General features: G+C 68.1%; 56 protein-coding genes and 5 pseudogenes (2 of these 61 running past the window's edge). 31 read left to right on the top strand and 30 right to left on the bottom strand.

Annotation, left to right across the window (positions count from 1 at the left end; translation table 11 throughout):
• Positions 1-391 carry the 5' portion of a hypothetical protein gene (locus tag ABZS37_RS19890; RefSeq protein ID WP_355170878.1) on the bottom strand. It extends 320 nt beyond the left edge of the window, so 391 of the gene's 711 nt are visible here — the first part of the coding sequence; it begins with the start codon at positions 389-391; its stop codon lies off the left edge, out of view.
• 202 nt (positions 392-593) lie between these two features.
• On the opposite strand from ABZS37_RS19890, the gene ABZS37_RS19885 reads away from it, so the two are divergent.
• The 4 genes and pseudogenes from ABZS37_RS19885 (at position 594) to ABZS37_RS19870 (ending at position 4,712) form a co-directional block, all read left to right on the top strand.
• Positions 594-1,040: a DUF4231 domain-containing protein gene (locus ABZS37_RS19885; protein WP_355170876.1), complete on the top strand. Its 447-nt coding sequence runs from the start codon at positions 594-596 to the stop codon at positions 1,038-1,040.
• Between the two features lie 242 nt (positions 1,041-1,282).
• On the top strand, positions 1,283-2,119 hold the full coding sequence (locus ABZS37_RS19880; RefSeq protein ID WP_355170874.1) for an IS5 family transposase: 837 nt from the start codon (positions 1,283-1,285) through the stop codon (positions 2,117-2,119).
• A gap of 465 nt (positions 2,120-2,584) precedes the next feature.
• Positions 2,585-3,010, top strand: coding sequence for a toll/interleukin-1 receptor domain-containing protein (locus ABZS37_RS19875; RefSeq protein WP_355170872.1), 426 nt, complete (start codon positions 2,585-2,587; stop codon positions 3,008-3,010).
• A 462-nt stretch (positions 3,011-3,472) separates the two neighbouring features.
• Positions 3,473-4,712, top strand: a pseudogene (locus tag ABZS37_RS19870) (IS110 family transposase).
• 114 nt (positions 4,713-4,826) lie between these two features.
• On the opposite strand, the gene ABZS37_RS19865 reads toward ABZS37_RS19870, so the two are convergent.
• Both ABZS37_RS19865 and ABZS37_RS19860 read right to left on the bottom strand, forming a co-directional pair.
• Positions 4,827-5,369 (bottom strand): hypothetical protein, encoded by a 543-nt coding sequence (locus ABZS37_RS19865; RefSeq protein ID WP_355170870.1) that lies wholly within the window; start codon positions 5,367-5,369, stop codon positions 4,827-4,829.
• A gap of 99 nt (positions 5,370-5,468) precedes the next feature.
• Positions 5,469-5,921 (bottom strand): hypothetical protein, encoded by a 453-nt coding sequence (locus tag ABZS37_RS19860; RefSeq protein WP_355170868.1) that lies wholly within the window; start codon positions 5,919-5,921, stop codon positions 5,469-5,471.
• A 216-nt stretch (positions 5,922-6,137) separates the two neighbouring features.
• On the opposite strand from ABZS37_RS19860, the gene ABZS37_RS19855 reads away from it, so the two are divergent.
• Entirely contained in the window at positions 6,138-6,989 is an 852-nt protein-coding gene (locus tag ABZS37_RS19855) for a tyrosine-type recombinase/integrase (protein ID WP_355170866.1), read from the top strand.
• A gap of 108 nt (positions 6,990-7,097) precedes the next feature.
• On the opposite strand, the gene ABZS37_RS19850 is transcribed toward ABZS37_RS19855, so the two are convergent.
• Positions 7,098-8,135 carry a DUF4238 domain-containing protein gene (locus ABZS37_RS19850; protein WP_355170864.1) on the bottom strand — a complete coding sequence of 346 codons (1,038 nt, stop codon included), beginning with the start codon at positions 8,133-8,135 and terminating at the stop codon, positions 7,098-7,100.
• Positions 8,136-8,371: 236 nt separating this feature from the next.
• Here ABZS37_RS19850 and ABZS37_RS19845 point away from each other — a divergent pair, with 236 nt between their 5' ends.
• A complete protein-coding gene (locus ABZS37_RS19845) occupies positions 8,372-8,947 on the top strand; it encodes a UPF0158 family protein (RefSeq protein WP_355170862.1) in 576 nt (191 codons plus the stop codon).
• 286 nt (positions 8,948-9,233) lie between these two features.
• Here ABZS37_RS19845 and ABZS37_RS19840 read toward each other — a convergent pair whose 3' ends face one another.
• Both ABZS37_RS19840 and ABZS37_RS19835 read right to left on the bottom strand, forming a co-directional pair.
• Positions 9,234-9,518, bottom strand: coding sequence for a hypothetical protein (locus ABZS37_RS19840; protein WP_355170860.1), 285 nt, complete (start codon positions 9,516-9,518; stop codon positions 9,234-9,236).
• Positions 9,519-9,725: 207 nt separating this feature from the next.
• Positions 9,726-11,174 carry an alpha/beta hydrolase gene (locus ABZS37_RS19835; protein WP_355170858.1) on the bottom strand — a complete coding sequence of 483 codons (1,449 nt, stop codon included), beginning with the start codon at positions 11,172-11,174 and terminating at the stop codon, positions 9,726-9,728.
• A 345-nt stretch (positions 11,175-11,519) separates the two neighbouring features.
• Between ABZS37_RS19835 and ABZS37_RS19830 the strand changes: the two genes are divergently transcribed.
• A complete protein-coding gene (locus tag ABZS37_RS19830) occupies positions 11,520-11,984 on the top strand; it encodes a GNAT family N-acetyltransferase (RefSeq protein ID WP_355170856.1) in 465 nt (154 codons plus the stop codon).
• A gap of 381 nt (positions 11,985-12,365) precedes the next feature.
• Here the strand turns inward: ABZS37_RS19830 and ABZS37_RS19825 are convergent, their stop codons facing one another.
• The 3 genes from ABZS37_RS19825 to ABZS37_RS19815 form a co-directional block, all read right to left on the bottom strand.
• Positions 12,366-12,863, bottom strand: a complete 498-nt coding sequence (locus ABZS37_RS19825) for a hypothetical protein (RefSeq protein WP_355170854.1) — start codon at positions 12,861-12,863, stop codon at positions 12,366-12,368.
• Between the two features lie 2 nt (positions 12,864-12,865).
• A complete protein-coding gene (locus ABZS37_RS19820) occupies positions 12,866-13,543 on the bottom strand; it encodes a hypothetical protein (protein WP_355170852.1) in 678 nt (225 codons plus the stop codon).
• Positions 13,544-13,920: 377 nt separating this feature from the next.
• The gene (locus tag ABZS37_RS19815) at positions 13,921-14,355 is read right to left on the bottom strand and encodes an ankyrin repeat domain-containing protein (RefSeq protein WP_355170850.1); all 435 of its coding nucleotides are present in this window, start codon (positions 14,353-14,355) and stop codon (positions 13,921-13,923) included.
• A 740-nt stretch (positions 14,356-15,095) separates the two neighbouring features.
• On the opposite strand from ABZS37_RS19815, the gene ABZS37_RS19810 reads away from it, so the two are divergent.
• Complete coding sequence (locus ABZS37_RS19810) at positions 15,096-15,299, top strand: cold-shock protein (RefSeq protein ID WP_043326981.1); 204 nt, start codon at positions 15,096-15,098, stop codon at positions 15,297-15,299.
• A 532-nt stretch (positions 15,300-15,831) separates the two neighbouring features.
• Here ABZS37_RS19810 and ABZS37_RS19805 read toward each other — a convergent pair.
• From ABZS37_RS19805 to ABZS37_RS19785, 5 genes are all read right to left on the bottom strand, one after another.
• Entirely contained in the window at positions 15,832-16,845 is a 1,014-nt protein-coding gene (locus tag ABZS37_RS19805) for a HAMP domain-containing sensor histidine kinase (protein WP_355170848.1), read from the bottom strand.
• Positions 16,838-17,536 carry a response regulator transcription factor gene (locus ABZS37_RS19800; protein ID WP_355170847.1) on the bottom strand — a complete coding sequence of 233 codons (699 nt, stop codon included), beginning with the start codon at positions 17,534-17,536 and terminating at the stop codon, positions 16,838-16,840. The genes ABZS37_RS19805 and ABZS37_RS19800 overlap by 8 nt, the downstream gene beginning before the upstream one ends.
• A gap of 158 nt (positions 17,537-17,694) precedes the next feature.
• A complete protein-coding gene (locus ABZS37_RS19795) occupies positions 17,695-18,387 on the bottom strand; it encodes a class I SAM-dependent methyltransferase (RefSeq protein WP_355170845.1) in 693 nt (230 codons plus the stop codon).
• Positions 18,384-19,118 carry a DUF2064 domain-containing protein gene (locus tag ABZS37_RS19790; RefSeq protein ID WP_355170898.1) on the bottom strand — a complete coding sequence of 245 codons (735 nt, stop codon included), beginning with the start codon at positions 19,116-19,118 and terminating at the stop codon, positions 18,384-18,386. The genes ABZS37_RS19795 and ABZS37_RS19790 overlap by 4 nt, the downstream gene beginning before the upstream one ends.
• On the bottom strand, positions 19,118-19,822 hold the full coding sequence (locus ABZS37_RS19785) for a glycosyltransferase family 2 protein (protein ID WP_355170843.1): 705 nt from the start codon (positions 19,820-19,822) through the stop codon (positions 19,118-19,120). Before ABZS37_RS19785 ends, ABZS37_RS19790 begins: the two co-directional genes overlap by 1 nt.
• A 145-nt stretch (positions 19,823-19,967) precedes the next feature.
• On the opposite strand from ABZS37_RS19785, the gene ABZS37_RS19780 reads away from it, so the two are divergent.
• Positions 19,968-21,371, top strand: coding sequence for a hypothetical protein (locus tag ABZS37_RS19780; RefSeq protein ID WP_355170841.1), 1,404 nt, complete (start codon positions 19,968-19,970; stop codon positions 21,369-21,371).
• Between the two features lie 15 nt (positions 21,372-21,386).
• Here ABZS37_RS19780 and ABZS37_RS19775 read toward each other — a convergent pair whose 3' ends face one another.
• Positions 21,387-22,448, bottom strand: coding sequence for an NAD-dependent epimerase/dehydratase family protein (locus ABZS37_RS19775; protein ID WP_355170839.1), 1,062 nt, complete (start codon positions 22,446-22,448; stop codon positions 21,387-21,389).
• A 369-nt stretch (positions 22,449-22,817) separates the two neighbouring features.
• Between ABZS37_RS19775 and ABZS37_RS19770 the strand changes: the two genes are divergently transcribed.
• The 6 genes and pseudogenes from ABZS37_RS19770 (at position 22,818) to ABZS37_RS19745 (ending at position 27,985) form a co-directional block, all read left to right on the top strand.
• Positions 22,818-24,107: a molybdopterin-dependent oxidoreductase gene (locus tag ABZS37_RS19770; RefSeq protein ID WP_355170896.1), complete on the top strand. Its 1,290-nt coding sequence runs from the start codon at positions 22,818-22,820 to the stop codon at positions 24,105-24,107.
• Positions 24,100-24,609: a hypothetical protein gene (locus ABZS37_RS19765; RefSeq protein ID WP_355170837.1), complete on the top strand. Its 510-nt coding sequence runs from the start codon at positions 24,100-24,102 to the stop codon at positions 24,607-24,609. The genes ABZS37_RS19770 and ABZS37_RS19765 overlap by 8 nt, the downstream gene beginning before the upstream one ends.
• An 88-nt stretch (positions 24,610-24,697) precedes the next feature.
• Positions 24,698-25,498, top strand: a pseudogene (locus tag ABZS37_RS19760) (S-methyl-5'-thioadenosine phosphorylase); the annotation flags it as partial.
• Positions 25,499-25,835: 337 nt separating this feature from the next.
• The gene (locus ABZS37_RS19755; RefSeq protein WP_355170835.1) at positions 25,836-26,300 is read left to right on the top strand and encodes a transposase family protein; all 465 of its coding nucleotides are present in this window, start codon (positions 25,836-25,838) and stop codon (positions 26,298-26,300) included.
• Positions 26,301-26,577: 277 nt separating this feature from the next.
• Positions 26,578-27,537 carry an NAD(P)H-binding protein gene (locus ABZS37_RS19750; protein ID WP_355170833.1) on the top strand — a complete coding sequence of 320 codons (960 nt, stop codon included), beginning with the start codon at positions 26,578-26,580 and terminating at the stop codon, positions 27,535-27,537.
• Positions 27,538-27,745: 208 nt separating this feature from the next.
• Positions 27,746-27,985 carry a hypothetical protein gene (locus ABZS37_RS19745; protein WP_355170831.1) on the top strand — a complete coding sequence of 80 codons (240 nt, stop codon included), beginning with the start codon at positions 27,746-27,748 and terminating at the stop codon, positions 27,983-27,985.
• A 142-nt stretch (positions 27,986-28,127) separates the two neighbouring features.
• On the opposite strand, the gene ABZS37_RS19740 is transcribed toward ABZS37_RS19745, so the two are convergent.
• The 3 genes from ABZS37_RS19740 to ABZS37_RS19730 form a co-directional block, all read right to left on the bottom strand.
• The gene (locus ABZS37_RS19740; protein ID WP_355170829.1) at positions 28,128-28,499 is read right to left on the bottom strand and encodes a hypothetical protein; all 372 of its coding nucleotides are present in this window, start codon (positions 28,497-28,499) and stop codon (positions 28,128-28,130) included.
• A gap of 1,252 nt (positions 28,500-29,751) precedes the next feature.
• Positions 29,752-31,167 carry a ricin-type beta-trefoil lectin domain protein gene (locus ABZS37_RS19735; RefSeq protein WP_355170827.1) on the bottom strand — a complete coding sequence of 472 codons (1,416 nt, stop codon included), beginning with the start codon at positions 31,165-31,167 and terminating at the stop codon, positions 29,752-29,754.
• An 85-nt stretch (positions 31,168-31,252) separates the two neighbouring features.
• Positions 31,253-33,595, bottom strand: coding sequence for a non-reducing end alpha-L-arabinofuranosidase family hydrolase (locus ABZS37_RS19730; protein WP_355170894.1), 2,343 nt, complete (start codon positions 33,593-33,595; stop codon positions 31,253-31,255).
• Positions 33,596-33,835: 240 nt separating this feature from the next.
• On the opposite strand from ABZS37_RS19730, the pseudogene ABZS37_RS19725 reads away from it, so the two are divergent.
• Positions 33,836-34,042 (top strand): annotated as a pseudogene (locus ABZS37_RS19725) (hypothetical protein); the annotation flags it as partial.
• A gap of 222 nt (positions 34,043-34,264) precedes the next feature.
• Here ABZS37_RS19725 and ABZS37_RS19720 read toward each other — a convergent pair.
• The 5 genes from ABZS37_RS19720 to ABZS37_RS19700 all read right to left on the bottom strand — a co-directional run bounded on the left by ABZS37_RS19720 (position 34,265) and on the right by ABZS37_RS19700 (position 36,585).
• The gene (locus tag ABZS37_RS19720; protein ID WP_355170825.1) at positions 34,265-34,597 is read right to left on the bottom strand and encodes an STAS domain-containing protein; all 333 of its coding nucleotides are present in this window, start codon (positions 34,595-34,597) and stop codon (positions 34,265-34,267) included.
• Between the two features lie 38 nt (positions 34,598-34,635).
• Positions 34,636-34,935, bottom strand: coding sequence for a BON domain-containing protein (locus ABZS37_RS19715; RefSeq protein ID WP_355170823.1), 300 nt, complete (start codon positions 34,933-34,935; stop codon positions 34,636-34,638).
• 60 nt (positions 34,936-34,995) lie between these two features.
• On the bottom strand, positions 34,996-35,349 hold the full coding sequence (locus ABZS37_RS19710) for a GlsB/YeaQ/YmgE family stress response membrane protein (RefSeq protein WP_355170821.1): 354 nt from the start codon (positions 35,347-35,349) through the stop codon (positions 34,996-34,998).
• Positions 35,350-35,416: 67 nt separating this feature from the next.
• Positions 35,417-36,034 (bottom strand): STAS domain-containing protein, encoded by a 618-nt coding sequence (locus ABZS37_RS19705; RefSeq protein WP_355170819.1) that lies wholly within the window; start codon positions 36,032-36,034, stop codon positions 35,417-35,419.
• A gap of 185 nt (positions 36,035-36,219) precedes the next feature.
• A complete protein-coding gene (locus ABZS37_RS19700; protein WP_355170817.1) occupies positions 36,220-36,585 on the bottom strand; it encodes an STAS domain-containing protein in 366 nt (121 codons plus the stop codon).
• 201 nt (positions 36,586-36,786) lie between these two features.
• Here ABZS37_RS19700 and ABZS37_RS19695 point away from each other — a divergent pair.
• The 4 genes and pseudogenes from ABZS37_RS19695 to ABZS37_RS19680 all read left to right on the top strand — a co-directional run.
• A pseudogene (locus ABZS37_RS19695) lies at positions 36,787-36,933 on the top strand (DNA-binding response regulator); the annotation flags it as partial.
• Positions 36,934-37,230: 297 nt separating this feature from the next.
• Positions 37,231-38,166 carry a polyphosphate polymerase domain-containing protein gene (locus tag ABZS37_RS19690; protein ID WP_355170815.1) on the top strand — a complete coding sequence of 312 codons (936 nt, stop codon included), beginning with the start codon at positions 37,231-37,233 and terminating at the stop codon, positions 38,164-38,166.
• Positions 38,167-38,169: 3 nt separating this feature from the next.
• On the top strand, positions 38,170-38,847 hold the full coding sequence (locus ABZS37_RS19685; RefSeq protein WP_355170813.1) for a DUF4956 domain-containing protein: 678 nt from the start codon (positions 38,170-38,172) through the stop codon (positions 38,845-38,847).
• Positions 38,847-40,517 (top strand): CotH kinase family protein, encoded by a 1,671-nt coding sequence (locus ABZS37_RS19680; protein ID WP_355170811.1) that lies wholly within the window; start codon positions 38,847-38,849, stop codon positions 40,515-40,517. Before ABZS37_RS19685 ends, ABZS37_RS19680 begins: the two co-directional genes overlap by 1 nt.
• A gap of 100 nt (positions 40,518-40,617) precedes the next feature.
• Here ABZS37_RS19680 and ABZS37_RS19675 read toward each other — a convergent pair whose 3' ends face one another.
• Complete coding sequence (locus tag ABZS37_RS19675) at positions 40,618-41,148, bottom strand: hypothetical protein (RefSeq protein WP_355170809.1); 531 nt, start codon at positions 41,146-41,148, stop codon at positions 40,618-40,620.
• Positions 41,149-41,331: 183 nt separating this feature from the next.
• On the opposite strand from ABZS37_RS19675, the gene ABZS37_RS19670 reads away from it, so the two are divergent.
• From ABZS37_RS19670 to ABZS37_RS19645, 6 genes are read left to right on the top strand one after another with little or no spacing between them, the layout of a single operon-like run.
• On the top strand, positions 41,332-42,690 hold the full coding sequence (locus ABZS37_RS19670; RefSeq protein ID WP_355170807.1) for an efflux RND transporter periplasmic adaptor subunit: 1,359 nt from the start codon (positions 41,332-41,334) through the stop codon (positions 42,688-42,690).
• Positions 42,691-42,719: 29 nt separating this feature from the next.
• Positions 42,720-43,424, top strand: coding sequence for a response regulator transcription factor (locus tag ABZS37_RS19665; protein ID WP_355170805.1), 705 nt, complete (start codon positions 42,720-42,722; stop codon positions 43,422-43,424).
• Between the two features lie 2 nt (positions 43,425-43,426).
• Positions 43,427-44,917 carry an ATP-binding protein gene (locus ABZS37_RS19660; RefSeq protein ID WP_355170803.1) on the top strand — a complete coding sequence of 497 codons (1,491 nt, stop codon included), beginning with the start codon at positions 43,427-43,429 and terminating at the stop codon, positions 44,915-44,917.
• Between the two features lie 41 nt (positions 44,918-44,958).
• Positions 44,959-46,191, top strand: coding sequence for an efflux RND transporter periplasmic adaptor subunit (locus ABZS37_RS19655; RefSeq protein ID WP_355170801.1), 1,233 nt, complete (start codon positions 44,959-44,961; stop codon positions 46,189-46,191).
• Positions 46,188-46,883, top strand: coding sequence for an ABC transporter ATP-binding protein (locus tag ABZS37_RS19650; protein ID WP_355170799.1), 696 nt, complete (start codon positions 46,188-46,190; stop codon positions 46,881-46,883). Before ABZS37_RS19655 ends, ABZS37_RS19650 begins: the two co-directional genes overlap by 4 nt.
• The gene (locus ABZS37_RS19645; RefSeq protein ID WP_355170797.1) at positions 46,880-48,070 is read left to right on the top strand and encodes an ABC transporter permease; all 1,191 of its coding nucleotides are present in this window, start codon (positions 46,880-46,882) and stop codon (positions 48,068-48,070) included. Before ABZS37_RS19650 ends, ABZS37_RS19645 begins: the two co-directional genes overlap by 4 nt.
• 207 nt (positions 48,071-48,277) lie before the next feature.
• Here ABZS37_RS19645 and ABZS37_RS19640 read toward each other — a convergent pair whose 3' ends face one another.
• Positions 48,278-48,340 (bottom strand): hypothetical protein, encoded by a 63-nt coding sequence (locus tag ABZS37_RS19640; protein WP_355170892.1) that lies wholly within the window; start codon positions 48,338-48,340, stop codon positions 48,278-48,280.
• Between the two features lie 479 nt (positions 48,341-48,819).
• Between ABZS37_RS19640 and ABZS37_RS19635 the strand changes: the two genes are divergently transcribed.
• Positions 48,820-49,053 carry a carotenoid oxygenase family protein gene (locus ABZS37_RS19635; RefSeq protein WP_355170795.1) on the top strand — a complete coding sequence of 78 codons (234 nt, stop codon included), beginning with the start codon at positions 48,820-48,822 and terminating at the stop codon, positions 49,051-49,053.
• A 269-nt stretch (positions 49,054-49,322) separates the two neighbouring features.
• On the opposite strand, the pseudogene ABZS37_RS19630 reads toward ABZS37_RS19635, so the two are convergent.
• From ABZS37_RS19630 to ABZS37_RS19620, 3 genes and pseudogenes are all read right to left on the bottom strand, one after another.
• Positions 49,323-49,577, bottom strand: a pseudogene (locus ABZS37_RS19630) (AraC family transcriptional regulator); the annotation flags it as partial.
• Between the two features lie 207 nt (positions 49,578-49,784).
• Entirely contained in the window at positions 49,785-51,116 is a 1,332-nt protein-coding gene (locus ABZS37_RS19625; RefSeq protein WP_355170793.1) for an FtsX-like permease family protein, read from the bottom strand.
• On the bottom strand, positions 51,116-51,910 hold the full coding sequence (locus tag ABZS37_RS19620; RefSeq protein ID WP_355170791.1) for an ABC transporter ATP-binding protein: 795 nt from the start codon (positions 51,908-51,910) through the stop codon (positions 51,116-51,118). The genes ABZS37_RS19625 and ABZS37_RS19620 overlap by 1 nt, the downstream gene beginning before the upstream one ends.
• A gap of 389 nt (positions 51,911-52,299) precedes the next feature.
• On the opposite strand from ABZS37_RS19620, the gene ABZS37_RS19615 reads away from it, so the two are divergent.
• From ABZS37_RS19615 to ABZS37_RS19600, 4 genes are all read left to right on the top strand, one after another.
• The gene (locus ABZS37_RS19615) at positions 52,300-52,941 is read left to right on the top strand and encodes a TetR/AcrR family transcriptional regulator (protein ID WP_355170789.1); all 642 of its coding nucleotides are present in this window, start codon (positions 52,300-52,302) and stop codon (positions 52,939-52,941) included.
• Positions 52,942-52,947: 6 nt separating this feature from the next.
• On the top strand, positions 52,948-53,082 hold the full coding sequence (locus ABZS37_RS19610) for a hypothetical protein (protein ID WP_355170900.1): 135 nt from the start codon (positions 52,948-52,950) through the stop codon (positions 53,080-53,082).
• A gap of 402 nt (positions 53,083-53,484) precedes the next feature.
• Entirely contained in the window at positions 53,485-53,856 is a 372-nt protein-coding gene (locus ABZS37_RS19605) for a hypothetical protein (RefSeq protein ID WP_355170787.1), read from the top strand.
• A gap of 22 nt (positions 53,857-53,878) precedes the next feature.
• Positions 53,879-54,493 carry a TetR/AcrR family transcriptional regulator gene (locus ABZS37_RS19600; protein WP_355170785.1) on the top strand — a complete coding sequence of 205 codons (615 nt, stop codon included), beginning with the start codon at positions 53,879-53,881 and terminating at the stop codon, positions 54,491-54,493.
• Positions 54,494-54,842: 349 nt separating this feature from the next.
• On the opposite strand, the gene ABZS37_RS19595 is transcribed toward ABZS37_RS19600, so the two are convergent.
• Together ABZS37_RS19595 and ABZS37_RS19590 are read right to left on the bottom strand one after the other, a co-directional pair.
• Complete coding sequence (locus ABZS37_RS19595) at positions 54,843-55,505, bottom strand: hypothetical protein (protein WP_355170783.1); 663 nt, start codon at positions 55,503-55,505, stop codon at positions 54,843-54,845.
• Between the two features lie 591 nt (positions 55,506-56,096).
• Positions 56,097-56,133, bottom strand: the 3' portion of a protein-coding gene (locus ABZS37_RS19590) for a LuxR C-terminal-related transcriptional regulator (protein WP_355170781.1). 947 nt of this gene lie beyond the right edge of the window; the window shows 37 of its 984 coding nt (coding positions 948-984); the start codon falls outside the window, past its right edge — the gene reads right to left on this strand; its stop codon occupies positions 56,097-56,099.

The raw sequence follows: 56,133 nt of genomic DNA, 5'->3' as shown, positions 1-56,133 counted from the left end.
CTGCGTGGCCCGGCGCGTTCGGGTTGACGACGTGGTCGCCCGGTTCGTAACAGATCAGGCCGTGCTCGGCGGCGAGCGTCAGGACGGCGGTGCCGACCTCGTCGGCTCGCGACCAGACGCACGAGATGGCCACGATCGCGTCGGAACGCTCGGGCGTCATGCTCCTCACTCCGAGCCGGTTGATGTCATCATCGCCGAGACTCTCTAGTGGCGGGAAGCGATCGAGCAGTGCGTCATAGAACCGCCCTACGGCGGGGTGCGTGGCGAAGACTTCTGGTACGCCGTCGGTCCAACGCTCCAGCTTTGCTCGCGCCTCGGCCGCAGTGACCGGTTGGTCCTCGGGCCAGACGTACAGGTCAAAACTTACCGCAACCCCAAGTGCCTCAGCCAAACCGGCGACGACAGCCTAGGTCCCGCCACCATCCCCGAGAACCCATGCACGCGTCTGCCGCCGACCGCGCGCGGCGGCCGGCCGGGCCACCATCTTCGAAGTGTTCGGCAAGCTCGCGGACGCCATCAACGTCCCCGGCTCGCAGCCGTCCGACGGGCGCTCGGAGGCTGATCGTCCGTTGTCCTGATGTGACAATGCGTCGGTGGCTGTCCCAGAGCAGGATTCGTATGCCGTCGGCATCGCCGATGCCTCCTACCGGTGGTATGTGATCGCCTCGAAACGGTCGCGGCGGGCGCACCGGATCGCCGACGTCGGCACCGTGGTGATCTCGGCGTCCATCCCGGTCGTCGCCGTGATCGCGCCCGGTCTGCCGGCGATTACCGCGGTCCTTGGCAGCGTGCTCGTGGTCATCGCCGGTGTCCGTGCCATCTACCACTGGTCGGAGAACTACCTTCGCTTCAGCCGCGCACGCGAGGAGGTGGAGGAGCAGCGCCGGCTGTTCCACGTGTTGGCGGCCCCGTACGACGATCCGGCCACCCGCGACGAGGAATTGGTTAAGGCGATCACCCGGATCGAGCAGGCCGAGATGGGCCAGTGGACGCAGGTCGCAGTGGGTCGGACCGTGCCGAGGCAGAACCAGGCGGAGTAGCGACGGGAGACTGGCTGTGACTGGGCGTTTGGATGTTGTTCGTGAGTGGTTGGTGGGGTTCGGTAGGCCGAGTGGCCGGCCGGTACGTCGGTCGTGTTGCGGCTCCTGACACCGTTCGCCCCGCTTGATGCCGTTGCGATATGCCAGTTTGATGCCGCAGATCGTGTCTGGTTCCGAAAGAACCGGAGATCGTCGGACTGCAGGTGCGATTCCCAACTCGGTATCCACAGTAGATCTATCAGATGGTTGAGCGACCCGCCTATCCGTCCGACCTGTCCGACGCCCGCTGGGCGCTGATCGCACCACGACTGACCGCCTGGCGTCAGGCTCGCACCGACGCTGGGATCGGCGGACGCACCGCCACCCACGACCTTCGTGAGATCGTCAACGCGATCCTCTACGTCAACCGCACCGGCATCGCCTGGCGCTATCTGCCGCACGACTTCCCGCCCTGGCAGACCGTCTACGGCTACTTCACCGCCTGGACCACCGACGGGATCTTCACCCAGCTCAACTACCAGCTCACCGGCCTGGCCCGCACCAAGGCTGGACGCACAGCACAGCCCTCAGCCTGCGTCATCGACACCCAAAGCGTGAAGACCTCCACCAACGCGCCCTTGCCCACGCAAGGTATCGACGCCGGAAAGAAGATCGTCGGACGCAAACGCGGCATCATCACCGACACCCTCGGCCTACTCCTCGCCGTCGTCGTCACCGCCGCCAGCACCAGCGACAACACCATCGGCATCGACCTTCTCAACCAGGCCAAGACAACCCACCCGATCCTGGCCAAGACCTGGGTCGACGCGGGCTTCAAGAACAAGGTCATCGAACACGGCGCCACCCTCGGCATCGACGTCGAAGTCGTCACCAAAGACCCACAGATCAAAGGATTCTCCGTGGTCAAACGCCGATGGGTCGTCGAACGGACCCTCGGCTGGATCATGCAACACCGACGCCTCGCCCGCGACTACGAAGCCCTGCCCGACAACTCCGCCAGCATGATCCGCATCGCGATGATCGACAACCTCACCAAACGCATCACCGACGAAACCACCCCAACCTGGCGAGACACCTGAAGGCAGCATCACTCACAAAATACGTGAATCAGACGTCCTCTGAGGTGTCGTGTCCGTTCGGTTGTTTGTTCTAGAGAGACACGGCCGGCCGAGTGCGCTTGACAGCTCGGTTACTGAGCAGTATCGGCCGGCGGCTACGTGTCATTGAGACGGCTCTGAGGTTCGCGTCGATACCATGTGTTAATGAGTTCATGCACGGCCCCGGTGCGGGGCCATCGGACTGCCAGCGCCCGTGCGGAGTGCCCCGCATGCGGCGGACGCTTCAGATCTCGCGGCTATTCATCCGGCGGAGGCGGTAGCTCATACCCTTCCTCCAGCGGCGGCAGGTACGGGTCGAGCGGAGGTACTCGATCCACCGCGGGGCGGCAGGTTCCCAGCATTCAGACTCTCCGCCCGCAGATCCAGCAGATCGTGGAGAACTCGGCGGAAATTCGGCCAACAGCCGGTCATTTAGGTACTACGGCAGTGACGTACGACGTGTTCATCTCCCACGCCTGGGAGGACAAAGACACGGTGGTTCGGGACCTAGCAGTCGCCTTGCAGGAACATGGACTTTCGGTTTGGTACGACGAGTTCGTACTCAGGATCGGAGACAGCCTTCGGCAGGCCATCGACCGCGGCATCGCCAACAGCAAGTTCGGAATCGTTGTTCTCTCCGAGGCGTTCTTCCGTAAGCAATGGACGCAGTACGAACTGGATGGTTTGGTGCATATGTCGATGCACGAGCGGCGGAAGCAGGTATGCCTTCCCATCTGGCACAAGATCTCAGTCAACGAGGTGACCGCCAATAGTCCCAGTTTGGCCAACGTGTTGGCGTTGCGAACCTCCGATTACTCTATTGCTCAAATCGCGGCGGAAATCGCTGCGGTGGTTCGTCCAGCCGGTTCGTGACGTCGAGGGGTGCGGGATGACGGCGTATTCCGCACCGCTCGATCAGCGCCTCTGCGCCTACGTTTCCATTCCGGTCTGGGCCAAGCCTTAAGCCTGCAATCGGCCCGAACGCGGCGCGTAGGGGCCGGACTGTACGGTGGTTCCTATAGGAGGGCTACCCGGTTGGCTGCAGATCAACGGCCAGCCGATGTGAGCTATTTGCAGTATCCGGATCTCATGGGTTCTGTCGGGTCGGTTCTTGGAGCAGACTCGGCGTCGGTAGCGGCTGGTGGGTCAGCACTCTCCGGATCTGACCCGTGCGAGGTCTTGCGGCAGACCGTGCGCCCGCTGGTCGTGAGGAGATGTATCACTGCTGGGATGACGTGCCCCTGTACGTGTGGGTGAGCACTGGACCATGAGATCGTCGGCTGTCTCCTCCGCGCTGCTGCTTGGTGTTGGTGCAACCGTGGGAGCGAGGTAGCGATGCTGTTCGTGGGTGATGACTGGGCCGAGGACCACCACGACATCGAGATCGTGAACGAAGAGGGCCGTCGGTTGGCGCGCCGGCGTCTGTCGGAAGGATTGGATGGCGTCACGCGCCTGCACGCTCTGATCGCCGGCGTGATGCCGAAGGAGTGGGCCGAGCTGCCAGCCTCCGATGCTGCCGCTCGGGTCAAGATCGGGATCGAGACCGAACGCGGTGCATGGGTCGCCTCGCTGGTGGCTGCCGGTTATGAGGTCTTCGCGATCAACCCGATGTCCACGGCACGGTACCGGGAGCGGCATTCCACGTCGAAGGCGAAGAGCGACGCTGGCGATGCGCATGTGTTGGCGGAGATCGTGCGCCTCGACCGCGATCACCACCGCCCGATCGCCGGGGACTCCGACGACGGCGAGGCGATGAAGTTGGTCGCTCGCAGCCACCAGAGCATGATCTGGGACCGGACCCGGCACGTGCTACGTCTACGGAGCGCGCTACGGGAGTACTTCCCGGCCGCGTTGACCGCCTTCGACGACCTCGACGCGCCTGACGCGCTCGCCGTCCTGGCCGCGGCACCCGATCCCGACCGGGCCGCGCGACTGTCCACGGCCAGGATCAGCACGGCACTGCGTAAGGCAAACCGTCGTGACGTCGCGGTCAAGGCGCTGCAAGTCCAGACCGTCCTACGGGCGCCCGCGCTACGGCAGCCTCCGGCCGTGCAGCAGGCGTTCGCGGCCATCGTCGCCGGTGAGGTCAGGCTGATCGCAGCGCTCAACGCGGAGATCGACGCCCTGGGCGAGGTGGTGGCAGAGCATTTTGGTCGGCACCCGGACGCTGAGCTCTACACCAGCCTGCCCGGCCTCGGTGTGGTCCTCGGTGCTCGGGTGCTGGCCGAGTTCGGCGACGACCCCAAGCGTTACGCCGACGCCAAGGCGCGCAAGAACTACGCCGGCACCTCACCGATCACCCGAGCCTCTGGCACGAAGAGAACCGTGCTGGCGCGGCATGTCCACAACGACCGCCTCAGCGACGCCGTGCACCAATGGGCCCCTCTGCGCTCTGCGTGGCTCACCTGGCGCCCGCGCCTACTACGACGCGATGAGAGCTCGAAAGATCGGCCACCACGCAGCGCTGCGCCAGCTCGGCAACCGCCTCGTCGGCATCCTCCACGGATGCCTCAAGACCCGCTCAATCTACGACGAACACAAGGCCTGGGCTCACCACAGCACAGCAGCCGCTTGACATTTTGAATCCTGGGATGTCTGCCGCGAAGCGCGTGGGCCTCGTTGATGTGGTCGTCGCCGAGTCGATGACCGGTGTGCCGGCAACCATCCCGGCTGCCGAGCATTGCGGAGCTCACCTCACTGTGACAACACGGTCAGCGCGGCGGCGCAAGAGGCGGTGGCAACTGTTGCCATGCCTGGCGAGGACACGGCCAGTATCGTCCAGCCGCCATGTGGCAGCGACCACGCGATCCGCGGCCAGCCACTCCTCCCGCACGACAGGTCGTTTCAGTTGGCGCAGCAGCCAGGCGGCGGCCCACTCCGCGTAGTCCTCATGGCTGGCCCGCACCCCGACCACGGTCAGGTCCTCGGGATCGTTGCCGTCGTGGTCATCCAGGAGGTAGTCGTCGCCCCAAGCGCCATGGAGTGCCTGTCCGAACGGCCCGCCTGTCCAGTAGCCAACCTGCAACGTGCGGCGCCGGATGGTGAGCCCTGGAACATCAACATCGATGTACAGCGGCGCCAGCCACAGCTGCGACGATGTGTCGTCCTCGGGCGAGAGCCCCTCGACGTCCCAGCCGGATGCTTCCCGCCGAAGCCGCTCCAGGAAGGCGACCTCCCCCTCGTTGCGACCGACCTCGTCTGGAAACCATCGAACCCCAACTGCCTCAACCACCGCTCGATCATGCCGTCCAGCGGCCTAACCTGCACCTTCCTCCTGCACTTGGGGCGTGCACCAAACATCCGGTCATGCCGCGAAGTGTTCACGGGCAGGTCAGTCGAACCAGTTGAACAGCAGGTCACCAAGCCGGCCCGGACGGTGGTAGGTGACATCGCGGCGTTCTTCGTCGGTAAGCAGCCGGAGGGACCGATCCTCGATCGGTTGCTCCAGCTCTGCGGCGGTGGCGACCCGCAACCCCGCTCGGCGATAGATCTCGCCGTCTGGGACGTCGGCGAACAACAGATTGATCAGATGAGGATCTCGCTGTTGAGCTGCAGCGACCAGGGCGGCCGCGGAGTTGAGAAGAACGCACAACGGCGTGCCGTCACTGAGTCGCACACCGATCCGGTAGTAGTTCCGGCCGACTGTTGGTTCCTCGACCGAGGTGGTGACCGCACCACCTGCTCCTCTGATGCTCTCGTACACCGAGGCCAGCCAAGTGGCACACGCCGCCGGGTCAGGGCGCGGCGTGGTCACTCCGGCTCGAAGCAGATCGACGATGGGCACCCAGGCATCATCCTTTATCGCAGCGGTGTCTCTAGGACAGACAGGGGAGCCGGGGAACGAGCGCTTCCGACTGAAGTCCATTACCTGGCATCGGGATCTGCCGCTCCAGGTGGGGTGGTGTTCATCGCCGGTGGTGACGCACGGTGATGTATGACTACCTCGCCTGCTTCCGCTTCCCCTGTCGTACTGACCGATCAACTCATTGTGCGCGCCGCGGTGTCCGCTTTCCTGGGCCGTTACCGTGGCCAGACTCGCGTCCACACTGATTCCGACCTCCGGGTCTTCCTCCGCTGGTGCGCCGACCACGACCTGGACCCGCTGGCGGCGGCGCGGGTGGAGATCGAGCGGTACGTGCGCTGGCTACAAGACGTCCGCCGGTACCAGCCCTCGACGGTGTCCCGCCGGCTGTCGGTCGTGGTTGGGTTCTATCGGGTCTGCGTCATCGACGCCATCCTGGAGCACTCGCCGGCCGACTACGTCCGCCGGCCCACGGTGCCGGCCGAGTCACCGACCCTCGGACTGGGGCACCTGCAGTTCGAAGCCATGATCACCACCGCCCGGAAGTCCTCGAACCCGAACGACTTCGCCCTGGTCGCGCTCCTGGGCCTGCTCGGGCTACGGATCTTCGAAGCCTGCGGATCGAACATCGCCGACCTCGGTGAGGAACACGGTCACCGGGTCCTACGCGTGCGTGGCAAGGGCGGCAAGGTCGTCCTCGTCCCGCTACCACCCGCGGTCGCTCGGGCTATCGACCAGGCCGTCGACGACCGCACCGCCGGGCCGATCCTGCGCAATACCCATGGTCGGAGGATGGACCGGCACGCCGCCACCCGCCGACTCAAGCACCTCGCCCACACAGCGGGCATCCGGATGCCGAGGATGCACCCCCACATGCTGCGGCACACGTTCGTGACGACCATGCTCGACGCCGGCGTCAGCCTCCGCGACGTGCAGATCGCCGCCCGCCACGCCGACCCACGGACCACCATGCGCTATGACCGGGCCCGCAAGAACCTCGACCGGCATCCCAACTACATCCTCGCCGCGTACATGGCCTCCGGAACATGATCAGCCGCTCACGGCTTTGTCGAGTTGAGTTCGTCCGACCACGCGGTCGAATGGACGACCGAGGCGCGCCTACCCGCTTCTACGTATTTTCCCTTAACGCCCTCACCGCTACTTCCGCTTCGGTTTGCGCCGTCGCGCGGTCGTCCGGTTCTTGAGGGGCTTGTTGGCCCCATCGGGAAGAATCATGTTCGCGGGGGCGGTCACTTGGTAGAGCGGCGTGTCGACAAGCCGCTCAGCATCGACGTCAGGTTGCTTTGGATGAAGAAAGATGTTTTGGTATGCATTGTGAGCCGCGTAAGCGTTAACTGTCTCTGCAGTTGAGGCCGATGCAGGAAACCGCACCGGAATTGGGTGCGGTTCCAAGGCGAGGATGAGCAGCATGGACGGGTTGAGCGGAAACCAGACTTCGTCGGCGTCAAGGAACCCGTAGCCCCGGATAGGGCTAGGGTTCTCCTTATAAAGCATGACCGGCTCGTCGCAGGTGATGAGGATGGGCTCCTCGAAAACGCCGAGGTACCAGTGACGGCGCATAAGGTGTTGGAAGATGCGCTCCGCCAGCTTGCCCATCATGCGAACGTGTTCGTTCGGGTCCGGAACGAATTCGTATTCATGCAGATTCGCCACAAACTCTTCCATCTCGGCGATCTGCTCCGCATTCGCTTCCCCGACCCGTCTTTCGAGTAAGCTCTTAATGGCCTCGCTGTCGAGCCCCGAGTACTGAAACTTCATGTAGAAGTCGGTCTGGGTCTCGATCTCTCTGCGCCGACGCTTTCCCCGCACCTTCTGAAAGGCGATAAGGGTGGCGATCGTGTACCGGTCATCGGGCGGCGGCGGGAACTGGCCGAAGACCGGGTGCGTGATTCTGCTAATTGCGGCTGAGGCGTCGGCTTCGATCACTCCTAGCGCCTGCTCCATGTGGCCGGCCGGGTTGCCATCAGAATCGATGAAGGTGTAAAAGTCGGTCTCGGCGCTGGCTGTCTTGGGGACGGTTCTGTATCGACGACCTCCCGGCTTCTCGACAACATCTATGTGACCGCCAGCGTCTGCCCAGTACTCAAGGTAGAAACGGGGTACGGTGTGGTGCCGTGCGCCCACGAAATGGTTGGGATCGCCTGGGATAGGCCATTTCTCGACGTCGCTCGCCATCTGCTCGTGAGCTCTCCCACTGAGTGGATTTGGTTGGCGGCACCAGGGAGCCGCATCGAGGGCTGCATAACCTCGATCATCTCGATGATGCCGCTCTATGGGGCACCCGGGCAACCCGATTGCTCGGCGGCAACGTTTCCTGGGCCCAGTGGCCTACGCCGTCGGTGTCGCGCTCACGGCAACGTGCAGGCCGCCGCCTTCGTGAAGTACCTCGGAACTTTTCAGGATCCGCTCCCTTGTCGGTCGGCACGAGCGACTCGCTGTCAGACCGACGACGACCTGATTTGCCGCTGGTCGCGCTGTTGCTGGAGCGCGGACAGAAGCGGGTTTATGGTGGCCGGATGCTTGACCTGAGCAGGCTAGACCTGGAGGAGATCGCCACCGCCCTCGAGGACCAGACCGACTACGAGCACCGGTGGCTGATCAACCCGCAGACCGGCGAGATCGTGTTCTGGACGACGGACGGCGGCATCGACGGACACACGCCCGCCGACCTTGACGACCTCGACCTGGTGGGCATCGACACGCTGCCGTCCTACGTCTGGTACCAGGACATGGCCGACTTCGCTGAGAGGATCAGTGACGCGGCGGCCGGCCGCCGACTCGCGCGAGTTATCCAGGGCAGGGGTGCCTTCCGCCGGTTCAAGAACGAGTTGCACGAGGAGTATCCGCACCTGCTGCAGGCATGGCACGCCTTTCGCGACGTGCGCGCAAGGCGCCGGGCTGTCGAATGGCTGGTCGACAACTCGCTGGTCGACGAGGAAGCGGGCGAGCGTTTCGTGACCGAGCATCGAGATCCCGACCTTCCCTGAGCGCACGCCCGCGCCTCGCGACTGCCTGTACGACGTACGCGGCCTTCTGCCGCCGACCGCGGGCCACAGACGGTGACTGCTCCCGAGGCCACCCAGCGTCCGGACGTGCCGAGATGAGTGCATCGAGTTTTCGGCGCTGTCTGGGGCCGGGATGAAAACGGCGTATTGCACTTGGCAAAGGACTACCAAAGCCGAGCGGCATTCTGAACTGCCGAATTAAGCAGGTACCTGTTGGACCACGTGTGGCGACTACGCGGATCGTCGTCAGCGCCGGTGCCGAGTGTGGTCAGCGCCAGACTTGGTAGCCGGAGGTGACCACGGCGTCCGTATCCGGGTGCGGTGCGGCGCTCGGGTGATCAGTCTGCACGGGACAGTGTGACGGCGCTGCGCAGGGGGTGCTCGCCCACAGCGCTTGCAGTGTGGGGTAGTGCTGCAGCTTCCACTCCGCTTCACCGATCGCGTGGTCTCGCTCGGGGCCGGGTGGACTGAAGTCGAACCCGGTGTTCTGGATGTTGAGCCCGTCGAGATCGGCGAGCGCGGGCGCGTCGGGAAATGCCAGGTCCAGGCTCACCTGCCAGTATTCGAGTCGGTTAGGCGCTCGCGACGTTCACGCTGTCCGGCCGCGCGTCCCCCACCCACCGTGCCGCCCGCCCGGACCGTCGCCGATCGTGGTCGGCGGGCTCGCCCTGACCGACCGGCAGGCTAACCGGTGACGGCGGCGCGAGGGCCCAGACTCAGGGCCTCGCGCCACTGTGAATACCGAGGAGCGCGCGGCCGGCTACTCCGGTGGAGCTGCGGCCCGGCAGGTCGCGCCAATCGGCGGGAGCTTCCGGTCGATCAGGTATCGGTCGACGTAGCCGGTGGTACACGCGGTACGCAGGTACGCCGCGTGGCCCCAACCCTGGTAGGTGACGAGCCGGCCCTTGTCACCCAACTGGTCCGCGACGTTCCGCGCCCAGCTGTACGGGGTGGCCGGATCGTGCTGGGCATTGATCAGTAGTAGCGGCACCGAGGTGTTTACCCGCAGCCGGTGCTGCGGATTGTTCACTTTGCCCTGCCAACCGAGGCACACCATGGTGGGCGCGATGGCGCCGGTCGAGACGCGCAGATGCGGCGCCACCGCGCGCGATTTGTCAAGGTACCGGGACATCTGGGGGTAGCTGTCAATGGGCAGCGACCAGTCTCCGCAGACCGTCGGCAGGGGCAGTTCGGCCACCGCATCGGTCACCGGCGCCGGCGCTGCCACTGCTGGTGTCGTGGCGCGGGGCGCGGACTTGTCGAGCGAGTCGAGCCAACTGGCCAAACCCGACCAGTTCGGGTCGTAGAACTCGTTGAACGCGTGGTTGCTCAGATCGAACCAGGCCAGCCTCTTGCCGCCATTCGGGTCCACCAGGGTGCCGGTCTCGGCGCGACGCATCAGGACGTCGTAGAGCGCACCCACGTTCTGGCCATGCAGCGCGCATGCCTCGCTCCGGTCGCACCACGCGGTGAACTCGTCGAAGGAGTCCTCAACCGCCGCCGCTTGGTCGACCAGGAACGGCTTGGTGCTCAGGCTGTGGTCCATGACGCTGTCGATCGCGAGCGCCCGGACCCGATCCGGGAACTGCTCGGCGTACACCTGGCCGATCAGCGTGCCGTAGGAAACACCGTGGTAGCTGATCTGCCGGACTCCGAGTGCGGCCCGGATGGCGTCCATGTCGTAGGCCACGCTGAGGGTGTCTGCGTGGTCGAACAGCGGTCCGGTGCGCGCCCGGCAGTCGTCGTAGAGCCGGTGGTTGTAGGCGATCTGCTGCTCGTACTCCGCCTGGCTGGTGATCACCGGGGAAGGCATCAGGGCCAGCAGGGAGACCGAGCAGACCGCCGGGCTGCTGCGGGCGACGCCGCGCGGATCGAAGCCTATGATGTCGAACCTTCGACGGATCTCCGGACTGAACTTGTTGTCCGCGTCGAACACGTAGTTGACCCCGGACAGGCCGGGGCCGCCCGTGCCGACGAGCAGCGGGCCGACTCGCGTTTTCGGGTCGGTGGCGACCTGCCTGGCTATCGCCAGTGGGAATGTCGCCCCGTGTGGGTGGGCCCAGTCGATCGGGAGGTCGAGCGCGGCGCAACGCAGGCCGGTGTCGTCGGAATGTTGCGGGCATGGGTTCCAGGCGATCGGGCCGGCCCGCCAACCGTTTGGCCCATTGCTGGCCGCCGGGCTTGGTTTCGCGCCTGCGGGGTTGGCCATTGCGGCCGTGGGAGGAAGCAGGACCATAATGGCGGTTCCCACACCTACCAGGGCACGGATGGTATTTCGTATGAAGGGGCGACTCCATTCATCGATGGACGAGCTGCCGCGATTCGATCACGAGTCGAGTTCGACCAGAACGGATTGTCGACGGTTCCAGGGTGATCTCCGGGGAACCCCCGACGGATACGTCGCCAGGTCTGGAGAACCTCCCTGATCTACGGCTGACGCCACGGCGACAGCGGCCAGGTCAACGCTCCTCAACGGTGGGAGGTTGGTCGCTGCCGTCGAGTCGGGCTCCGAGAGCGCGTAGCCGATCTCGCCGGCGCAGTGGATGATCCTCCGATGAACATTCAGGTACGGCGGTTCCAACGAGGTGCCGAGGCCGAGTTCGTGACGGGGCTGGAGTGGCTCTTCGACCCGCCCGGCAGTCGTCCACCGGATTGGGACCGTGACCGCGCCGTCGAACGCACCGCGCAGGTCCTCGCCGACGAGAACGTCGCGCTGTTCGCAGCCCGCTCGCATGAGAACCGATTGGTCGGCGTGGCCAGCATCTACCTCGACATCGCTTCGGTGCGCTTCGGTCGTCGAGCCTCGATCGAGGATCTCGCTGTGCACCCCGAATGGCGCTCCCGAGGTGTCGGAGCCGGCCTGCTGACGACCGCTAAGGAGTGGGCGCAGGAACACGGCGCCGACTACATCTTCCTGGAGTCCGGCGTCGCGCGAACCGAGGCACATCGCTTCTACCTTCGCCAAGGTGCAACCCACGCGGCAGCAGCGTTCCGGTGGACCATTGGACAGCCCCGCTAACGAGTCTCGGTCACGAACCGCGGTATCCGTTTCTGCCGCCGACACCGCACGGCATGACATTGCTACAGGCACGCCAGTGACAGCTCGGGCCCGACGACTTCGGCCGCTGGGTTAGGTCGCCTGGGTCGCCAGTCAGAATCCGCCGGATGACCATCACGGTCAACCCGGGTACCCACGGTCACCAGGCATGGGTTGCACTGTGAGGCCCGCGACGGTGAGGAACTGACGGATCTGGGAGGCGTGCTCAACGACGTGCAGCGGCATGCTTGCGACAATCACCGCGAATAGCATCCCGTGGTATCGATGCGCGCTAGGAAGTGGCCGAGCGGCCATCTCCTCGGTGAGGCCGTCAAGGGTCTGGCGTACGCGGCCCGCGATCTTCTAGCCGGGGCGCTCCGCGATGCCGAGGGCCACGGTGAGTTCGAGGATTCCGCCACCGAACGGACCCGGGCTCTCCTCAAGCGCGCTCACGAGTCGATCGGGGCTGGCGACGAGGCCCGCCTTCTTGGCCCACGTCAGCAGTCCGGCGGTGGCCTGGCTGTTGAGCGGCTCGAATCTGTCGTCGTTGTCGACGAGGGCTCGGACGATCTCCTCGTTGAGGTAGAACTCGACGGACCCGCCGGAGGGGTCGGCCGCGGTGGCGAGGGCGCAGTCGCTGTCGAAGACCGCGAGTGCGATGGCTGGTGCCGTCGTCTCCAGCGCGAGGTCGTTGGCGAGGTCGTCGGGCGAGGTGTCGTCGACCGGGCCGAGGAACCCGATCCGCCAGCCGTCGACGCGGATGTCGTCGGTCACGGCCACGAAAAGGTCGTCGACGCATGCCAGTTCGTCGAGCCGCGTGTCGCCGGTGCGGGCGATGATGACGAACCCGGAGTAGCCCATGATCATTCCTGCCGTTCAGCAAGACGCTGGTTGGCGATTGCCAGGGCGTCGGCGGCCAGCGAGTCGGGGCCGCTATCGCGCCAGCCTGCGGTCTCGGCCGTGACCGCGTCCACATCGCCGCGTTCAGCGTGCGCGTAGGCGCGAATGACGCCGCCTTTCCAAGTTCCGTCTGGCCAGCGGCCGGCCTTCCACTGTCCGGAGGCGAGCTGCTCGGCGCGGGCCCGGGCGGATTGTTCGCGGTCCTTCTCGATGGCGGTGAGCATCGCGTCGAAGTCGCCCAGCCAGATCTTCAGGCGGGGCAGGTTCTCCGTCAGCCAGGTCCGCACGGTGGTGGCGGCACGTTCCACGTCGGATTCCGTGGACAGCGAGAACGTGTGGTCGGGCAGCTCCGCGGTGTCGTCGGTCGCCACCAGGCGATGGTGCCAGACGCTGTGGTGCGGCATGGCGTCGCGGCGCGGATCTTCCTCTGCGAAGTAGCACCGGAGGTGTGGGGCGAGTAGCACCCCGATGTTGATGAAGAACTCGACCTCTGCCCTCAGCGCGGTGGTGCGTTGGATGTCGAGGGCGATGCCGTTGCCCTTGGGGTCGAAATGCCGGAAGACCGGCCCGCGGCGGATAAAGCCGGCGGCCGCCAGGTCGGCTTCGATGAGTTCGACGAACCGTCGTAGCAAGGCGTTCACGAGGCGGCACGGTACCGTCCCCGCGACAGGCCGCAGATCTGGTATCCGATTTATGATCCCCTCTCGCCACGTCAGACGGCTTTCGCCGCCGTAGCGCGGTCGCGCTCGTCGGCGTGCTGATCATTGGCCGTGTTCATGCCGCCGGCGGTGTCCGCCTGGCTGGAGCTTCGCTACCGCGAACCGCTACCCGGATCCCTGCCTCAGTCCATCAACCGACCGGCAGCCGTTGGCGCCAGCCGCCACCAACGCCACCCACGTGCATGACCAGGTTCGCTCTCATGCCGCTGACCGGGCGGCCAGCACGACGATACTAGCCAGTGGTTGAAGCTCAACGCACCACTGTCAGGGCGCCGGCAGAGCGCGGGCTGGCACCCTCGTTACTGATGTGTCTGCCGACGGCAGGTCGCGCCTGCGGCTTCCAGGAGAGCCTCCGTACCGGAGTGGCCGCCTCGGACAGCCCAGTCGAGCGGCGACAGGCCGCTGCCATGGTCCTCGCGAAGATTCGGATCCGCGTCCTGCGCGAGAAGTTCGCGTACGACGTCCGCGTGTCCCCATGCCGCGGCCCCCGTCAACGGAGTGCCCTCGTCGCCGTGTCCGCTCTCGACATTCGGGTCCGCGCCGGCATTCAGGAGGATCCGCACAGCCGCAGGCGCGTTCTGTACCGAGGCTAGGTAGAGGGGCGTGGTGCCATCGCGGTCTGCCGCATTCGGGTCGGCACCTGCACGCAGAGACGTAAGCACGGCCGGAAGATCGTCACGCAGCAGCGACGCCATCAGGCGGGATGTGAGCTTCTTGTGCTGCCGGACGTTCACCCTCATCAGGGTAAGCGCTCGGTTCGTCACGACCGGGCCTACGCACGGCTTCCGGCATCCTCACATGCCGCGAATCGCTCGCTACCCAAGGTAAGGCGGTTACTCGGCAACCGGTGCGTCACTCGGCCCGGCGTTAGAGCGGAACTGGAGTACGTCCATAGCCTGGGGCAACAGGATCGGCGGATCTGCCTCTCGCATCGCGAGGAGGGCAGGTATCGCTCCACGAGTGATGGCCGCATCGATCGCCCGCTGCGTCTCGGGCGGAAGTGACTCCCAGGTGGCCTTGGCAGCGCAGAGGTGGCAGCGCTCATCGGCATGTTGTGGGAGATAGGTCGCATAGCGTTGGCCGCAGCCCGAGCAACGGTGGTCCATCATGGAACATTTATCGTCCTGCGGGCGCTGCCGCTAGCTGGATTCAGGGCGTTCACATCCCACCCGTCGGACAGCATCCCGGCCCGCCTGACATCGGACAGGCCCTATCCGCGCGTCAACGTGCCGTCCACCCAACGTGGCAAGCAGACGAGTGGCCAGGCCCACGCACTGCCGTAGGATCGACGATGGATCATGTGCTACGGTGACCACGTTGCAGTTGATTTCCGTAGACGTTATCCGGCGCCTGATGGGGTATCTGAAACCCATCTAGGCGCTTTTCGTTTTTCGTGTCGTTTCGACGCGGGTGATCAACGCGGCGGCGTAAGGGTCCGCACAGTGCGGTCTCTGACAGCCTGCGAGGAGCAGACATGACTACAGGTACCGTGAAGTGGTTCAACGCCGACAAGGGCTTCGGCTTCATCAGCCCGGACGACGGCGGCGCCGACGTCTTCGCCCACTTCTCCGCGATCTCGGCGAGCGGCTTCCGCAGCCTCGACGAGAATCAGAAGGTGGAGTTCGACGTCACCCAGGGCCAGAAGGGCCCGCAGGCGGAGAACATCCGCCCGCTCTGATCCACATGCTGTGAGCGGCGGCCCGACTGGTTCAGCGGGCCGCCGTTTGGCGTTTAATGCGCTTACCACGGGATCGCAAAAATCGTCTCATCGGCACAAGGCCGGCCATCTCGGTGTGGAGCCAGCTCAGCATTGCCCTGTGTTCTCTCCTCGGGATCGATTCGACCTCGAGCGCTGGTCTGCCAAGGCCGACTGTCGGTTCGCCCAAGGCGCGCCTCTGGCCCGCGGACCAGACAGACGCAGGCATCGACCCTCACCCCTTAAGACCCGTCGGCGGCCGGATCGCACCGCGTCCTGCCTGTCGGCAAACGGACCGCGATTATTCTCGGCGGCACTCCCAGCCGAAACTGGCGTGAGTTGTTCCACGGGCTGGGCGTCGGCCAGGGCGTGGTCGTTTGTTCGAGATGGTCCGGGGCGAACGTGGATGCCAGCCACGCGTCGAGCGGGTCGGTGAGGGCGTCCTCGCGGAGGTAGCAGCCGCTGCCGCTTGTCGTCACGTAGCCCGCAGCGGGCAGACGTTCAGCAGCGCCGGTCATGCTGTGCGCAAGCGGACGACGAACCGGCACCCCTCGATCGTGTTGTGTACGTCGACCTTGCCACCGTGCGCCTCGACCAGCCCGTGCACGATCGCCAGGCCGAGTCCGCCGGCGCCGCCAGGGCTCTGCCCGGGGGAGCGAGCCGGCTCGCCGCGGAATGCCACGTCGAATAGTCGGGGCAGGTCGCTGGGGGAAATCCCGCCGCAGGTGTCGGCCACGGACAGCCACGCGGCATCCCGCTCATGGCCCGCCTCGATCCGCACGGTGCCGTCGTCCGGTGTGTAGCGCACTGCGTTGAGCAGCAGGTTGGCCACCACCCGCGCCAGTTCCGGCTCACTGGCTGCCACGGTGGGCCAGCCGGCTTCGGGGGCGACCAGACGGATGCGACGGGCGTCCGCCAGCGGCGCGGCGGCAGCCAGCGCGTCCGACACCACGTCCCTGAGGGGCACCGCTGCCAGCGACAGCCGCAACGCCCCTGCGTTGATCCGGGATAGCTCGAACAGGTCATCGACGAGTTTCGTCATCCGGTCGGTCTCCACGCCGATCCGCCGGTGATACTCGGCAACCGTCGCCGGGTCCCGTACCACCTGGTCCTCTAGCGCCTCCGCCATTGCCCGCAGGCCGGCAAGTGGCGTACGCAGGTCGTGGGACACCCAGGCGACGAGGTCACGGCGGCCCTTTTCCAGGTGCCGTTCCCGGGCGCGAGCCTGGCCCGCCCAGACCGCCGCGCGCGCCAGCCGATGCCCGAAGTGCCCGCCGATGCCGAGGCTGACGACGGCGGCTGCGGCGACCGTGATCAGCACGACCTCAAGGTCGTGCCGGGACAGGAACATCGCCTTGGCGACGGCGGCGACGCCGCCCACGACAGCGAGCACGGTGACAGTGAGTAGTACGTAGAGGTGCACGGTGATCGAGCTGCGGCGTAGTAGCCGTAGCAGCAGGCCTCCGGCGAGGCCGACGACGAGTGCCGCGCCGAGGGCGAGCGTGAAGATCAGCACAAGATCACGCATCGGTCGGCTCGTACCGGTAGCCAACGCCCCAGACCGTCACGATCCGCCGCGGGTTGGACGGGTCGCTCTCGATTTTTTCCCGCAGTCGTCGGACGTGCACGGTGACGGTCGACTGGTCGCCGAAGTTCCAGCCCCACACCTGCTCCAGCAGGTCGACGCGGGCGAACGCCTGCCTCGGGTGTCGCATCAGATGCGCGAGCAGGTCGAACTCGCGCAGCGTCAGGGACAGCTCCGTCGCACCCAACTGCGTCACCCGGGGGCCGGTCCGCACCACCAGCCCGCCGTCGGTCAACACCTCCGACGGGCGCTCGGAGCGCGGCACGCCGTCGGTACGGCGCAGCACCGAGCGCACCCGAAGCACGAGTTCGCGCGGCGAGAACGGCTTGGTGAGGTAATCGTCGGCGCCGAGTTCCAGGCCGAGAACCCGGTCGGTCTCGTCGTTACGCGCAGTCAGCATGATGATCGGTACGCCTTGCGGGGCGGACCGCAGCTCGCGGCAGACCTCCAGACCACTCACCTTCGGCAGCATCAGGTCGAGTACGACCAGATGTGGCGCCCGACGAGCGATGGCGGTGAGTGCGTCGGCGCCGTCACCCACGTGGCTAACCTCGTAGCCCGCGTGTTCGAGATAGCGGCAGACCACGTCGCTGACGGTCCGGTCGTCATCGACCACGAGCACCCGTTGCGTCATCGGCCGCTCCCAGATGCTCCCGGCCGCCTGTTGGTGTCCATCGCGGCCCAGCCTAATCAGCGGTTGGGGCGATGCCGACCGGCGAAGTCCTTGCGAGATGGTTACGGCTGGTCCCCGTGGGCAGAGTGCTCTGCGGGCCCGTCGAACGCGCGGACGGCTCAGCGGTGCGTCGTCGGCGGGGACGGCGACACGGCGAGCTCGGCGAACCAACGCCCACGGTGCTCGACGATCTCCCGCACGGACAGGCCGGCCCGGGAGGCGACGTGCTGGGCGGCCTGGGTGTCGAGCCGGGCCCAGCGGAACGCCGGGCCGAGGACCGAACGACCCGGACGATGTGGTGCGGCGATCCGGGCGAGCCCCTGCCACAGCCCGGAGCCCGGCGCATCGAGTTCGACCAGCACCGTGCCGGCCGGGTCGAGCAGGGCGCGGCAGCGGCGGAGCAGCGCGACCGGGTCACCGCCGATGCCGACGTTCCCGTCGAGCAGGACGGCATGGGCCCATCGGCCCTCACCGGGCAGCGGGTCGAACAAGTCGCGGTGGATCGCCACGGCTCCTCGGGTCCGTGTGCTGGCGACCGCGTAGGCGCAGACGTCGACCCCGACCGCGGTGATCCCGGCGCGGGCAAGCGCCAGTGTGAACCGGCCCGGGCCGCACCCGAGATCGAGCGTCGGGCCGGCGCAGCGGGCCAACACCTCGGCTGTGGCCGGTTCGGCCGGCCCGTGCCAGCGATGGACCGGCAGCCGGCTGCGTGCGCCGTCCCCGTACACGAGCCAATGGTCGTCCGTGTCCCGGGCGCGCAGCGCGGAGGCGAAACCGCCGCCGTTCGCGGACACGGTGGAGATGGAACTCATCGGAGCCCGCCGGAAACCAGGGTGCGGTGGACAGCCGTGACCTGCCGCGCGAAGCGGCCACCGGCGATCGCTGCGGCCACCGCCAGCGCGTCGGGCCACTCGTCCACGTCACGCAGCACCGGCAGCGGCAAGGGCCGCAGCCCTCGTCGCACCAGCGCGGCCCGGGTACGCCGGCCGGTGTCAGGCGTGGACATCGGCACGGTCCGGAGCACGGACGCGTGTCGGGGGTCGCGTAGCCCCAACGCCCACCAACCGCCATCGGCCGCCTCGGCCAGGACCGCCTCCACGCTGGCGAGCCGGCGCACGGCGGCGGCCAGCCGATGTGCCGTGACCTGCGGGGTGTCCATGCCGATCTGGAGCACCGGTCGACCCGGAAAGGCCGCTGCCACGTCCGCGTGGGCGTTGGCCAGCCGCTCTCCCAACCCGGTCCCGCGCTGCGGGAGCACGGTCCAACCGGCGGTCGCCGCGGTCAGCCCGGCGGCGTCCTCGCCGTCGGCCAGCCGGCCCGCGCACGCGAGCACCGGGGTCACCCCGGGGGTGGCGCGGACCGCGTCCAGGGTGTCCCGCAGCGCCCCGGCGGCGATCCGGGCCGCCTGCAGCGGAGTGGCGGGCGGGCAGAGTCGGGTCTTGACCGCACCCGGCACCGGCGCCTTGGCCACCACCAGCAGAACCGCGCTCGTGCCGTCCGAACCGCCGTCGGGGGGCGCGGAACCGGGATCGCCGGCGGAGATCAACGGTTCACGCCCACGGTGCGCAGCACGGCCGCGAAGTCGCGGGTGGCGCGCAACGTGCCGCGTACTGAGCCGGAGACCTTCGACCGAGTGCCGGCGGCGCGGGCCGCGTACGTCACGTCGATCTCGCGGATGCGCCAGCCGGCCGCGGCCGCTCGGATCAGTAGTTCCAGTGGATAGCCGAACGCCCGATCGGCGACGCCCAGGGCGAGTAGCCCCTCGCGGCGGCCCACCCGGACCGGGCTCAGGTCGCGCAGGGGTATGCCCTGGTGCCGTAGGAGCGCCGCGACCAGGGCCGTACCGGCCCGCGCGTGCCACGGCCACACTCCGGCAGAGACGGGCCGGCGGCGACCGACCGCCAGGTCCGCCGTTCCGGTCGCGACCGGCGCGACCAGGGCGGGCAGTTCGGTCGGGTCGAAGGAGCCGTCGGCGTCGAGCACACAGACCAGCTCCGTCCCAGCGGCCTCCAGCCCGGCGTGAACGGCGGCGCCATAGCCCCGGCGAGGTTCGTGTACCACCTGTGCGCCGTGTTGCGTGGCGACCTCCGGCGAACCGTCCCGAGACCCGTTGTCCACCACGATCGCCCGGTAGCCGGGCGGTAGCGCGGCGAGCACCCGGGGGAGTGCGGCGGCCTCGTCCAGGCACGGCAACACGACGTCGATCGGGGTCGGCGCGACAGCGTCGCGGTCGAAGTGAGTCGGCATATCGGCGACGCTAGAACCTCTGCGGGTCGGCCGGGACCGGAAATTGATTACCGAACGCTTACTGCCGGAGCGATTCTTACCGAACGGTGACGACCTCGTGGTTCGGCTGCCGCCGGGCCGGTTGTGACCGTACCGTCCGATCGTCATGGACTGCAGTTCCGCTCTCGCCCCCGCCCCCGAACGGGCTCCCCCCCGCCGCCGACCCGCCGACCTTGTGCTGCTGGGCGTCGAGGCGGCGCTGCTCGTCGCCGCGGTGCTCCTCGGCCTGCTGCTCAACCGGCGTGGGGTGGGCCTGCACGCCGACGCGGCTCCGCTGTACGCGACCTGGCAGCCGCACATCGGCTGGGGCACCCCGATCGCGGTGCTGGTCGCCGTCGCTGTGATCGGTGCGGGACCGCGCTGGGCCAGGACGGCCCGGTGGGGCGTCCTGCTGGCCGTGGCCTGGCTCGGTGCGGTCGCCTGGACACTGTCGCTCGCCCTGGTGGACGGCTGGTCGGACGGCCTGACCCGCAGGCTGACCGCGCAGGCGGAATACCTGCACGAGGTGTCTCGGATCACCGACATCCCATCGACGCTGGTCAGCTTCAGCGGCCGGATCCTCGACTTCCAGCCGGAGTCCTGGTCCACCCACACCGCCGGCCACCCGCCCGGCGCGCTGCTGCTCTTCGTCTGGCTCGACCGGGTGGGTCTGGGTGGCGGTACGGCCGCCGGACTGGCCTGCGTCCTGCTCGGAGCGACGGTGGCCGTGTCGGTACCTGTGACGTTGCGAGCGCTCGGCGCCGCCGACGCCGCGCGTGCCGTCGTGCCGTTTCTGGTGCTGCTGCCGGGTGCGGTCTGGATGGGCGCCTCCGCGGACGCGATCTTCGCCGGGGTGGTCGCGGCCGGTTTGGCTCTGCTGGCGGTACGGGGACCGCTCGCGGCGGCAGCCGGCGGCCTGCTGCTCGGTTTCGCGCTCTATTTGTCGTACGGTTTCGTGCTGGTCGGGCTGCTCGCGCTGGCCGTGATCGCGCTGCGACCGGCGTGCCGAACGGGCGCACTGCTCGCCGCGCTCGCCGGGGTTGCCGCGGTGGTGCTCGCGTTCACGGCCGCCGGCTTTCACTGGTGGGTGGGGTACCGGCTGGTGGTCGAGCGCTACTACCAGGGCTGGGCGGCCGAGCGCCCGTACGCCTACTGGGTCTGGGCGAATCTTGCGGCGCTGCTGCTCTCGACCGGCCCGGTGCTCGGGCCGGCGTTACGCCGGGCGGTGCTCGCCGTCGTCGCCGCGGTGCGCGCCCAGCTGGCCCCCGGGCATCGCGATCCGCGGGACCTCGCCTCGGCGGCATGCGCGGCCAGTCCAGCGGCGCTGCTTCCGCTGGTCGCCGCGCTGGCCGTCGTCGGCGCGGATCTGTCCGGGCTCAGCAAGGCCGAGGTCGAGCGGATCTGGCTGCCGTTCACGGTCTGGCTGCTGGTGGCCGCGGCTCTGATGCCGGAGAAGACCCGGCGCTGGTGGTTGATAGGGCAGGCGGCGACCGCACTGGCGGTCAACCACCTGCTGTGGACCGTCTCGTGACCCGGCCTCGGCGGATCAGCCGCTGAGGGCGGCCGGCTCACGCAGCGGATCGGTGGCGAACGCGGTGATCCCCTCGGTGAAGCGCACCCGCGCGCTGTAGCCCAGCAGCTCTGCCGCCCGCTGCGGGTCGGCCATCACGTGCCGCACGTCGGCCGCACGCGCGCCCCCGACCACCACGGGCGCCGGCCCGTCCATCGCCGAGGCGAGCGCCGTGGCCAACTCGCCGACGGTGTGCGGCTCGCCGGAGCAGATGTTCACCGGCACCAGAGCATCGGGGGCCGGGGTGGCGAGGGCGAGTACGTTCGCCCGGGCTACGTCGGTGACGTGGACGAAGTCGCGCCGCTGCCGGCCGTCCTCGAGCACCCGGGGTGGCAGCCCGGTGGCCAGCGCGGAGCGGAAGATCGAAGCCACACCGGCGTACGGTGTGTCGCGCGGCATCCGGGGGCCGTAGACGTTGTGGTAGCGCAGCGCCCAGACGTCGCCGCCGATCTGCCGGGCCCACGCTGCGGCCAGATGTTCCTGGGCCAGCTTGCTGGCCGCGTACGTGCTGCGTGGCTCCAGCGGCGCGTCTTCAGGCACCAGCAGCGGGGTGAGCGGCTCGGTGCAGCGCGGGCAGGTCGGGTCGTACCGACCGTCCGCGACATCCGCGGCCCGGCGGGACGCGGGGCGAACGACACCGTGCTCGGCGCAGGCGTACCGCCCCTCGCCGTACACCACCATGGAACTGGCCAGGACCAGCCGGCGCACCCCGCTCCGGTACATCGCGGCGAGCAGCACGGCGGTGCCGAAGTCGTTGTGGGTGACATAGTCGGGGCCGTCGGACGGGTCGAGACCGTGCCCGACCATGGCCGCCTGGTGGCAGACCGCGTCCACGCCGGTCAGCAGCCGTTCCAGGAGCGTCGCGTCGCGTACGTCGCCCCGTATCACGTCGTGCCGGACGGACCAGTCGGGCAGCTCTCCCCGGTGCGCCTGCGGCAGCAGCGCGTCCAGCGCGACCACCTCGTGGCCCTCGGTCGCGAGCAGATCCGCGACCTGCGATCCGATGAACCCGGCCGCGCCGGTGACGAGTACGCGCATCCTGGTCACGCTAGGCCAACCGGTGCCCGGGCGGGGTGCTTTCGGCCGCACGTCAGGACTCCGTAACAACCGGGTGCTCGGGTCACGCTTCCCGCGTCGGACCATCCCAGCCGGTAAGTGTTCCGTAAGGCGCGAATACGACCGAGTGGCGGCTGCATCTCCTAGCCTGCATCCCTAGGGGCGGCACGCGGACGTCCGCGTCATGGGACGCGCTCCAGCTCGACCGGGATGCGTTCCCCGAGGTGGCGAGGGAGAAAACCAGTGCCAGCCCGCACTCCCCGACGTTCCGGCCCCGAGGACTCTGGGCAGCCGGATGACGGACGCCGGCTCGGCCCTGCAGGCTCGCCCGGCGTCGCCTTCCCGGCCCGGCTGTGGCGGGCGCTGGAGCAGCATCCGGCACCGGGCGCCCGAGCCGTCCGGCGGGCATGGCGTAGCCCGCTGCGTGGCCCCTGGCTCACGTCCGTCTTCGGCGTGGTGCTGCTCGTCTCGCTCCCCGTGGTGATCATCACCGGGCTGCTCGACTATGCCGCCTACGGGCCGCAATTCGGGCAAGCCTTTCCCCACGACGTGGGCTGGCTGCGGCTACCGCCGTTCGACTGGCCGACCCGCCCGTCCTGGCTGTTCCGTCTCACCCAGGGCCTGCACGTCGGCCTCGGCATCGTCCTGATCCCGGTGGTGCTCGCCAAGCTCTGGTCGGTGGTCCCCAGGTTGTTCGACTGGCCACCGGCTCGCTCGGCGGCCCAGGTGTTGGAGCGACTGTCCCTGCTGCTCCTGGTGGGCGGGATCCTTTTCCAGATAGTCACCGGCCTGCTCAACATGCAGTACTCGTACCTCTTCGGCTTCGACTTCTACAGCGCGCACTATTTCGGTGCGTGGGTGTTCACCGTCGCGCTCGTCTCGCACGTCGCTCTGAAGCTGCCCCGGCTGGTCTCCGCGCTGCGGTCCCGCCCGGTCCGGGACGTCCTGCACACCTCCCGCACCGCGACCCGGCCCGAACCGGCCGACCCGGACGGACTGGTGCCTGCCCTTCCCGGACAGGCCACGTTGAGCCGGCGCGGCGCGGTAGCCCTGGTCGGCGGCGGCTCGCTGCTGCTGGCGGTGTTGACGGTCGGGCAGAGTCTCGACGGCCCGCTTCGCCGCACCGCCCTTCTGCTGCCGCGTGGGCGGAATCCCGGTGCGGGACCGAACGGTTTTCAGATCAACCGCACCGCCGCGGCGGCCGGCATCCGACCGGCGGACACCGGCCCGGACTGGCAGCTGGTGCTCACCGGGGCCGGTCGCACCGTCCAACTCGATCGCGCCGCCCTGTTGGCGATGGGCCAACACACTGCCCGGCTGCCAATCGCCTGCGTCGAGGGCTGGTCGACTCTGCAGACCTGGACCGGGGTACGGCTTCGCGACCTGGCCGTCCTCGTCGGCGTGACCGATCCCGCCTCGGCGCACGTCCAGTCGCTGGAATCCGCGGGCCTGTTCCGGCAGGCGACGCTGCAGTCCAACCAAATTCTCGACCCCGATTCGCTGCTCGCGCTCCGGGTCAACGGCGCCGATCTGTCCGTCGACCACGGATATCCGGCGCGGGTCATCGTCCCGGCACTGCCTGGCGTCCACTGCACGAAATGGGTGGCCCGCATCGAGTTCCGGAGCCGCGGCGATGAGTGAGGCCGTCGCACGCCTACGAACCGGCTACGGCGCAGATCTGAGGCACGCGCTGTTCATGATCTTGTGTCTTGGCGTCGCCGGCTGGGTCGTCCTGCGGCTGGCAGGAGAGGCGACGTCCGGCCGCATGCTGCTGTGGTTCGTGGGCGCGGTCGTGTCCCACGACCTGATCCTCTTTCCTTGCTACGCGATCGTGGACCGCGCACTGCGTCGGGCGGTCCGCGGCCGAGGTCGCGAGGTTGGACCGGCGCGAAGCAGCCTGCTGAACCACGTCCGAATACCGGCGCTCGCCGCCGGGGTGCTCTTCCTGGTCTTCCTTCCCGGAATCCTCGGCCTGAGCGAGGACACCTACCGGGCCGCGACCGGTCAGGACCGATTTCCGTACCTCGCCCGCTGGCTGGCGATCAGCGGCGGGCTGTTCCTGATCAGCGCGACGGTGTGGGTGATCAGGTGGGCCCGGTGGCGGCATCGCTCTGGGCCGCCGAGTGCATTGGGGCCAGGGTGACCTGGCGGTCACGGCATCCGTCACCACCGGCGTCACGCCGCACTACAACAGCCGTCCTACCCGCAGGCAGAACAGAGAAAGGTTGGCGGTGGAACCTCTCGCCGAAATCGCGGTCATCGGTGGCTCCGGGCTCTACGCCCTGCTCGATGGGGCCGTCGAGCACACAGTTTCCACCCCGTACGGGCCGCCCTCCGATCCGATCACGGTGGCCGAGGTCTCCGGCCGCTCGGTGGCGTTCCTGCCACGGCACGGGGGGGACCACCGGCTTCCGCCGCACCGGATCCCCTACCGAGCCAATCTCTGGGCGCTGCGCTCGATCGGTGTACGCCAGATTCTCGCCCCGTGCGCGGTCGGCAGCCTCCGGCCCGACCTCGGACCGGGCACGCTCGTCGTGCCCAACCAGCTGATCGATTGCACCAGCGGCCGCATCCAGACCTACTACGACGAAGGCGCGGTACACGTCTCCTTCGCCGACCCGTACTGTCCCGCCGGGCGCACGTCGGTGCTGACCGCGGCGCGGCGGCACGACATGGCCGCGCACGACGGAGGCACGATGGTCGTCGTGGAGGGGCCGCGCTTCTCCACCCGGGCGGAATCCCAGTGGTACGCCGGCCTCGGCGGTTCGATCATCAACATGACCGGGCACCCGGAAGCGGTTCTCGCTCGGGAGTTGGCGCTGTGTTACAGCGCGATCGCGCTGGTCACCGACTTTGACGCCGGAGTCGCAGGCGGCGACGCCGTAACCCAGGAGGAGGTGTTCCGGGTCTTCGGCGAGAACACGGCCCGGCTGCGTACCCTGCTGCTCTCCGTTGCCGAACGGCTGCCCGAGCAGCGGGACTGCCTCTGCCCCCGCGCACTTGACGGCATCACGCTCCCATTCCCGCTGCCCGACCCGCAGATCCGGAACCTCGCCACGGCTGCGGGGTCGTGCCGGGGTTCCGGCCGGCCGTGACAGCCGGCCCCAGCGTTGACATTGCCGGCGGCAGCGCGACGTCGAGTCCGGCGGCGCGGGCCGCGTCGACTTCGGCGGCGAAGTGGTCGTCGGAACGGCGCGGCCGCAGAGGATCCGCGGGGACCAGCAGCATCACCAGGGCATCGTGCCCGAGGCACGGCGAGGGCGATACCCGATATTCCGATCGGGCTTCGATCCGAATCGTGAGCGGCTGCTCGCTTGGTTGTGGCGGGGCGTTCAGTGCGGTGTCCGCTAACGTTCACCAGGTGTTCCGGTGGGGTGTTGTGGATCCTCGCCATGGAGGGCGAGCGACTTCCCACTGGGTGGTGGGGCGGGCCTCCGCAGGACCGCCGGCCTTGTCGACCTCCTACTCCACGCGCCCCTCGGGGTACAGGTCCTCGCCGACGCCGGCTACCAGGGCTTGGGCGCCGACACCGCCGGCGTGGTCATCACACCGAAGCCCAAGCTGCGCAAACACCAGAAGTCACTGCCGCCGAGCGTCACCGCCGCGCACGACGCGGCCCGCAAACGGCACTCGTCGCAACGGATCCGCGTCGAACATGTCATCGGACACCTGAAGAACTGGCGGATCCTGGCCCGCTACCACGGCCGACGCGAACACTTCGACGCCACCATCCGCGCGATCGCCGGCCTGCTATCTGACCACCAACACACCGACCGGACCGAGAACGCCACCAAGCCGCTCAAGGCCCTACCAGCCGCACCTCACCGCCGATGAGGTGACTGACCCTCCCGGCAACCGTGCACCAGGTCGTTAGCCGAGTTCATTGCGCCGCACTCAGCCGTCCTGACTCCTTTGACGGGCGACTTGATGGGATCGTCCGTTTCCCGGCGGCCCCAGGTAGCGCCCATCGACCGGACGTGACATCCGGCGACCAGTACCGGTAAGGTCGGCGGAGTTGGATCCGCAACGTTGATCGCGGAGCACAGGGATGTTCACCCCTACCGCTTACCGATCACGCGCAAGATCCCCGCCGACACTTGGAGGGTCTTGCATGGATACGTCTCGTCCGCTTCAGAGTCGGCCGATCCCCGAGGGCGTCAAGCTACTCACCGTCGTTGCCCCCAGCAAGGACGAGGGCAAAAGCCCCACAGGTCTCGTCGGGCGACGCCTGGCCCAGCAGTTGCTGGCGAACGGTGATTCGGTGCGGGTACTGGCCGAGCCGGACGAATGCAGCGACTGGCCGAACGATGTCCACCTGGTGACAGGTTCCATCGGTCAACCGTTGACCGATGGCGGGATCTTCGCCGGTGCAGACGTGATGTTCCTGGCCGGTGCGAATCCTGCGACCGTCGAACCGACGCTCGCGCTGGCTCGTGACGCCGGTGTCCGGCGGATCGTGCTGCTGTCCTCGCACGGATCGGAGTTCGAGCAGTGGAACCCGCCGGAGACCTGGTACTGGCTAGCCATCGAACGCGCTGTGGAACGTTGCGGCATCGTGTGGACGCACCTCCGACCATCAGCCGTGATGGGCTCGGTCATCAGCGGTACGTATCCCGCCACCGGCTCGGACTGGCCCGACTCGATCCGCGCCGAGGGCGCCGTCCGTGAAGCCTTTCTGGACAACGGGCACTACCCGTTCATCCACGAGGACGACCTGGCCGCCGTCGCGGCGGCGGTGATGCGCACCGACCGCTACACCGGCTGCATCCTCGAGGCTGTGGGATTGCCTCTGTCAACCCGGTCGCGAGTACGCAGCATCGCTGACGCCATCGGCCGCGATATCCGCGGCATCGACATGACGGCCGCCGAAAGCCGGGCAGTCTGGCAACGCAACGGCTGGCCCGACGGTGCCATCGACGTAACGCTGTACGCCCTTGAGGAGTACGGTGCGCGCCTGACCGAACTGACCGAGTGGACCCTCACGCAACGCCCCTCCGTCGCTGAGATCATCGGCCGCCCACCACGCACATACGACGAATGGGCCGTCGAGAACGCCCACCTATTCCGCTGACCGAAGGCAGCCGCACCACGCAACGGAGCACTCTCATAGCCGCAGAGAACGCCTGCTCGATCCCGTCTCTGCCGGCACCCGACCCGCTGGACGACCCTCGCTGTCGTCACGCCAAAGTGACGCAGTGGGCTGTCCACGGCCGACCATGGAGTGGGGCGGGAGGTAAAAGACAAGTTAGTGCCGTGACCACAAACGTTGGCCGGGTTGGGTGATCACCGGGTCGGGTCCGCGTAGCGGACCCGGTATCGGCCACGAGCACGACCAGGTCGGGTCGGTCACTGCGTACGCCGCCGACCTGGACCGGCAACCGGAACTGGTGGCCGCCGCGCGCAGCGACCTGGCCGGCGTCAACGTCGGCCTGCTGGTGCCGCCAGGACGTGCCTGCCCCACGGCGACCTGCTGGTGTTGGTGGCCGTCGGCCTCACACCGCCGTGGCCGTGCTCGCTGACCGGGTGTCGGATAAGTGGCGGTGATCACGAGCCACGAACGGTCAACCACAGGCAACAGCGATCGCGCAGACGAGGGCACAAAGAGCAAGATCCCCAACCCGTGTTTTCACTGGTGGGGATCTTTGTAACCCGGCGAAAGCCTCAGCAGATGTCCAGGCCGTCGATCCAGTTGGTCGCGTTGTTTGTGTAGTAGCTGGCCATCCAGCCCTGCACGCCATTGGCCCTGACCATTACCCAGTAGGGGTTGCCGCCAACGGTCTCGCCGGCCTTCTGGCAGACGATGTACACCTGCTGCGGGGCGCTGACCTTGGTGAGGATGTTCGGGCAGGCCCACGGTGCGGGCGCGTCGTAGCATTGCTCGCTGCTGTCCTGGCGGACGTTGACGTTGGAGGCCCACACCCCGTACCAGCCCTCGCCGTGACCGGCGGCTTGGGCGGGTGTGGCGACCAAGGCGGTCGCGGCGAGCGTGGCGGCGGCCGTGGCCACCCCTAGCTTGTAGAGGAGTCGTTTCATGTCGGGCACCCTTCCTGTACATAGCAATATTTAGATGTGACTATGCCATGGGCGGGCCGGCTGAGCTACGACATTCGGCGCGCCAAGATCAACGAGCGCGGATCCGGCGCAACTGAGGTCGAGAACCAATGCAAAACGTCGAAAACGGATGACGGGGTGTTGGTAAGAAACGTCTCACCGCCTGCCATTGGAGCGGTGTTAGCCGTGAGAGCGATGGGCCGGAGTCGCCTGGTATGCAACTCGCTGAGGATGCGTTCGCGTTGCTCGGCGTACTCGCGAGCGTCACCTATTGAGTGGATAAGGCCGGACTGCCGCCCCGAGCCTGGCTCGGTCGTTGCCTGCGCGACCGACCGCGCCGGGAGATGGGCCTCTCGTAGTCGTCGGCGCACTCAACGGCAGCGAACAGCAGTCAACGGCAATCTATGTTGCCTAGTAGGGAGTATCCGCAGGTCCCAGCGGTAAGGAGCCGTTGGATGTCCTGGCCTTGCGGATGGGTGCAGATTGGGTGCAGGCTGGCGAAGTGGTCACCGCGGCCGAAGTGTTCACCGGGGTCGGACAAGGGATGGCGCGCTGGCCTGCGGTGATGTAGGCGAGCGGGTCGGCGTGACCTCCCAGAGAGCATCGAAGTGGTCAGGGTTTTCGCTGCTCCCCGCCGGGCTGGTACCGGTTGTCGACCTGAGGCCTGTCGACGTCAATCGCGAGGCCAAGCCGCATCGATGCATGGCTCTTGATGGTGTCGTGGAGGTCGGTGTGGATCGCGCCGGCTGAGACCCGAATCCCACCGGCAAGCCTGTGGGCAGGTCTTCCTCGACGTTGACCTCTTCGGCGGACCCGAAGCGGTCACCACCACAGCTAGACTTGCGCGAGCTTCAGAGTTGCGCAGAGTGTCATCGGTGGTGGGGTAACGGGTCGTGTCGCCCTCGGATACGCACAGTTATCCCACAGTAATCAGCGTCGGGCTTAGCCTCGACGCTGATTTTGTTTTCACCGGAGTTGTAAGTGAGGGCGAGCCGTAGCTCGCGGTAGACGTTGCTCTGGTCTTCATTGCGGGCGCCGGTGGCGAGTGCGGCGTAACCCCTCGTAGCGGACCGGAGTCGCGTTGATCTGGCCGCATGATCCAGGCGGGCCCGGCGTGACGCCGAGCCCGCCCGTTTTCAGTCCGGCTGCCTGTGTCAGGTTTGTTGGATCTTGCCTTGTGGCTTGTCGATCGGCACGCCGTTGGACAGGTTGTTCGTCGGGTCGGTCGTGATCATCAGGTGAGGGGCGCGAGCCTGAATTGTTGGTTGGTTTGTCCGTTGCAGTCGTACAGCTGGACCTGTGCTCCGTTGTTGGTGCTCCAGGCGTCGAGGCATCGTCCGGACTGGACGCCGGTGATGGTGCCGTTGGAGTTGATGTTCCACTGTTGGTTGGTTTGGTTGTGGCAGCTGTAGATCTGGACGGCGGCGCCGTTGGCGGTACCTCCGGCGTCGAGGCACATGTTGCCGTAGACCTGTAGTTGTTTGCCTGCGGTGTAGGTCCAGGACTGGTTCGACTGCCTGTTGCAGTCGTAGAGCTGGACCCGGGTGCCGTTGTTGCGGGAGGCGTTGGGTACGTCGATGCACCGGCCCGACTGTGTGCCGACGATCTGGTTCGCAGAGCTGGGTGGTGGTGTGGTCGGGGTGGGCGAAGGCGTGGTCGGCGGGGTCGTCGGGGTGTTGGTGGGGGTCGGCGTCGGGGTGGTCGGCGTCGAGGGCAGCAACGGGCAGGTGCTGCGGTAGGTCACCACGCCGCTGGAGTCCAGCAGCGGGCAGAGGAATTGGCTGTACCGGCTGTCGTTGTCGATGAACATCTTGACGAACGGCAGCATGGTTCGGACCATCACCGGGTTCGACCGTCCGACCATGAACCCATGATCCGCACCGGCAACCTCCAGGTAGACGCTCTCCGTCGTGGCCGGGAGGCTGTTGTACAGGCCGGTGGCGTAGGACGGGGTGACCACCGTGTCCGCCTGCCCAGCGAAGATCATCGTGGGCACCTGGTCGTTGGCCAGGTTCGACGACGGCGAGTACGGCGCGATGCCGACCACTGCCTTCAACGACGAGCGCCGGATGGCTGCGCTCAGCGCGCCACCGCCGCCCATGGAGTGACCGGCGACCGCCAACCGGCTGGGGTCGACCCGGTCACGTACCGGGCTCTGCTGTGTCAGGTAGTCGAGCGCGGCGAGCAACTGGGTGCCTCGGGCCGTGTCGAAGTCGTTGCGGCTGTTGGTCTCGATGCCAATCACGACGAAGCCGTGGGAGGCCAGCCACGGCCCCATCCAGGCCAGTTCGGCGGAGAACAACGCGGTGTAACCCGGCGAGATCGCGATGGCCCCGAAGGTGCCCTGGCTGGTGTCGGTGGGGTAGTAGATCCTGCCGCCGTTGAAGCCGTATCCGGTCGGGACGCTGACCGACGTGTTGGCGAAGGGGCCGTTCACGGCAGTGACGCTGGTTCGGGTGGGGTCCGGGCCTCGCTGGTACGGGTTGTCGGCGGCCGATGCCGCCCCGGTCGTCACCGTCAGGGTGAACAACCCGACTGCGGCTGCGATGCCGGCCGCGGCGAGCTTGAACAGCCGTCCGCGAAAGCCAGGGGAGATTCGATCGGTATGGGTACTCCCCGAGGGCGGGGGGTGGTGCGGGTGTCCTCGCACTGTCGGCACCTCCTGGTGATGGGTGAGTGAGGGGCGGGCGGGTTCGGTGATGTGCCAGCACGCCCGCCCCGTCGTTGTCCGATCGTCAGCGTTGGAGCGTCAGCAGACCCGGCCGGTACGGCAGGAGGCCGTAGTCGCCGCCCGAGCTGGGAGAACGCCCCTGGTAAAGCAGTTGCAGGTTGCAGGCGTCGACGGTCATGGTCTGATCGGCGTTGCTGCGGATCAGTTCGCCGTGGCTGATGTCGTTGGTCCAGGTGGCACCGCTGTTGGCCTTGCCGGCGAACGGGTTACTCTCGGACGTGGCCTGCGGCGTCCACGTACCACCCAGGCTGGTGGCCGTGAACGATCGGAAGTAGCGTCCGTTCGCTCCGATCGCCTCGACGAGCATCAGGTACCGGTTCTGGCCCTGGAGCTTGTAGACCTGAACCCCTTCGAACAGGTTGTTCGTCGAGTCGGTCATGATCGTCGTGTAGTTCGACCCGAAGCTGCCCGGGAAGTTCCCGATGGGCATGCTGGCCCGGTAGATCCTGCCGTTGTCTCCGGCGAAGAACAGGTACATGTTCTGGTCGTCGCCGATGAGTGCCTGGTCGATCGGGCCCGTGCTGGAGTTGGAGATGCTTCCGGTGAACAGCGTCTGTGCCGACGACCAACTGTTCACGTTGGTGGGGTCGGTCGACGTCCGGTAGGAGAACGCGGTCGGACCCCACTGGTAGGCGAGCACCCAGAGGTTGCGCGGCGCGAAGTAGAACAACGACGGCGCCACCGCCGCGAACGGCATCTGGTTCTGCGACGCCGACCCCATCTGGTTCCAGTTCGAGAAGAGACCGAAATTCATCGATCCCCACGTCGTACCCGTGTCGTGCGTCGTCGCGTAGACCAACTGCTGGCCGTTGTACGGCGCGTGCGTGAAGTCCTTCAGCGACACCCACCCCGACCTCGGCTGCGCCAGCGCGCCCGTCGACGACCACCGGTACGACGACGGAAGATCACACGTACCGCCGGTCGGCGGCGCCGTCGGCGTAGGCGTAGGCGTTTGGGTGGGACCGCCGAGGGAGACGAGCGTGAATTGCTGGTTGGTCTGTCCGTTGCAGTCGTACAGCTGGACCTGTGCCCCGTTGGCTGTGCTCCAAGCGTCGAGGCACCGTCCGGACTGGACGCCGCTGATGGTGCCGTTGGAGTTGAGGTTCCACTGTTGGTTGGTTTGGTTGTGGCAGCTGTAGATCTGGACTGCGGCGCCGTTTCCGGAGCCTGCCGCGTCGAGGCACATGTTGCCGTACACCTGTAGTTGTTTGCTTGAGGTGTATGTCCAGGACTGGTTGGTTTGTTTGTTGCAGTCGTAGAGCTGTACCCGGGTGCCGTTGTCGCGTGAGGCGTTGGGTACGTCGATGCACCGGCCCGACTGCGTGCCGACGATTTCGTTGGCGGATCCGGGTGGGACGGTGGGGGTGGGCCCCGGCGTGGTGGGCGTGGGGGTGGGCCCGGGGCCGGCGCTGTTCAGCGCCTCCAGGGTGGCCGTGTATGCGGCCTTCTTGTTGCCGTTGCACTCGAAGAGCAGCGGAGTGCCGCTGGACCGCCACGAGTCGCAGTCGCGCACCCCCCAGACGGTGACCCCGTTGCAGCGAGCCACGGCCAGGCAGTCGTTGACCACACTGCGGAAGGTGTTGGCCTGCGAGGTGCCGGAGCCCTCGATGTCCAACTCGGTGATCTGCACGTCGACGCCGAGTGCGGCGAAGCTGGACAGGGTGGTGCGGTAGTTGCTGTTGTACGGCGAGTTGGCGTTGAAGTGCGACTGGAACCCGACGCAGTCGATCGGCACCCCACGCTGCTTGAAGTCGCGCACCATGTTGTACACGGCCTGGGTCTTGGCCCAGGTCCAGTTGTCGGTGTTGTAGTCGTTGTAGCAGAGCTTCGCGTTCGGGTCCGCCGCGTCGGCGGCACGGAACGCCGCCTCGATCCAGTCGTTGCCCGTGCGTTGCAGGTTCGAGTTACGACGGGCGCCGCTGTTACCGTCCTCGAACGCCTCGTTCACCACATCCCACGAGTCGATCTTGCCCCGGTAGTAGGTGGCCACCCGGGTGACGTGGTTCAGCATCGCGTTGCGCAGCGCGGTGCCCTCCATGCCCTGCATCCAGCCCGGCTGCTGTGAGTGCCAGGCCAAGGTGTGGCCCCGGACCTTCCAACCCCGGGAGGTGGCGTGGTTCACGATCCGGTCCGCGTTGCTGAAGGTGAAGTTGTTCTGCTGCGGCTCGGTCGCGTCGATCTTCATCTCGTTCTCGGGAGTCACACTGTTGAACTCCCGATTCAAAATCGTCGTGTACGCGCTGTCGCTGAGCTTGTTCGCGGCAACGGCGGCACCGAAGTATCGGCCGGACTGGGTTGCGGCGGCACCGAGGGTCGTCTCGGCGGCCTGAGCGAGATTGGGCAGCATCGACACGACAAGCACCGCAACTATCGCGGAAGTTCCGGAAAGAAGGAGTGTTCGTGGTCGGGTACGCCCGGTGGGACGGGTCCGGGAAAACATGCTGATCCTCCAGTGGTGGGGTAGGAGTGGGCCGCTCACCCGCCGGGAAGTGGTCGCGGGCGCTGGGCTCTTCAGGTGCTGGACGTGGTCACCTGGCAGGTGGGTGGCCTGACGGTCGCGTGAGGCGCCTCCGGTGTGAAAAGGATCATGTTAACGTTCACACTGATCGATGGCTCTCAGGCTGGCAGAAGATTCCGGGTTTTTCAACCGGTAGTTTCGGGCCTGTTACGGATCGGAAGGTCAGGGTTCGAGCCGTTGAACGCGCGGTACGGCCTGCTGGTGGACAACCTTCTGGACCTGTCCCACGAGACCTATCTGCACCGTGGCTACATCGGCACGCCGGAGGTGGCGAACACCCCGATCACCACCGAGGTGGACGAGGACTGGGCATCGTCCACGTCAGTCGGCACATGGACGACGCCGAGTGCCCGCCGTTCTACGCGCGCTCGACCGGGATATCCACCGTGGAGGGTCTGCCGAAGTTCACCGACGGCATCGGCATGGAAGGCATCGCCGCCTCCTGAGCGCACCACCTGCTGGTCCCGGTCGTTCATCGACCGGGACCAGCGCATCGCTTCAACGCAGGAGGCCGTCCCCACCGGCCAGTCGTATCCGCTGATGCACCGCCGAACTGGCGTCCACGATCGTGACCGCCGTTTCGCCCCGCGCCGCTTCCCGTGCAGCTTCGGTGACCATCACGGCGGCCCCCGAGTCGATCTCCGTCACGGCGGCGAAATCCAGCTGAACCTTGGCTGGGCGATGCGCATGCAGGACCCGCGCCAGCGCCATCCGGAAGCTGTCGACGTCCGCCAGACGCATCGAGCCGCGGAGCAACAGTACGACCACGCCTGCTGAACGGGTCGCCACTGTGATCGACAGTGTCAGCAGGATCTGTCCATCTCGATTCACACTGGCTCAAGGTATGCGGGTGCGGGCCCGGGCCTCGCTCACCGACGGCCGCGCCGCTGGCCTACCAGCCGCAGCGTGTTGCAGACGTCGAAGACACCGGGCACGTCCCAGGTGAGTTCACCGGCGACCTGCCGCGCGGTCGTGTCGCTCACCAGGCCGAGGAGAATCACGACCCGGTTCTGCACGGCGACACTGATCTGCTGCGACCGCGTGGTCCAGTCGCTGCTCAACCGCTGCGCGACAAGCGCCTCAATCCGTAGATCCTCGTGGTCCGGCGGGGGCTGGTCCGAAGTGTCGGCGAACCAGTCCTCGTCCGGTGGTGGCCATGGCATGTACACGGGAACTCCTTGTGGTTGGGCGGCCGGACGCAAACTACGGTTGGCTTCGGTTCGTCCACATCACGCGGCCTTCGTTCTCGTCGGCTTGCGTTCAGTGGTGGCCGAGGCGCCTCGTGCCCGTGTCACCCCGGTTCGGGTCCTCGCCGAATGGGACCCTCCGGGTGTGGCGGTGGCGACGACCAGCGCCACACCGATGACGGCGAAACCGATCTGGACGATCAGGGACAGGACATTGAGGGGGCCGGTGCTGATGCCGGCCAACTGCGCGACGATGGTGCCCGCCAGCGCTGCGACAACCCCACCGGCTACGGTCAGCCAGATCGGGACCTCCTGGCGTCCCGGGACGATGAACCTGCGGAGCGAGCCGATGGCGACGCCGACCACAAGCGCGGTGACGAGACCGGCGACCGTCATGTGCTCTCCTCAGATGTCGTCCTGCCGCTGCTGGCGCGCAGGAGCGTCTGGACGGTGTCGCCGCCGATCAGGCACGGGTGGCTGTCGCGGCGGTGGGGGCCACGGGATCGCCGAGCGCTCCTGCGGATAGCTGGGCAAGGGCGTCGTCTCGGCTGTCGAAGATCGGGAACGCCCCGTCCAGGCGCATGGTGTGCAGGACGGTGCGGATGAACCGCGACGGCGCGGCCAGGCACAGCGTGACGCCGCGGTCGCGGGCATCGCGGTGCGCTCGGACGAGGAGACCGAGACCGGTGGAGTCGATGATGTGTACTCGGGTCAGGTCGACCACGACGTGTCCTCCCACTTCGGCCGCGTGGCGCAGGGCGGCGCGCAGTGTGTCGCCGGTGTCGAGGTCGATGTCCCCGGTGGCGGCGACGACGGTCACGTTGTCGAGATGGTCGATGCCGAGGATTCCGCCCGGACCGTGCTTGCCGCACGACGCGTTGCCGCCGTCAGAGACTGGCAGCAGGCTGCAGTGCGGGCAGCGGTGCGGGCCGGTGGCGAAGGGGGAGCCGCTCCAACCCTGTTCGGACACCAGGGTCCAGACGACTTCGGCATCGGGGAGCACGCAGGCGGTGGCTCTGACGGAGTCGCCGCAGGTGTCGCAGATCAATGTCATCAGGTGGTCGTCCGGGACGACGGTCATTCTGCTGGTCCTTTCTAGTTGCCTGTCCCGCCGATGCAGCGGACACGGGCATCGGAGCAGGCCTGGAGCGATGGCCTGGCTACCTGAATCGAGGTTTCAGGCGCTAACCGGGGCGCCCCGCCCAATGGCGGCTGGTATCTGAACCACGCCGACGCCGACCTGACTGACCCGGCTCGTCAGCGAGGTCACTTCACCGACGCTCGGCCACGAGCAATCAGCGTCGGCTGAGTCGAGTCGAGTTCACGCTGCGCTGTTGGGATGTCGGGCGGCAGTGGCGGGGGACTGATGACGATCTGCAGGACCCGGTCGAGACGTGCGGTGTGCAGGATGCGCACGATGCGGGGATTCGGATCGCGGATGGTGAGCACCCCGTCGATACCAGCCAGCCGCCGGTGTACGTCGAGCAGCAGGCCGATCGCAGCAGCATCGATGTGCCGGCAGCCCGACAGGTCGACCACGACCTGCCCGGGTTGCAGGGTCAGCAGCCGGTCGAACACGGCTCCGGCCGCCGGCAGGCAGGCCAGGTCGAGTTCGGTGACGTGTACCTCCACCAGCGGTAGCGTGCACGGTGTCGGAGTCAGTGGCCCGGTCACAAGCGTGCTCCTCCCCTTCACGGATCCGGTCGCCTACGACCGTGCCGTGCGTGCTTGGCAGTCACCGCGCGGATCTATGACAGTTGCGTGACAAATGCGCCAGCCGGCGTGGCCGGTGGCCGGTGGCCGGTGGCCGGTGGCCTGGGGATGGTGCCGGGTATGACGGGCGTACCGGTGATCGAGGACGACGACCGCATCCGCCTGGCGTTGCTGCTCGCACTCGAGGAGGAGGGCTACGACGTGATCGGAGCGGCCACCGCCGAGGAGGGCCTGCGCGCGCAGCGCCGCGACCCGGCCGACTCGGTGAACTGGAGATCTGGCCGACGGTGACGCGGTCGGCGTACCCGATGCGGGGGCTGACCGCAGTCGTTTCGGTGAACATCGTCGTCGATCCATGCCGCAGCTCGTCCACGTGTCGTTCGCCAAGCACTGCGCCGCCGTCGTGCGGCGGCGGCGCCAACCTGAATGAAGGTTGATCATCAAAGTCGTCAAACAGTCATACACCCTGCGTTCATTCCCAGTTCCTATGTAGTTCAAAGGCTGCTTTGAGGTCCACCTGGTTACGTCCCCTTCGTCCCGACCGTAATCAGATGGGCTACGAGGATGCGACTGCCGTTCCGACGACGTACCGTGCCGCCGGACCGCCCCGGTGGCGGTGAACCGCCAGACTCCGACCGTTCGACCCTGTCAGGCAACCAGGCCGAAGGCCGCAGCGACGATCACGTCGGTCACGCGCTGCGGGCACCGAGCAGGCTGCACGCCTTCAACCGCTACGAGATCAAGTATCTGATGCCGAGCACGGCCGTGCCCGTGCTGCGCAAGGCGCTCGCCAACCGGCTCGACGCCGACAGTCACGGCGTCGGCGGAGGCTACGGCGTCTGGAGCGTCTACTACGACACTCGTGATCTTCGCTTCTATTGGGAGAAGATCGAGGGCTTGCGATTTCGGCGCAAGTTGCGGGTGCGGCACTACGGCGACAGGTTGACCGTCAACGACGACAGCACGGTGTTCGTCGAGATCAAGCAGCGGGTCAACCGGGTCACTCAGAAGCGCCGGGTCGCGTTGCCGTACCACCTCGCTCGCGACCTGTGCGACCGCCGGGAGATGGTCGCGCACGAGCCGGGCCAGCGGGCGTTCCTCGAAGAGGTCCTGGATCTGCTCTGTCGGCTGGACCTGCGCCCGGTGGCGATGACCGGTTATCAGCGTGAGGCGTTCGTCGGTCGCGGCGCGGAGGCCGGTCTCCGGGTCACCATCGATCAGCGGGTTCGTGGCCGCGACCGCGACTTCCACCTCGGTGCTGACGCCGAGAACCGGCTCATCGTCCCGCCTCGGCTCGCCGTCGTGGAGCTGAAGGCGAACGAGCGGGTCCCGTACTGGCTCACCGACCTCGCGGCCGAGCTGAGCATGTCGGTGGTGCGGATCTCGAAGTACTGCCAGAGCGTCGAGGCGTTCGGCCGCGTACCCCGATCGATTTTCCATGTTTCCGATGACGACCCCGCCGACGCCCCCGTGCCGGCTGCTGTCCAAAGTGAGGTCTGACCCATGCCATTCGACGTCCAGGATCTGTCCGGCACGTTCAGCGTCGGCGACATCGCGATCGCGCTGTCGCTGTCGTTCGCGCTCAGCGCCATGATCGGCTGGGTCTACCGATTTACCCACCGCAACGTCTCCTACAGCCAGTCCTACGTGCAGACCCTCGTCATCCTCGGCATGCTCATCGCGCTGATCATGCTGGTGGTCGGGTCGAACATCGCCCGCGCGTTCGCCCTCGTCGGGGCGCTGTCCGTGGTGCGGTTCCGCAACGCCATCAAGGAAACCCGCGACGTCGGCTTCATCTTCCTGGTGATGGGCGTCGGCATGGCCGCCGGCACCAGGTTCTACACCCTGGCGATCGTCGCCGCCGTGGCGATCAGTCTCATCATCCTGGTGATGTACCGGTTCAACTGGTTCGCCTCCAGCATCCAGCGGCAGGTGGTGAAGGTTCAGGTTCCGCCGGACGGCGACTACACCGCAAACATCCAGGACATTCTCATCGCGCACACCAGTGAGTTCGAGCTGGTCAGCATGGAGTCGATCCGCGGTGGTGCGCTGACCGAGATGATGTATACCGTCCGGCTCAAGAAGGGCCACGGACCCGGCGACCTGATCACGGCCCTCGGCGAGCGGACCGGTGGGCAGCGGGTGACCGTGCTGACCGGCTACGACCAGACGGACCTGTGATGGCACCACCAGCACCACCGTCGGCGGCGCCCCCGCCCGCCGCCGTGCGGCGACGGCTGGCGCACCGGATTCCGGTGCGGGTGCGTCACTACTGGAAGCTGCTTGCCGCCTGCGCGGTGTTCATCCTCGTCTGCGCGGTGGTGTTCAGCACCGTGCGGGTCACGCCGCTGGTCACCAGTAGCGCCACCTCTGCCGACCAGGTCACCCAGAACATCGGCGGGACGACGGACCTGTTCGACGCGACCGTGGCTCATCGGATCACGGTGACCTTCCGCGGCGAGGACTACCAGCGGCTGCTCGACGAATTATGGGAGGACAACGAGAAGAGCTTCCTTGAGGCCGACCTGACGGTCGACGGAACGCGCATTCCCAGCGTCGGTATCCGGTTGAAAGGCAACTCCACTCTCGCCGGACTGACCCGCAACGGCGAAGCCCGGCAGCGGGGATTCGGCCCTGGTGGTCCCCCAGGTGGTGGGCAGGGCCCTCAGCCGGGCGGCAACGGTCCACCCGAGGGCTTACCCGGCGGTGTGCCAGCGGGTGCGCCGGAAGGCGAGGCGCGGCGCGGCGCGGGTCCGGGCGGGTTCGCCCAAGCGTCGCTCAAGGCCGAGGAGCCGGAGACCCTGCCGTGGCTGATCCGCTTCGACGAGTTCGTCGAGGGCCGCCGCTATCAGGGCCACCGCGAGGTCGCCGCGCGGGTCGCCGGCATGGGTGGCGGCACCACGGTCCTCAACGAGGCGGTGTCGCTGCACGTGTTGGCCGCCGCCGCCGAGCCCGCCCAGCGGTACGCGTACTCGAGTTTCACCGTCAACGACCGGCCCACCACGGCCCGGCTCATTGTCGAGCACCCAGACGAAGGCTTCGCCGACACGCTGGGCGGCGACGGTGTGCTGTACAAGAGCCTGGCCACCGGCCAGTTCACCGACCAGGGCGACGACCCGACCAGCTACACCGACGACTTCAAACAGATCACGATGAAGGGCAGCCAGGATCTCCAGCCCGTCATCAACCTGATCAGGTGGGTGAATACCAGCAGCAACGCCGACTTCGATGCCCACCTGGACGACCACGTCAACGTAGAGGCCTTCGCCCGCTACCTGGCCGTGCAGAATTTACTGCTCAACTTCGACGACATGGCCGGCCCTGGCCGCAACTACTACCTTTGGTACGACCTGGACACGAAGAAGTTCACCGTGGTCGGCTGGGACTACAACCTCACCCTCACCGGCGACGCCACCCAGGGCCCGCACGACCCCAGTCGGATGGGCGGCCGTTTCCCGCCGGGCGGAGGCGCCCCACCCGAGGGCATGCAACTACCCGAGGGCATGCAACCACCTGAGGGCGTGCAGCCGCCGCAGGGCATGCCGCGTCCGGGCGGGGACGCCGCCGATGCGCAGGGTCGGTCGAACGGCTTCGGCGGCAACAAGCTCAAGGAACGCTTCCTCGCCAGCGCCGCCTTCAAGCCGGTGTACGAGAAGGCGTACCGCGAGCTCTACCGCAAGATCTACGCGGATGGCACCGCGTCGAACGCCGTCGAGACCATCGCCAAGGTGCTGTCCACGGTCACGGGGTACGACCAGCAGAAGAGCGCGGCGGACGTCGAACAACTGAAGACGCTCGTCCGGCAGCGCACCGAGCACCTCGCCAGTGACAGCGTCATCACCAGCGGGTGACGCGGTAGTCGGCTACGCGGCGCGGCACTGCGGGCGGCGGTGTGTGATGCAGGCAAACCGCCGCCCGCAGTCTTCCGCAGATCGGACCGGGCAATTCGGCTTAAGGCGTGGCGGTGGCGGTCGGGCGGAGGACCTCGCACGCCTGCATGGCTGCGGCGACCTTGGGGTCGGTCGTAGCGGGGTTGGCCTGAAGGTCGACACCACGATCGGAAAGGCAGTTGCGGTAGGCAGCACTGGCCTCGCGGTTGCCGCCCCCCGGGCCGCCGGGGCCGTTGCCTCCCGGACCGCCGGTGGGTCGCAGTGACGCGCAGGCATCCTGTGCCTTCTGCCAGGTCGCGTCGTCGACCCCTTGAGGCCGGAAGCCATCCATCCGTCCGCCGCCTGGCCCGCCGGACGGGAACCCGCTCGGACGCCCCGACGGAAGGGTGTTCGAGATGTCGATGCCCTGGTCGCGCAGGCAGCCGAGGTATGCCGAAACTCCCTCCGGCGCGCCTGCGGAGGCCTGGTCGGGGTCGCTCGATCCACCCTCATCATCCGAGCCGCAACCGGCCACCATGAGCAGCGCCGCCGACCCGGCGACCAGCGCCAGGGTCCATCGCGTGCGGGGAGACTGCCGCGTACGCAGAGACACAGTTCCTCCATCCTCGTCGTGCCGCCAAGGTCGGAAACGTTCTGCGGCACACCGGCCCATGTAACTCCCACCACCTCCGGGCCAGGTCAGGCCAAGCTCAAAAAACCCTTCGAATTCGACTCTGAGGAAACTCCTAGGTACGGCTCAGGGAGCTGCGAGGTGGGCCACCGATACTCGCCGCTTATGGGCTTCCTCCGAAGAAGATGGCGTGGCTACGGCAGGCTCGCCGTGTGCGGCCTCGCCGCGCTGGTCTTGCTCGGCGTCGCGGCGGTGGTGTGGACGTCGCACCGGGGAGGGCCGGTCCGCTCCGGCAACACCAGCACAGCGCGCGTCGACCGGGGCGAGGTCGTCACGGCTGTCGCGACGACCGGATCGCTTGAGCCGGCGCAGACCCGCACGCTCGGCTTCGCCACCAACGGCACGGTGACGGCGGTCAACGTACGCCCCGGTGACCAGGTGAAGACCGGTCAGGTGCTCGCCGAGATTGACGCCACCGCCGCCAAGGAGCGGGTGGCCGACACGCGGCAGGCGCTGAAGGACGCGGAGGAGGCGCTCGACGAGGCAGAGAAGACGAGCGACGCGGGGCCGGGCACCTGCCCCGTCGCCGCCGCCCGAATCGGGCAGGTCGTTCCGGTCACTCTGATTGCCAGTGGCGGCGCGACGCCGTTGCCGTCCACGACGCCGTTGCCGTCCACGACGCCGTTGCCTTCCACGACGCCGTCGCCTTCGGCGTCGCCGTCGGTGGCACCGAGCGGCCAACCGTCGCCGACGCCGACCCGATCGCTTCAACCCTCCGCGAGCCAGCCGCCACGCTCCGGTGCCGGCCAGAACCCGGGCGGTGGCCGGACACCCGACGGTCAGGCACCCGGCGGTCAGGTGCCGGGCGGCGGCCGGAATGCCGAGTGTTCCGGACAGCGGGCCGGAGATCCTGTGCTCGCCGCGCAACAACGAATGACCAGTGCCGAGGTCGCGTTGGCCGAGGCGGAGGATCAGCTTGCCGGCACCAGGATCAAGGCGCCGATCGGCGGCAAGGTGCTCACGGTCGCCGGCACGGTGGGTGCCGACGTAGGCACCGGTGGTGCGTTCGTCACCCTGGCCGACGTGGCAGGCATGCAGGTGGCGGCTGATGTTCCGGAGGCCTACGCGGGCCGCTTGGAGATGGGCCAGGACGCGACGGTCACGCTCGCGAATCGGCCGAACGAGGAGTTCGCTGCCCGCGTCGTGCGGATCGACCCGGTGGGCGCCGCCGACGGAGACCTGGTGCGGTACGGCGTCGTCCTCGCTTTCGAGGAGGTCCCGGCGGAGCTCCTCGTGGGCCAGAGCGCGAACGTCCGGGTGCGGACCGGTGAGGTCGCCGGTGTGTTGCGGGCACCGTCGGCGGCGGTGCGCGCCGATGGGACCGTCGTGGTCAGGACGGCCACCGGTAGTCGGGCCCGCGCCGTCGGCGTCGGGCTACGCGGCGACCAGTACACGGAGATCATCAGCGGGCTCATCGAAGGCGACGAGATCGTCACAGCCGGCGCAAAGGCAGGTCCTAGCTGACTCCGAGGTAGCTCCGATAGAAAAATGACGTGGCTGGACGGTTGACCCGAGTACTCGTCGTCGATGACGAACCCAATATCCGTGCCCTGCTGTCGGCGACGCTGCGGCTCATCGAGTTCGACGTGCGTGTCGCCGGCGGCGGGCACGAGGCGCTGGCCGCCGCGGTCGAGTTCGAGCCCGACCTGGTGGTGCTCGACGTGATGATGCCCGACCTCGACGGCTTCCAGGTCGCGCAGCGCCTACGGTCCGGGGCGGGACCGCACGTGCCGGTGCTGTTCCTGACCGCACGCGACGCGGTCGAGGACCGCATCTCCGGCCTGACCGTCGGCGCCGACGACTACGTCACCAAGCCGTTCAGTCTGGAGGAGGTCGTCCTCCGCATCCGGGCGATCCTGCGCCGCAGCCGCATCGATCCAGACGGCGACACAGCCATCCTGCGCTACGCCGATGTCGAACTCGACGAGGAGGCGCACGAGGTACGCCGCGGCGGCCGGCTGGTCGACCTGTCGCTAACCGAGTTCAACCTGCTCCGCTACCTGCTGGTCAACGCGGGCCGGGTGGTGAGCAAGGCGCAGATCCTGGACCGGGTCTGGAACTACGACTTCGGCGGCGACGGGCGGATCGTCGAGTCGTACGTCTACTACCTCCGGAAGAAAATCGACCGCTGGGAGCCGCCGTTGATCCACACGGTCCGTGGTGTGGGTTACGCGCTGCGCCGGCCCCCGGACGAATGAGAATGCCCAGGTGGCGGCAGTGGACGCTGCGGTCCCGCCTCGTCGTCGCCGTGGCCGCGCTGAGCGCGGTCGCCCTGGTCGTGTCCAACACGGCCGGCATCGTGCTGCTGCGTCAGTACCTCACCGACCAGATCGACAACCAGCTCGCCGGGATGCGCCACATCGCGGCCCGTCCGTTGCCGCCCGACCAGGCCGGCGACAATCCGTTCCCCCGCGGCCGATTCGACCTGTACCGCACCATCCTGTTCTTCGACGCCGACGGCCGCCAATTGCCGTCCCCGTCGCCCGACGAGATCTCACCACCCTGGGTGGGGGCGATCGCCGAACTGCGCGACAAGGCGGACAACGGGCCGTACACCGTGGAGTCGGTCGATGGTGGGGACCGCTGGCGGGTCACGGTGGTCACCCAACCCGACGGCGGTATGGCCGTCGCCGCCATCTCGCTTCGCCAGGTCGAGGCCACGGCAGACCTGCTGCTCGCCATCGACCTGGTCGTGATGATCGTCGTGCTGCTCCTGCTCGCGCTGGTCGCCGCAGCGGTGGTCCGGATCGGCCTGCGCCCGCTGATCAGGATGGAGAGCACCTCTACCGCAATCACCGCCGGCGATCTGACCCACCGGGTGGACGACGCCGACCCGCACACCGAGTCGGGCCGGCTGGGCATCGCGCTCAACTCGATGCTCGACCGGATCGAATCGGAGGTCGCCGCCAGGACCGCATCGGAGCAGCGGCTCCGGCAGTTCGTCGCGGACGCGTCGCACGAACTACGTACCCCGCTCACGTCGATCCGCGGCTTCGCCGAGCTGTACCGGCGCGGTGGCGCCCCACCCGGACGGCTGCTAGACGAGACGATGTCCCGGATCGAGGCGGAGGCCGCCCGGATGGGGCTGTTGGTCGAAGACATGCTGCTGCTGGCCAGGCTGGACCGTCAGCGGGAGCCACAGCGACGCCCGGTCGACCTGCTGGCGATCGCCGCCGACACGATCCGCGACGCGCACGCCCGCCGCCCCGATCGCCCGGTTCAGTTGGCCAACTTCGGCGGAGACCAGTGCGCCTTCGACCCGGTGACGGTGCTCGGGGACGAGCACGGGCTCCGCCAGGTCGCGACGAATCTGGTCGCCAACGCGCTGCAACACACGCCGCCGAACGCCCAGATCACCGTTCGGGTCGGTCGGCTGGCGACGTACCGGCCCCGCCGGCACCTCGCCGCCGTGGTCGGCGAGGAGCCGCCACGCCGTACGCCGGTCGCGGTTTTCGAGGTCGCCGACGACGGCCCGGGCCTACCCTCGCAACACGCCGGGCGCGTCTTCGAGCGGCTCTACCGGGCCGATCCGAGCCGAGCGCGGAGCAATGGCGGCTCCGGGCTCGGCCTGTCGATCGTCGCGGCGATCGTGAGCGGCCACGACGGCCGGGTTGAGCTGGAGACGAGCCCAAACCAGGGTGCCGCGTTCCGGGTACTGCTGCCTACCGGTTCCCAGTCAGCTTTGAGCTAGCGCGGGGCTTGCTCCGAGCCGCCTCCTGCAAGCTGTCGCGCATGCGCCACACCCTCCCGAGACCGGGTAGGCCGTCGTTCGCGCGACTGCGGACGTCGCCAGCCCTGCTCGTTAACCTCGTACTCGCCCTGGCGGTGGCCGGCGCGGCCACCTGGGCGTATACATCATTCAGCACCGCGAAGGCCGCGGAGCCGGGCTCCGGCGGCAGCCGCACCATCGCCGCGGCCCAGGGCACGGTCACGGCGATGGTCTCCGCCTCTGGCACCGTACGCAGCGCCTCGACGGCGAGTGCCACGTTCGGCACCTCCGGCACCGTCACCGCCATCCGGGTGCAGGTCGGCGACAAGGTAACCAAGGGGCAGATCCTGGCGGCGGTCGACGACAAGGCCGCGCGGCGGCAGCTGACCGCCGCCCAGAGCAACCTCGACGCCGCCGAGGCCGCTCTCGACCGGGCGCAGGACGCCGACGGCGACACCTCGGAGGCAGAGGCCCAGGTCGACCAGGCCGAACTCGACGTCGACGAGGCCGAGGACGCCGTGGCCGGCACCACCCTCAAGGCGCCGATGGCCGGAACGGTGACCGCTGTCAACGGCACGGTCGGCGGGTCGGCCTCCGGGTCCGCCAGCAGCGGTGGCAACGCTACGAAGGGCGGCGGCACCGCGCCGGGCGGCGCTTCCAGCGGCGGCGACACCGGGACCGCATCGTCGTCCGCGAGCTTCATCGAGATCGCCGATCTGAGCCGGCTGGAGGTCTCCGCCTCGGTCGCCGAGGCGGACGCCACGAAGCTCAAGGTCGGCCAGACCGGCACCGTCACCTGGAACGCACTAGCCGGCGCGCGGTCGGCGGCCAAGCTCGCCGCCATCGACCCCAACGCGACGACGGAGAACAACGTCGTGACCTACGGGGTCACGTTCACCCTCAATGACCTGCCCGAGGGTGTACGCGCCGGTCAGAGCGTCAACGTGTCGGTCACCGTCGGCCAAGCCGACATGGTCGTCTACGTCAACTCGGCGGCCATCACCAGCGCGGGCAACCGCCACACCGTCACCGTGCTGGACAACGGCCAACGGGTCGTCCGCGCGGTGGAGGTCGGGCTCAAGGGCGACAGCACGACCGAGATCAAGTCCGGGCTCGCCGTTGGAGAACAGGTGCTGGTCGCCATGCCGAGCGACTCCAATCAGGGGACGCGGCCGGGCGGCGGTTTCCCCGGCGGAGGGACAGGCCCCGGCGGTGGAGGGTTCCCTGGCGGCGGCCGCGCCGGAGGTGGCCGATGACCGTTCTCGACGTACGCACCGTCACCAAGGTGTACGGCCAGGGCGCCGCCACCGTCCACGCGCTGCGCGGAGTGTCACTGACCGTCGAGCGGGGCGAGTACCTGGCGATCATGGGTTCGTCCGGCTCCGGCAAGTCCACCCTGATGAACATCCTGGGCTGCCTCGACATCCCAACCGCAGGTCAGTACCTGCTCGACGGCGTCGACGTGAGCCGGCTCAACGACCGTCAACTCGCTCTGGTGCGTAACCGCCGGATCGGCTTCGTCTTCCAGTCGTTCAACCTGATCCCCCGCACGTCCGCGGTGGCCAATGTCGAACTCCCGCTGGCCTACGCGGGCATCAAGGCGGCCGAGCGTCGCCGACGGGCACGCAACGCGCTGGACATGGTCGGCCTCGCTCAGCGCGGCGACCACGAGCCCAACCAGCTCTCCGGCGGCCAGCAGCAGCGCGTCGCGGTGGCTCGGGCGCTGGTCACCGAGCCCGCGCTGGTGCTGGCCGACGAACCGACCGGCAACCTCGACAGCCGGTCGACCGAAGACGTCCTCGGCATCTTCGACGACCTACACGCCGCCGGCCGGACCATCCTGCTGATCACCCACGAGGAGGACGTCGCCGCCCGCGCGAGCCGCCTGATCCGGCTCGTCGACGGCCAGATCGTCACTGACGTACGGCAGCAGCGGGTGCTGGCATGAGCGCCTTCGAGGTGTTGCGTTTCGCCGTACGCGGGATCGGCGCCAACAAGCTCCGCTCCAGCCTCACCATGCTCGGCATCCTGATCGGTGTCGCGGCCGTGATCCTGCTGGTCGCCGTGGGCAACGGCTCTGCCCGCCAGGTCGCCGACCGGATCGAGGCACTGGGCACCAAGACCCTGACCGTGCAGGGCGTCGGCGGCAGTGGCGTCCTCACTCCGGCGCTGGCCGAGGCGCTGAACGACCCGGTCCTCGCCCCCGACGTCGCGTCGGTGTCACCCGTCAGCAGCACCCAGGCGACCTTGACCTACCAGGGCACCGACCATTCCGTGCAACAACTCGTCGGCAGCTCCCCCGGCTACTTCGCCGCCTCGAATTCGCCGGTCGGCGCCGGAGCCGCGTTCAGCGCCGACGACGTCGCGCAGGGCCGCCCGGTCGTGGTGATCGGGCAGACCGTCGCCGACGAGCTGTTCCCCGGCGTCGAGGCTGTCGGCAAGGAGATCACCGTCAACGGTGCCCTGTTCACGGTCATCGGCGTGCTGGAGGAGAAGAGCAGCGCCTCCGGTTTCATGGACGCCAACGATGTCGCGATCGCACCGCTCACCGCGGTCCAGCAGGCACTCACCGGGTACGGGCCGCTCACCTCGATCGTGGTCGAGGCCCGGACTCCGGAGAAGGTGACCGACGCCCAGTCACAGGTCTCGCTGATCCTGTCCCAGCGAATCCAGGCGCCCACCGCCTCGAACTCCCAGCCCTACCGCATCCAGAACGCCTCCCAGCTCCTGCAGACGCAGACCGAGACGGCCGACACGTTCACCACACTCCTCGGCGCGGTCGCCGGCATCAGCCTGCTGGTGGGCGGCATCGGTATCACCAACATCATGCTCGTCACGGTCACCGAACGCACCCGGGAGATCGGTATCCGTAAGGCTCTCGGCGCACCGCGCCGGGTGATCCTCACCCAGTTCCTGGCCGAGGCCACGATGTTGAGTCTGCTGGGCGGCGGGCTGGGCGTAGCGGCCGCGTTCGTCGGCAGCAACTTCACCATCGTCGGCGTACGGCCGGTCATCGTGCCCAGCTCGGTCGCGCTCGCTCTGTGCGTGTCGGTCGCGATCGGGCTCTTCTTCGGCAGCGTGCCCGCCCACCGGGCAGCCGGCCTGCGCCCCATTGACGCCCTCCGCTACGAGTGAACCCCGGGAGATCGATAGTGACTGCCACCACACTGGACGTCGAGCTGGCTGCCGCGGCTGACCGCCGCTGGTGGAACAGGACGACGGTCGTCCTCGCTGTGGCCCTGCTGCTCGTTGGCGGCCTAGTGGCCGGCATCGAGGTGCAGAAAGAGTTCGGCGCGCAACCCGCCGCCGCAGGACCGGGCGGATTCCGGGGCCAGGGCGGCTTCACCCCACCCACGGTCCTCCCCGGGGATGGCTCAATCGGCGGCGGCACCCAGGGCAGACCACAGCGCGCCAACACCACCACCGGCACCGTGAAGCTCGTCGACGGCACCACGGTCTATCTGCAAACAGAGGCCGGAGAAGTGATCACGATCCGCACCAACGGCGACACGTCCATACAGGTCCCCGGCCAGCTGAAGAGCTTCAAGGCTGGCGACAAGGTCAGCGTGGCCGGCGACACTGACGCGAGCGGCTCGGTGACCGCGTCGTCGGTCACGAAGACCAACTGAGGAGACGACGGTGGTCGGATCATCTGCGAACTGACCACCCCGCACGAGCTATCGCCGGCTCACTGCTGGTTTTCTGATGATCGCGATGCTGCGTTCGACCAGCGTGCCGATCGCGGACCTCTCAAGTCCAATGATCAGGTCGCCTTCCGGCCGCGCGCTGCTGCGATGCATGACCGGCGCGTCCGAACAGACCCGATCGGACGCGGAGTTGGCCGTCGACCTGACCAGGCGCCTCGGAGACGACGCACCGAGGCGATGGCGCTGAATGCGCTCGGCCGGGTCTGCCTGCGGCTGGGCCTATTCGGGGCGGGCGAGAGCCAGCATCGCCGAGCACTCGACATCGCCGAGCAGACGAGCTTCTACTGGTGCGTGGCGTCCGACCTGGTGATCCTGGCCGCGCAGGACTTCACCGGCAAGCCGGTCGCCCGGGTCCACCTGCCAGCGCGGGTGCCGCTCGGCTTCCACGGCAGTTGGGTTCCCGACGTGTGATCGGGGATGGAGGGACACCGGTTCCCCCGTGACCTCCACGATGTCTGCTTCGGCGGCAGCACAGACCTCGGCGGCCCATCCCGTCCGGGTCACGGCCGCCGACGGCCCCGCGGCTGAGCGCTGCCCCAGTGGGCCTCTGCCGTAGGGATCAGGGGTGAGCGAGCACCGGCTCCGCGTCGTCGGCGTCCCTGGCGCTTTTGGCGTCCTCGGTGACGGCTTGGTGTTTGGGGTGCGGGGTGTTCATCAGAAGGGTCGCCCAGGGCCGGCGTGGGCACGGACCGGAGCCAAGTGCCCACGGCGAACTCGATGCCCACGAAGGTCGCGCCCTCCGGCACAGGCGCGGTACCGGTCCTGGTCTTGGGGCCGGAAATGCCCGCGTACGCCCTGCCCTCGCGCTCCCAGAACACTAGGCCCCAGCACACCGCCGCAACGGAGGTCATCTCCACGACCTGCTCGCTCGTGCAGGTCCACACGGTGTCGATCCACGGCGAGTCGGACAGGCGCATCTCGAACCGCAGTCCCACGGGAGAAGGATATGTGCTGGAGCCTCGGACACCACCGACCGCGGCGCCGTCCGGCCCGCTCGCCCGGACCGTGCCGCAGCCGTGTGGCACCGCCAGCACCGCAATCCCGGTCCACGACCCGGCGATCGGACCGGTCGACGAACACGGTCTGATCGACTGCGCCGCCGCTCTTTCGGTGTCGCGCGACGACCCGGGCGTCCGGGGAAGCTATGCGACGCCGAGTGCGGCGACCGGGCGTACCCGGGTGGCGCGCAGGGTCGGCAGTAGCGTGGCGGCCAGGGTCACCACGGCCGCGCCGCCGGCGATCGCGGGATACATCCACGGCGGGCCGGCGGGGATCGCCGAGCCGGTCCTGACGATGCTGTACGGAACCGTCGTGGTCAGGGCGGCGACTGATCCGAGAACGACGGCGACCGCCGCCGAGATCAGCGACTCCACCGCCATCATGCCCAGCACCTGCCGCCGGGTGGACGCGATCAAACGCAGCAGCCCGAGTTCGCGGCGCCGGTGCCAGGTCGCGGCGAGCAGTGTATTCGTCACGGCGATCGCACAGAACGCGATGATCATGGCTACGACGAGGTAGTTCGCTGCGGCGAACTGCGGCGAGCCGGGACTGGCAGCGACCCGGCTGTCCTCCGTGGTCTGCATATACAGGGTGCCGACCGCGATCCCGACGAGCAGCGTGAGCGGGCCGACGACCGTGGTCGCCCGTGCTGCGCGGGCGCCAAGGTTACGCATCGCGAGCCTGGCCACGCCGCTGGGCACCACGCCGGCGGCGCGGCTCGCCGCGGCGACGACGGCAGGACTCAGCAGCGCCAGGCCGATCGCCGTCGCGATGCACGCCGGCCCGGCTGCGGCCGAGAGCATCGGTCCGTTGGCCGTGAAGAGGGTGCCGATCCCCGCACCGAATCCCAGCACGACGAACGCGATGCCGACGTGCAGGCGAGGCCGGGTGATCACGCTTGACCGGTCCGGAAGGTCGCCGGGAGCGGCCAGCGCCAGCACCGGCGCGACCAGCGAGGCCCGTCGGCCGGCTACCGTCGCCGCCATAACCGCGGACAGCAGAGACGTCAGCACGCCGAACGCGAGGGCCCGCCAGGTTGTCACCAACCCGGTGTCCGCGACGGCCACCCCGACGTCGGCTATCCGGGCGAGGAGGAACGAGCCGAGCCATATTCCCGGCAGCACACCGACGGCCACCGCCGGCAGGGCAACCGCGACGGTCTCCACCAGCACCGACCGGCGTACCTGGGCGGGGGTGGTGCCGATCGCGCGCAGCAACGCCAGCTCCCGCTCGCGCTGCTGGACTGAGAGGGACACCGTCGACACGACGCCGAACACCACGACGACCATGGTCCAACCGCCCATGATCGCAGCCAAGATGGCAAGCGTCTCGGACCCGCCGGACTGGTCCGCGACACCGGTCTCGGCCAGCGCGGCGAAGGCGGTCAGCAGCGCGGTCCCCGCGACGATCACGCTGGCGGTCGCGACGTAGGACGTGAGTCGGGCCCGAACCGTACGCAACGAAAGCCGCCACATCACCGACCACCATCCGTTCCGATGGCGACCCCGAGTGTCGCCATCCGCGCCGCCACGGCCTCGACGCTCGGTCGTACCAGCGTCTCCCTGACCTGACCGTCGGCGAAGAACACCACGGCGTCGGCGACGGAGGCGGCGACGGGATCGTGGGTGACCATCACGACGGTACGTCCGGAGACGTCGACCGCGTCGCGCAGCAGCCCGAGGACCTGGGCGGCGGCGCGGCTGTCCAGCGCTCCGGTCGGCTCGTCGGCGAAGATCACCGCCGGCTCGTTCAGGAGAGCGCGGGCGATCGCGACCCGCTGCTGCTGACCACCCGAAAGCGTCGCGGGTCGGGCGTCAGCGTGCCGGTCGAGGCCGAGCCGGGCCAGTACGTCGCGGACGGCCGCAGTGGTGACCCGGCGGCTGGCCAGCTCGGCCGGAAGCGTGATGTTCTGCCGGACGGTCAGCGTCGACAGCAGGTTGTAGGACTGGAAGACGAAGCCCAGCCGGTCGCGGCGGAAGCGGGTGAGCGCGGTCTCGTCGAGCCCCGTCAACTCGGTGCCGTCAATCGCGACGGAGCCGGAGGTCGGGCGCTCCAGCCCCGCCGCGCAGTGCAGCAGGGTGCTCTTGCCCGATCCAGACGGGCCCATGACAGCGGTGAAGGAGCGCCGAGGGAAGGCGAGCGTGATCCCGCCGAGCACGGCCGTGGCGGAGGTGCCGGACCGGTACGTCTTGACGACGCCGCGTAGCGCCACGCTCTGTGGCGTGACACGCTCCGCGATCGGCACGGTTGAGTACGGTGTACGAGTCATAAATACACCGTACCCGATCGGGGCGAGAATGGGCCAGGCTCTGCTCTTATGGCGTCTACGCTCAGTATTTACGTGGTGTGGGTCCGAACTTATCGACACGGAACCGCACCGCGGCTACACTTTTGTCACAAGCTTGAGTGCGTGACGAAATGGAGTGGCTGGCGATGGCAGGTTGCCTGGTGTGCGGCAGAGAGCTGCCCACCTCCGGACGCGGGCGTCCGGCGCGATACTGCAGCCGGGCGTGCCGTGCCCGGGCATATCGGGAACGCCTCGCCGAGAAGCAGTTCGGACCCGGGGGCGGGCTCCCTGGGGCGGGGCCACCCGGGCCGGGGCAACCCGAGCCCGAGCCGGCGCCGGCGATCGAGCCGGGCCTGACGGTGGAGCGCGTCGTGCGTGCCGCGATCAGTCTGGCGGACCGGGACGGCGGCGGCGCGCTCTCGATGCGCCGTGCGGCCGCCGAACTCGGCGTCGGCCCGATGTCCTTGTACCGGTATGTGCCGAGCAAGGAGGATCTCGGGGCGCTGATGATCGACGCGGTCTTCGGGGACCAGCCGCTTCCCGAGCCCGGGCCGGAGGGCTGGCGGGCGAAGCTGGAGCTGTCGGCGCGGCGGGAGTGGGCGATCTACGTCGACCATCCGTGGGTGCCGCAGGTGTTCGCGCTGACGACCCGGCCGCCGATCGCGCCCAGGATGATGGCCTACACCGACTGGCGGATCCACGCCGTCGACGGCCTCGGCCTCGACTTCGCCACGATGGTACGGATCGCGATCGCGGTTTCGACGCACGTACAGAGCGCGGCCTTTCCCCTCGCGCGCGAACAGTATGCGAGGAGCACCCGTTCGCAGTGGATCGACGCCCGGAGCACCAGGATCCAGGAGGCGCTCGACTCCGGCGACCTGCCGATGATCGCCCGGTTCGACGCGGACGCCCTCAAAGCGTCGGAGCCCGCCAGCATCTTCGAATTCGGCCTCCAGCGCCTCCTCGACGGCATCACGCCACTCATCCCCGCCGACGCGCGGCCTGTGGCCTGATTGCGGGTGTCGGCCCTGCACCGGATCAGCGGTGGTGCGGCGACATCGCCTACCGCCCACTTCGGCCTGCCCGAGCAGGCCCGGCTGGCGCTGATCGTCGCCGGCTCCTGGGGCGTCGGTGAACCGCCCCGGATCTTGTAGAGGTTTTCCGGCCTGGGAAGGATCGAGAGATGGCCGGAACCGGACGCCACCCTCGGCGCGGTCGCACACCTGGTCGGCTACGGCAGCTCGTTCGCACTCAGCGCGGCCTTCAAACGGGTACGCAGTCTCAGTCCGACCGAACACCGGCAGGCCATCGTGCCGCACGCAGCGGACCTGATGACGCCCGTGGGCTGACCTACGCGTTTCCGGTGCCTTAATGCCGTGCCGTCATTTGTCGCGCCCGGGGGACGACTACCGCTTGACGAGGCTAACGTTGTTAGCTTACGGTCTGGCTAACGATGTTAGCCAGACCCGAGGACGGTAATGATCACCAGCAGTTCCGCGTTGTCAACCCGTCCCGCGCGGACGCCAGGATCTGGTCGCGATCGGATCGCAAGGATCATGTTGTGGTTCGCCGCCGTCGGCGCCGTCGGCGCCGCGCTCACCGCGACCGGCACGGCCTGGGACGCCGATGGCGGGACCAAAGTCGTCGAGACCTGGCGAGCCTACGGCCTCGTCGTCTTCGCTGGCCTGTTCCTGCTGCTTTCGCTGGCACCGCGCGGCTACCGAGGCGTGTGGGAGCTGGTGATCTTCCACAAGGTCGCGCTCACGGTGACCGCCTTGTTCTACGCCGCCCACGGCGGCATCGCCGACACCACAACGATCGTCGGTTGGGATGGCACCGTCTCGGCGCTCCTCATCGGTGCCTACGTGTTGAGTCGCGGTTGGACGTCGTCCCCGGACCGTCGCGGCACCGCCCAACGCACCGGATGAGAGCCCTGGTAGCGATCCCGGCTTGCCCGAGGCGCTGGTGAACCGGCGCGCCGAGGTGATCAACGCGGCCGAGCGGATCCTGGAACGTGAAGGCCCAGACGCGGTAACCATGCGGCGCCTCGCCGACGAACTACGGATCCAGGCACCCTCGCTGTACAAACACATCGCCAGCAAGACCGAGATCGAAGGTGCACTGCAACAGCGCGCGCTGGAACGGCTCGGTGCTGTGCTGGCCGGGGCCAGCGCCGACCTCGCCACGCTCGTCGCCGCCTACCGGCGATGGGCGCTTGAGCACCCTCGCCTCTACGAGCTCAGTGCCCGCCACTCCCTGGATCGTCCACGTCTCGAGTCCGGCGTCGAGGCTGCGGCGGCCGCGCCCCTGTTGAGTATCACCGGCGGCAACATCGCAGCCGCGCGTGCCATCTGGGGCCTCGCGCACGGCCTTGTCGATCTTGAGTTGGCCAACCGATTCCCACCCAACGCCGACCTCGACGCGGCCTGGGCACACGCGATCAACGCGTTCGCCATCTATTGCACACCAAAGCCTGAAGGAAACCCGACTTCGAGGGTGGGCCTCCCGCCTGCAGGGCCGGCCACCCCTTCCCCGTGCGCGCGGTCCTGTTGTCGAACGGCATGAAGACCGCCCGCAGGGACGCTTACGGCGGAGGCCTGGTTACGGGGGCCAGCGCGCTTCTTCGTTGCGTGGCCCCGGGGCCACCCCGGCTACTCGCGAACTTTCGCGACCGCGACCGCGCCGACGCCGACCCGCAGGGACGCGGCGGCTGATCACCGTAGAAAAGCCAGCCCTACGCGGGCCATGGCCCAGGTACCCGGATCCATACTGCACCTGGCACCGCCCTCAGAGGAAGCGGCGACATTGATCTGTCGCATTACCCGGCGGTTGCCGGGTGGGACGCGGGGTGGCGTGGTTCCACCCGGTGTCTGTTCGGCGGCGCAAGACCGAGCGACAGCCGGTCGAAGACCGATCAAGCGAGCCCCTCTGACGCCAGTTCGCGAAGCTCGGGTGACAGTCCTCTGTCTGCGGCCAGCCGGACCAGCGCCTCGCGGCTCTCGGGAACCGTCCTGGTGAGGCACAGCAGCGCGACGGACTTCTCGGCGGCCATCCCTCGTTGGGCGTACAACTCGGCGAGTTCCATCGCCCACGGACGGAGCGACTCGACGTCATCAACCATGAGCCCGCACCAGTACAGAACCTGCTCCGCAATCCATCCGGAAATTCGGATGGTCCACCGCTCGGTGAAGTCCGTGGTGTCAAGTCCCCTGCGCGCGCACTCGGCCTCGGCCTCGGCCATGCGTTCCCTCGTCACGCAACTGGCGTAGTCCGTGAGGTTTCGCACCACAGCCCTGATCTCGACCCATTCCGGTTTCTCGCCCTCCCTGATGCTGAACTTGTCCGGTTCCGGAGGAGGTTCGGGCTCGGCGAGAGGCGCCGGTGGAAGACATGCCGCGAGTACCGCTCTGGCGTACGCCAGAGTCTCGTCGCTCTGCTCTGTTTCCGGGGGCCAGATGAAGCCATACGACCAGGAGTACGGCAGGGCACGTACCACCTCGGGAAGCAGGAACGACCCGTCCGCGGCCTCCTTCGACAACGCCTCGGTGGTCCGTCCCCGCTCGTGGTGTTCAGCCATCGTCACAAATGCTCCAGATACTCAAGCGGACCAGTAGCCGTGCCCGAACTATCGGCAATGGGGGTGCAAATCTGACCGCCACCGCGGTGTTGGCCGGTCGCTGTCACCTGGTGGTCGTGGTCGTGGTCGTACCCCATCCGTGGTGCAGGAGGTACGCGCCGACCGGGCGGTGGCCGCGCTGCGGCGCCTGGCCGCCCCGTACGCCCGGGTGGTCCGCGACGGTTGGTGGAGCTGACCACCCGGCCGCGGGCGTCGCCGACGCTGACCGTGGTCGCGCCGGCCTGGGTCAGCACGTTCTGCACCAGCGGCGCGATCGTCTCCGCCGATCCCGGCTGGGTGAGGCGGTCGCGCAGAAGCCGGTTGCCGGCGAACTGCTCGCCCAGGGCGGCGACGTGGCGGCCCTCCATCCGGTTCAAGGTCGCCGCCGACTGGGCCAGGGACACGGCGGCCAGCTGGCCAGCACGACACCAGTGGCCTGGTCGGCGGCGGCGAGGACGTGCTGGGCGACAGTGTCGCCGGTGCGGGATCCGCGTAGCGTTGGCGCCGGGCAGGTTCCCGGTGTGCGGCAGACCCCGGGACAGGGCAGTGGGATCAGATCCAGCGGCGTAGCGCTGCCTCCACCCCGGCC

The sequence above is a fragment of the Micromonospora sp. NPDC005413 genome (assembly GCF_040606435.1).
GTDB lineage: Bacteria > Actinomycetota > Actinomycetes > Mycobacteriales > Micromonosporaceae > Micromonospora.
Note: the sequence above shows the minus strand (reverse complement) of the source record. Positions and strands in the feature narration are given on the sequence as shown.

Coding starts and splice junctions, on each gene's coding strand:
- ABZS37_RS19635 (WP_355170795.1), top strand. CDS start 48,820: ATGGCGCTGAATGCGCTCGGCCGGGTCTGCCTGCGGCTGGGCCTATTC.
- ABZS37_RS19780 (WP_355170841.1), top strand. CDS start 19,968: ATGGACTGCAGTTCCGCTCTCGCCCCCGCCCCCGAACGGGCTCCCCCC.
- ABZS37_RS19645 (WP_355170797.1), top strand. CDS start 46,880: ATGAGCGCCTTCGAGGTGTTGCGTTTCGCCGTACGCGGGATCGGCGCC.
- ABZS37_RS19595 (WP_355170783.1), bottom strand. CDS start 55,505: ATGGCTGAACACCACGAGCGGGGACGGACCACCGAGGCGTTGTCGAAG.
- ABZS37_RS19605 (WP_355170787.1), top strand. CDS start 53,485: ATGTTGTGGTTCGCCGCCGTCGGCGCCGTCGGCGCCGCGCTCACCGCG.
- ABZS37_RS19670 (WP_355170807.1), top strand. CDS start 41,332: ATGGGCTTCCTCCGAAGAAGATGGCGTGGCTACGGCAGGCTCGCCGTG.
- ABZS37_RS19835 (WP_355170858.1), bottom strand. CDS start 11,174: ATGGCCAACCCCGCAGGCGCGAAACCAAGCCCGGCGGCCAGCAATGGG.
- ABZS37_RS19785 (WP_355170843.1), bottom strand. CDS start 19,822: ATGCCGACTCACTTCGACCGCGACGCTGTCGCGCCGACCCCGATCGAC.
- ABZS37_RS19765 (WP_355170837.1), top strand. CDS start 24,100: ATGAGTGAGGCCGTCGCACGCCTACGAACCGGCTACGGCGCAGATCTG.
- ABZS37_RS19620 (WP_355170791.1), bottom strand. CDS start 51,910: ATGACTCGTACACCGTACTCAACCGTGCCGATCGCGGAGCGTGTCACG.
- ABZS37_RS19705 (WP_355170819.1), bottom strand. CDS start 36,034: ATGACCGTCGTCCCGGACGACCACCTGATGACATTGATCTGCGACACC.
- ABZS37_RS19830 (WP_355170856.1), top strand. CDS start 11,520: ATGAACATTCAGGTACGGCGGTTCCAACGAGGTGCCGAGGCCGAGTTC.
- ABZS37_RS19740 (WP_355170829.1), bottom strand. CDS start 28,499: ATGAAACGACTCCTCTACAAGCTAGGGGTGGCCACGGCCGCCGCCACG.
- ABZS37_RS19880 (WP_355170874.1), top strand. CDS start 1,283: ATGGTTGAGCGACCCGCCTATCCGTCCGACCTGTCCGACGCCCGCTGG.
- ABZS37_RS19795 (WP_355170845.1), bottom strand. CDS start 18,387: ATGAGTTCCATCTCCACCGTGTCCGCGAACGGCGGCGGTTTCGCCTCC.
- ABZS37_RS19650 (WP_355170799.1), top strand. CDS start 46,188: ATGACCGTTCTCGACGTACGCACCGTCACCAAGGTGTACGGCCAGGGC.
- ABZS37_RS19800 (WP_355170847.1), bottom strand. CDS start 17,536: ATGACGCAACGGGTGCTCGTGGTCGATGACGACCGGACCGTCAGCGAC.
- ABZS37_RS19710 (WP_355170821.1), bottom strand. CDS start 35,349: ATGACGGTCGCCGGTCTCGTCACCGCGCTTGTGGTCGGCGTCGCCATC.
- ABZS37_RS19690 (WP_355170815.1), top strand. CDS start 37,231: ATGCGACTGCCGTTCCGACGACGTACCGTGCCGCCGGACCGCCCCGGT.
- ABZS37_RS19775 (WP_355170839.1), bottom strand. CDS start 22,448: ATGCGCGTACTCGTCACCGGCGCGGCCGGGTTCATCGGATCGCAGGTC.
- ABZS37_RS19655 (WP_355170801.1), top strand. CDS start 44,959: ATGCGCCACACCCTCCCGAGACCGGGTAGGCCGTCGTTCGCGCGACTG.
- ABZS37_RS19660 (WP_355170803.1), top strand. CDS start 43,427: ATGCCCAGGTGGCGGCAGTGGACGCTGCGGTCCCGCCTCGTCGTCGCC.
- ABZS37_RS19680 (WP_355170811.1), top strand. CDS start 38,847: ATGGCACCACCAGCACCACCGTCGGCGGCGCCCCCGCCCGCCGCCGTG.
- ABZS37_RS19805 (WP_355170848.1), bottom strand. CDS start 16,845: ATGCGTGATCTTGTGCTGATCTTCACGCTCGCCCTCGGCGCGGCACTC.
- ABZS37_RS19850 (WP_355170864.1), bottom strand. CDS start 8,135: ATGGCGAGCGACGTCGAGAAATGGCCTATCCCAGGCGATCCCAACCAT.
- ABZS37_RS19825 (WP_355170854.1), bottom strand. CDS start 12,863: ATGGGCTACTCCGGGTTCGTCATCATCGCCCGCACCGGCGACACGCGG.
- ABZS37_RS19730 (WP_355170894.1), bottom strand. CDS start 33,595: ATGCTGCCCAATCTCGCTCAGGCCGCCGAGACGACCCTCGGTGCCGCC.
- ABZS37_RS19625 (WP_355170793.1), bottom strand. CDS start 51,116: ATGTGGCGGCTTTCGTTGCGTACGGTTCGGGCCCGACTCACGTCCTAC.
- ABZS37_RS19810 (WP_043326981.1), top strand. CDS start 15,096: ATGACTACAGGTACCGTGAAGTGGTTCAACGCCGACAAGGGCTTCGGC.
- ABZS37_RS19685 (WP_355170813.1), top strand. CDS start 38,170: ATGCCATTCGACGTCCAGGATCTGTCCGGCACGTTCAGCGTCGGCGAC.
- ABZS37_RS19750 (WP_355170833.1), top strand. CDS start 26,578: ATGGATACGTCTCGTCCGCTTCAGAGTCGGCCGATCCCCGAGGGCGTC.